The sequence below is a fragment of the Kluyvera sp. 142486 genome (assembly GCF_046569695.1).
In the GTDB taxonomy this organism is placed as follows: domain Bacteria; phylum Pseudomonadota; class Gammaproteobacteria; order Enterobacterales; family Enterobacteriaceae; genus Kluyvera.
The window spans coordinates 282,206-338,566 of record NZ_JBKHUI010000003.1 but is presented as its reverse complement, the minus strand read 5'-3'; the positions used below and the strand labels follow the sequence as shown (position 1 = coordinate 338,566).

The window sequence follows — 56,361 nt, the reverse complement described above, 5'->3', positions numbered from 1 at the left end:
CGTAGCCGTCCAGCGCGGTGACCTGCCACGGGAAGTCCGGGTTGATATCAATCACCAGGTTGCGGCTGGCGCCAAATTTCTTCAGCGTTACGCTTTGCAGCCACGGCGGCAGCTGCTCCATCCACAGCGTCTTCCAGTTCTCCGGCAGCGTATATTCCAGCCCGGCGAAAACCGCGTCGTCCAGCACCAGTGCGTTACCGGCGCGCAGCCAGTTGCCGGAACTGCGCACCATGCCGCCTTCCCAGCGCGAGGTGAACTGGCGCAGCGCAATGCCCTGCGGTGAGAATTCGGCGTTGAGGATTGGGTCGAGCAGATGCAACGAGCCGTAGATAAACTCGCTGGCATTCATCGAGATTTTGCCGTCCTCGCTCTGCCAGCCGCCCTGGCTGAGAGTCAGGTTGCGCAAGTTGAGGTCGAGGTCGGTGACTGCCCAGTCCGGGCCCTGCAGGCGCGCGTCGGTAATGTCCAGCCGACCAATCTGCAGCGATGGCACGGTGGTCAGCGGGGCCAGGAAATCGAGCAGCGACTTGTCGCTCTGCATGCGGATGTCGTTAAGACGCAGATTATCCACCACCCAACTGCCGTCGCTGTTGCGCCGTGCATTGCCTGTGAGCGAGCCGCGTGCCATATCCGCGCCGACGGTAGTCAAGGTGACCTCACCGTTATCGAGCGAGCCTTCAATCAATGCGTTGGTGGCCGGTACGCCGTTCAGCGATAACGAGCCTGCGCTCATCTGAATCTGGGCTTTGGTGCCCAGCACGTTGCCTGCTACCGGTGCCCACGGCATCACGCCGCCGGAGACGCGCTGGGCGCTCAGTTCCCAGCCGGTTTCCGGGCTGTTCAGCGCCATATTGCTTAGCTGTAGACGGTCTGCGGCAAACGGCAGCGGCGCGGTGGAAGGGGACAGATTCAGCGTGCCGTCCTGCAATAGAATGGTATCGACGTGCAGCGGGTCGGTTATCTGGCGCGAACTCAGACCGATATCCACCGCTTTGGCGACCAGCGTCGCGGGCTTGCCGTCGCGGCCAAAGGTGACGTTTTTCAGCAGGATATGTGAAGGCGAAGAGAAGCGATGGTCCATCGCATCAAACGTAATGTGATAGGCGGTGTTATCGCTCAGCCACTGACTAACGTGGCGGGCGCCCCAGCGCGTTTGCAATAAAAAATAAAAGGCAACGATCACCACTAACAGGGCGATCAGTAGCCAGATAATGAGCTTTCCAAGAAATTTCATGATCTTCCATCCTGTGAATGGCACATAAACCTGTTATGCATGATTTATATGCAATGCTCAAGCTGGGAATCGTATTATTCGATGTCAGCGGCAGTGGCGAAACCACTGCCGCGGAGGGATTACGCTTTTTCCGGCGGGAAGACCAGGTTGAGGATAATCGCGGTGATACCGCCGGCGGCGATGCCGGAGGAGAGCAGGTTTTTCAGCCAGTCCGGCGCAAACTGCAGGATTTGCGGCTGCTGGGAAACGCCCAGGCCGACGGCCAGCGACAGCGCGATAATCAGAATCGCACGGCGGTTCAGCGGCTCGCGGGAGACGATACGCACGCCGGAAGCGGCGATGGTCCCGAACATCACCAGCGTTGCGCCGCCGAGCACCGGCTCAGGGATATGCTGCACAAAGCCGCTTACCGCTGGGAACAGGCCGAGCACGATCAGCATCAGCGCCACCACAAAGCCCACGTAGCGGCTGGCAACGCCGGTCAGCTGAATCACGCCGTTGTTCTGCCCGAAGCAGGAGTTGGGGAAGGTGTTGAACACCGCTGAGACGCAAGAGTTCAGGCCGTTTGCCAGCACGCCGCCTTTCAGGCGCTTCATATAGACCGGGCCGGAAACCGGCTGCTCGGAAACGTCAGAGGTGGCGGTGATATCGCCAATGGTCTCGAGCGAGGTAATCATAAACACCAGCATCAGCGGCAGCAGCAGGCTCCAGTCGATGCCTAAGCCGTAGTACAGCGGCGTCGGGATGGTGATCAGGCTGCTGTTCGCGGGAGCAGCGTTCTCCGGCAGCATGCCGAGGAACCACGCCATCAGGTAGCCTGCCGCCATGGCGATCACCAAAGAGGCGATGCGCAGGTACGGGTTACGCTGGCGGTTAAGCAGAATAATGATAGCCAGCACGATCCCTGCCAGCAGCAGGTTTTTTGGCGCGCCAAAGGTGTGGTCTGCCATCGCCGCGTAGCCACCGCCGATGGAGGTCAGGCCGACCTGAATCAGCGACAGGCCGATAATCATTACCACCACGCCGGAGACCAGCGGCGTAATCACGCGGCGCGCCAGGTGCAGTACGCGGGAGATAACCATCTCGGTGCAGCTCGCCAGCATCAGGGTGCCGAACAGCGCCGCCATCATCGTTGGCACGTCCGCGCCGCCAGTTTTCAGCGCCGTGCCGCCCATAATCAGCGGGGCGACGAAGTTGAAGCTGGTGCCCTGAATCGACAACAGGCCGGAACCCACCGGACCCCAGGCTTTAATCTGAATGATGGACGCCACGCCGGAGGCAAATAACGACATGCTGATGATGTGCTGAGTGTCTTCGGCTGGTAGGCCAAGCGCCTGACAGATGAGCAGCGCGGGGGTGATCACCGCGACAAACATCGCCAGCAGATGCTGGAACGCCGCAAACAGCGTCTGCGCCAGCGGCGGACGATCTTCCAGTCGATAGATTAATTCGCTGTTTTGCGTATGCGCAATCGGTTGCGCATCGGCTTGATCGAGTGTGTTAGAAGACATCTCAGAGGTAATCCCGTGGTGGAAAAGTGGCGATTTTAGCGGACTGGTTGGTAAAAGCAAACGGTTGCTTTCACTGATGGCAAATTATTGCGGAAAATAACCGTGAAAAGTGAGAGGGTTTAACCCGGTAAGTTAACGAAAATGATGACAAATAATACGTTTTTCTATCATTGAACGACCTTTCTTGCTTACACTTTGGACCAACGTCTCATGAGGAGGCGTGGACGACATGGGAAATTGGTCGCGTGTGAATGAATCATGCGTTTAGTCAGGAGCTGCATTTATGTTTCATCTCGATACTTTATCGACGCTCGTTGCCGCAACGCTGGTGTTGCTGCTAGGACGTAAACTGGTTCAGAGCGTTCCCTTCCTTAAGAAATACACTATCCCCGAGCCCGTTGCGGGCGGCCTGCTGGTGGCGCTGGCGCTGCTGGTGCTGAAAAAAAGCATGGGCTGGGAAATCGACTTCGATATGAGCCTGAAGGACCCGCTGATGCTGGCGTTCTTCGCCACTATCGGCCTTAACGCCAATATCGCCAGCCTGCGTTCGGGCGGCAAGGTTGTCGGGACGTTCCTGATTGTGGTCGTTGGCCTGCTGCTGCTGCAAAACGCACTGGGCATCGGTATGGCGAAGCTGTTAGGGCTCGACCCGCTGATGGGGCTGCTGGCGGGGTCGATTACCCTCTCCGGCGGACACGGCACCGGGGCGGCGTGGAGCAAGCTGTTTATCGAACGCTATGGCTTTGAAAACGCGACAGAAGTGGCGATGGCCTGTGCCACCTTCGGGCTGGTGCTCGGCGGCCTGATTGGCGGGCCGGTGGCGCGCTATCTGGTGAAACACTCGTCATCACCGGACGGTACGCCGGACGATCTGGAAGTGCCGACGGCGTTCGAAAAGCCGGACGTGGGCCGCAGCATCACCTCGTTGGTGCTGATTGAGACCATTGCGCTTATCGCCATCTGTTTGACGCTGGGTAAAGTGATTGCGCAACAGCTCGCTGATACGGCGCTGGAGCTGCCAACGTTCGTCTGCGTGCTGTTTGTCGGGGTGATCCTCAGCAACGGCCTGGCGCTGATGGGCTTCTATCGTGTCTTTGATCGCGCGGTTTCCGTCTTAGGTAACGTCAGCCTGTCGCTGTTCCTGGCGATGGCGCTGATGAGCCTCAAGCTGTGGGAACTGGCGGATCTGGCGCTGCCGATGATTGTGATTCTGGCGGTGCAGACCGTGGCGATGGGGCTGTATGCCATTTTCGTCACCTACCGTTTGATGGGCAAAAACTACGATGCGGCGGTGCTGGCGGCGGGTCACTGCGGCTTTGGCCTTGGCGCAACGCCAACGGCGATTGCCAATATGCAGGCGATTACCGAGCGTTTCGGGCCATCACATATGGCGTTTCTGGTGGTGCCGATGGTGGGGGCGTTCTTTATTGATATCGTCAATGCGCTGGTGATTAAGCTGTATTTGATGTTGCCGATATTTGGCTGAAATAAAAATGCCGGAGGTAATCTCCGGCATTTTTTTGCCTGATGGCGCTACGCTTATCAGGCCTACAAACGGATGCCGTTCGGTTCCCTCTCCCTTAAAAAGGGAGAGGGGGCATACCGTGCGATACTTACCCTTCGTGATCTTCCCACGCTAACGCGCGTTTCACCGCTTTCTGCCAGCCGCTGTAGCGGTAGTTACGTTCGGTGGTTTCAATCCCCGGACGGAACTCGCGCTCAATCACCGCTTTCTCCTGCAGCTCATCCAGGTTCTGCCAGAAGCCGACCGCCAGCCCGGCCAGGTAGGCCGCGCCGAGCGCTGTGACTTCACGCACTTCTGGACGCTCAACGCGAGTGCCAAGAATGTCGGACTGGAACTGCATCAGGAAGTTGTTGGCGACCGCGCCGCCGTCTACACGCAGGGCGTGCAGACGAATGCCGGAGTCGGCCTGCATTGCTTCCAGCACGTCACGGGTCTGGTAGGCGATGGATTCCAGCGTAGCGCGAATAATGTGGTTCGAGTTCACGCCGCGGGTCAGGCCGAAAATAGCACCGCGCGCATACGGGTCCCAGTACGGTGCGCCGAGGCCGGTAAAGGCCGGTACCACGTACACGCCGTTGGTGTCCTTCACTTTGGTGGCGAAGTACTCGGAGTCGAACGCGTCGCTAATCAGCTTCATTTCATCGCGCAGCCACTGAATGGATGCGCCCGCCATAAACACCGCACCTTCCAGCGCATAGTTCACTTCGCCGCGTGGGCCGCAGGCGATGGTGGTCAGTAGGCCGTGGCTGGAGGCCACCGCTTTCTCACCGGTGTTCATCAGCATAAAGCAGCCGGTACCGTAGGTGTTTTTCGCCATCCCTTCTTTCACGCACAGCTGGCCGAACAGCGCCGCCTGCTGGTCACCGGCAATCCCGGCGATTGGAATACGGGTACCGCCTTTACCGCCGATGTTGGTCTGACCGTACACTTCGGAAGACTTGCGCACTTCCGGCAGCATGGCGCGAGGGATATCCAGCGCGTCCAGCATTTTGTCGTCCCACTCCAGCGTATTGATGTTGAACAGCATGGTACGTGAGGCGTTGGTGTAGTCGGTGACGTGGACGCGGCCCTGGGTCATTTTCCAGATAAGCCAGGTATCAACGGTACCAAACAGCAGCTCGCCACGTTTCGCACGCTCGCGGGAGCCCTCAACGTGGTCGAGGATCCACTTCACTTTGGTGCCGGAGAAGTATGGGTCCACCACCAGGCCGGTGGCTTTGCGCACATACTCTTCCATACCGTCGCGCTTGAGCTGCTCGCAGATATCTGCGGTGCGGCGGCACTGCCAGACGATGGCGTTGTAAATCGGCTTACCGGTTTCGCGCTCCCACACCACGGTGGTTTCACGCTGGTTGGTGATACCGATAGCGGCAATCTGATCAGAGCTAATGTCGGCTTTTGCCAGCACTTCAACCAGCGTGGAGCTTTGGGTTGCCCAGATCTCCATTGGGTCATGCTCAACCCAGCCTGGCTTAGGGTAAATTTGTTCGAATTCGCGCTGTGACACGCTGACGATGTTGGCGTCATGATCCATAACGACGGCGCGGGAGCTGGTGGTGCCCTGGTCGAGCGCAACGATATATTTTTTATCAGTCATAATGAGCGTTCCGTAGTCAGTTTACAGCGAAGCATTTTGTTGGTTCTGGCTGGAGGCCGCTTTCGGCTCTTCAACCTCGCAGGTGTCGCATGGCAGGTGACGGCCAATCAGCTTGCGATAGCTGAACGCACCCAGCGCAGCACCTACTATTGGCGCACACAGCGGCACCAGGAAGTAAGGAATATCTTTGGCGCCGGTGAAGGCGACGTCACCCCAGCCTGCCAGCCAGGCGAACGTTTTCGGTCCAAGGTCACGCGCTGGGTTCATCGCAAACCCGGTCAGTGGACCCATGGACGCGCCGATAACCGCAATCAGCAGGCCAATCAGCAGCGGGGCCAGCGGCCCACGTGGAATACCGTTACCGTCGTCGGTGAGTGCCAGGATTACGCCCATCAGGATAGCGGTAATCACCATTTCTACCGCGAAAGCCTGCACAAAATTGATATGTGGGTTCGGGTAAGTCGAGAAAATACCGGCCAGTTCAAGACTTTCGACGCTACCGCGCACCATATTGTGCGTATGTTCGAAGTCGAGGAAAAGGTTGTAATAAAGCCCGTAGACCAGCGCGGCAGCGCAGAACGCGCCGGCAAACTGAGCCACGATGAACGGAACGACTTTACGCCCGTCGAAGCAGGCGAACAGCCAAAGTGCAATGGTCACGGCCGGGTTAAGATGCGCACCGGAAACCCCCGCGGTCAGGTAAATGGCCATCGCCACGCCCAGACCCCAGATGATACTGATTTCCCACTGACCGAAGCTCGCACCCGCGACTTTCAGCGCGGCAACACACCCTACGCCGAAGAAAATCAACAACCCGGTACCAAGAAACTCGGCAATGCACTGGCCTTTTAAGGTTGATGTCTGGCTCATAATCGGAATCCTAAAGACTAATTGATGATTATTGTGTTCATAAGCGTTCGTAACACTCATGTTGCCTTGTAGGCATAGTGTTAATTTATCGTTAACGAGTGTAAACGAGAAATATCGAAATCAAAATGTGTGTGCCGTGTCATGAAATGAGCGTTTTCGCGCCAATAAGTGAACATTATCGGAACGAAAAATGTGAGGAGGAAAACATTCTCTTAGCTAAACATTTAACAATTTAATGGAAAAGGACACTAACGCTCCAGGACCAGACCGAAAATTGCGGACAACCGCAATCTACAGGCTCTGGCGCTGGACAGTCGCGACGGCGCTCCATACAATCGACTGCAAGCCGTGCGCTTATTTACGTTAAGGCGTCGCCGGGGTTCCGGGACGATATCAACGCCTTGCAAGATCAGGAGAGGTTATGACGATGTCATTAGAAGTGTTTGAGAAACTGGAAGCGAAAGTTCAGCAGGCGATTGATACCATCACGCTGTTGCAGATGGAAATCGAAGAGCTGAAAGAAAAGAACAACACCCTGGCGCAGGACGTACAGTCTGCACACCAGAGCCGTGAAGAGCTGGAGCGTGAAAACAACCAGCTGAAAGAACAGCAGAGCGGCTGGCAGGATCGTCTGCAGGCGCTGCTCGGCCGCATGGAAGAAGTCTGATTCCATTCCTCCCCGGGCAGTTTTAACGGCCTGGGGATGTTCCTCCCCCTCTATCTCCCCCGCTGAGTGATTTCGAGCAAACGCGCATTTCGCGTGTCCGCTTATATTTCAAAACTGCATAATCAATCTTTTTTTATTCTTTAATCATCGGTTAGATTTCTGGCAGGCTAGCCTCATTACAACACAACAGATAAGAGAGCGGGCGATGAATAAGTGGGGCGTAGGGTTAACTCTTTTGCTGGCTACTACCAGCGTACTGGCTAAGGACATCCAATTACTCAACGTGTCGTACGATCCGACGCGTGAATTGTACGAACAATACAACAAGGCGTTCAGCGCGCACTGGAAAAAAGAGACCGGTGATAACGTAGTGATCCGCCAGTCGCACGGCGGCTCTGGTAAGCAGGCCACTTCCGTGATCAACGGTATTGATGCCGACGTAGTCACGCTGGCGCTGGCCTATGATGTTGATGCCATTGCTGAGCGCGGCCGCATCGACAAAAACTGGATCAAACGCCTGCCGGATAACTCTGCGCCGTACACCTCCACCATCGTGTTCCTGGTGCGTAAAGGCAACCCGAAACAGATTCACGACTGGAACGACCTGATTAAACCGGGCGTTTCCGTGATTACTCCTAACCCGAAAAGCTCCGGCGGCGCTCGCTGGAACTACCTGGCAGCCTGGGGCTACGCCCTGCACCACAACAACAACGATCAGGCCAAAGCGCAGGACTTCGTGAAGGCGCTGTATAAGAACGTGGAAGTGCTGGACTCCGGCGCTCGTGGTTCGACTAACACCTTCGTAGAACGCGGCATAGGCGACGTGCTGATTGCCTGGGAAAACGAAGCGCTGCTGGCGACGAACGAGTTGGGTAAAGACAAGTTTGAAATCGTTACCCCAAGCGAATCGATCCTCGCCGAGCCGACCGTTTCTGTGGTCGACAAAGTGGCTGAGAAAAAAGGCACCACTGCGGTAGCGGAAGCGTACCTGAAATACCTCTACTCGCCGGAAGGCCAGGAGATTGCGGCGAAGAACTACTATCGCCCACGTGACCCGGCTGTGGCGAAAAAGTATGAAAGCGAGTTCCCGAAACTGAAGCTCTTCACCATTGATGATGAGTTCGGCGGCTGGACTAAAGCGCAGAAAGACCACTTCTCTAACGGTGGAACCTTCGACCAGATTAGTAAGCGTTAATCTCCCTCTAACGCCCGGTGATTTTACCGGGCGTTTTCTTTTGGTCATCAAACTACGTTACTCTTCCCCCTTGATTTGATTTGGGGAGACAATATGACGCGCTTAAAATACCTGCTGGCAGCTTTGTTGGTTTTGGTGATCGCCGCCGCTGCAGGCGGCTGGTACTGGCTGCATTCCGGCAACCCGGACGCACTGCGCCACATTGTGCTGCAGGAATGCGTTCCCAATCAGCTGAATCATCGCACCCCGGCCCCCTGCGCTGACGTGAACCCGAAGGGCGGATATGTACTGTTTAAAGACCGTAACGGCCCGCTGCAGTATCTGCTGATGCCAACCTACCGTATTAATGGCACCGAAAGCCCACTGCTGCTGAACCCGCAAACGCCAAACTTCTTCTGGCAGGCGTGGCAGCGTCGGATGATCATGAGTGATAAACGGGGCTCGGAAGTGCCGGATAGCGCGATTTCGCTAACCATCAACTCCCGTACCGGGCGGACGCAAAACCATTTCCACATCCATATCTCCTGCCTTCGCAAAGACGTTCGCGAACAACTGGACGGCGACATTGCTGCCATTAGCAGCCGTTGGCTACCGCTGCCGGGCGGGTTGATGGGGCATGAATATCTGGCGCGTCGCGTCACTGAAAACGAGCTGGCGCAGCGCAGCCCGTTCCTGATGCTGGCGGAAGAAGTGCCGGAAGCGCGCGACCATATAGGGCGTTTCGCGCTGGCGCTGGTGAAGCAAAGCGATGACTCGCTGTTGCTGTTGGCGACCGAGCGTAATCTGCTGACCCTGAACCGCGCGTCTGCCGAGGAAATCCAGGATCATCGCTGCGCAATCCTGCAATAACCCCACCTAATCTGGCGTTTACCTGTCTACCCTGTCGTCGTATGCTTGCTGAAAAAAACGACAGGAGACAGGTATGTCGCTCTGGTTGTCCCACCCTCTGTTCCTTCCCTCTATCATCGTTGGCGTGACTATCCTGCTGTGGGCCACCTCGCTGCTGCCGGAGTTTATTACTGCGCTGCTGTTCTTCGCGGCGGCGATGACGGCGAAAATCGCGCCGCCGGACGTTATCTTCGGTGGCTTTGCCTCGTCGGCCTTCTGGCTGGTGTTCAGTGGTTTTGTGCTCGGCATTGCCATTCGTAAAACCGGGCTGGCGGATCGCGCTGCGCGGGCGCTCTCCTCAAGGCTCACCGACTCCTGGCTGCTGATGGTCGGCAGCGTGGTGCTGCTCAGCTACGCGCTGGCGTTTGTGATGCCGTCGAATATGGGGCGTATTGCGCTGCTGATGCCGATTGTGGCGGCGATGGCCAAGCGTGCGGGTATCGAAGACGGCACTCGCGCCTGGTATGGGCTGGCGCTGGCCGTTGGCTTCGGTACCTTTCAGCTTTCCGCGACGATTCTGCCGGCGAACGTGCCTAATCTGGTGATGAGCGGGGCGGCGGAAGGGGCCTATGGTATTCATCTCAACTACGTGCCGTATCTGCTGCTGCATACGCCGGTGCTGGGCTGGCTCAAGGGTGCTGCACTGGTGGGACTTATCTGCTGGCTGTTTCCCGGAAAACCACACCCGCCGCGCGACCTGGAACCGCTGCCGCCAATGAGCGGGGATGAGAAGCGCCTGGCGTGGTTATTAGCGGTGGTCTTAACGCTATGGGTGAGCGAGAGCTGGCACGGCATAGGGCCAGCCTGGACCGGGCTGGTGGCCGCGGTCATTACGTTGCTGCCGCGCGTGGGGTTTATCAACGGTGATGAATTTGCCAGCGGGGTGAACATTCGCGCCTGCGTTTACGTGGCAGGGATTCTGGGGCTGGCGATCACTGTGACCCAAACCGGGATTGGTGCTGTCGTGGGTAATGCGCTGCTGCATATCATGCCACTCAGCGAAGACGCGCCGTTTACCAGCTTCTTCGCGTTAACCGGCATTACCAGCGCGCTGAACTTCATTATGACCGCCAACGGCGTACCTGCGCTTTATACCACTTTTGCTCAGAGCTTCTCCGATGCCACCGGCTTCCCGCTGCTGAGCGTGATTATGATTCAGGTGCTGGGTTATTCCACGCCGCTGCTGCCATATCAAGCGTCGCCTATCGTGGTGGCGATGGCGTTAGGGAAGGTGCCTGCACGGGCGGGGATGCTGCTGTGTCTGGCGCTGGCGGCGGTGAGCTATCTGCTGCTGTTGCCGCTGGATTACGCGTGGTATCAGGTGTTGGGGAAATTATAATAACGTGCTGGATGGCGCTGCGCTTATCCGGCCTACAAAATAATAAAACCGGCCGTAGGGCCGGTTTAACCAGGCATCGTGTGCGTAATTCGTAGGCCGGATAAGGCTTTTACGCCGCCATCCGGCACGAAGACCGCGTGATGTCTTACGCTTTTTTCGCCGCTTCTGCAGCTTTAACGATCACCGCGAAAGCGTCAGCTTTCAGGGATGCACCGCCAACCAGCGCGCCGTCGATGTCTGGCTGGGTGAACAGCTCAGCAGCGTTGCCTGCGTTTACGGAACCGCCGTACTGGATGATAACCTGTTCAGCGATTTTCGCGTCAGCTTTAGCAATGTGGTCACGGATGAACTTGTGAACAGCCTGAGCCTGCGCTGGGGTTGCAGATTTGCCGGTACCGATCGCCCATACTGGTTCGTATGCGATAACCGCGCCTTCGAATGCTGCTGCGCCCTGAGTTTTCAGAACCGCGTCGATCTGACGTGCGCAAACTTCTTCAGTTTTGCCCGCTTCGTTTTCTGCTTCGGTTTCACCGATGCACAGTACAGGGATCAGCCCCTGTTCTTTCAGAATCGCGAATTTCTTAGCGATCAGCTCGTCAGATTCTTTGTGGTAGGTGCGACGCTCGGAGTGGCCGATGATGATGTAGGTTGCGCCAACATCTTTCAGCATTTCAGCGGAAGTTTCGCCGGTGAATGCGCCGGACAGGTTCAGGTCTACGTTCTGTGCGCCCAGGTGGATGTGGCTGCCCGCAGCGGCGTGTTTAGCCAGATCGATGTACATTTCTGGTGGCGCGATAGCAACGCCACAACCAGCAACGCCAGCCAGTTCGGTACGCAGATTAGCAATCAGCTCGTTTACCATGTGGCGGCTGCCGTTCAGTTTCCAGTTACCCATCACTAAAGGATGTCGCATTTCGATTCTCCACGCTTATCAGCGAATTAAGGAATATGGCCGCCCGTCAGGGCAGCATGGTCTGTGAAACAGTATAGAGATTGAATGTCATGAAGGCTTTGCTTTTTATCATTTATTCTCCCCTTCAAGATTCTCAGATAACGCCAGCTTAATCGGTTCAACGGCGAAGGTCAGCCCTTTTTCACCGTTATCTGCGACAACATAGCGCACGGCGCCTTCGGTGCTGGCGAAGTAGTGTTTGCCTTTACCCAGTGCCAGCAGTTTTTGCAGCTTTTGCAGGCTTTGCGGTTTGGTGAGCGTTGGGATTACGGCGCGCATCAGGGCGCTCATATATTCCTGAGCTTTATTTTTCGCAGCCTTCTGTTCTGGCCCCTGAATCGGCAGCCAGGTTATCTGGATAGATTTAATTTTCAGCGTACCGCGCTCCAGCGCCGTCGAGGCGTAGAGGTTCTCGTTAATCTTGCTGGCGGCTCGGGTAATATTGAGCTGGTCGCGGCTGGACGCGATGGCGCGGAACTCATCGAGCGGCAGCGTCGGGTTATCAGTATTGAATTTTTCCCGGAACTGGCTGATGGAGAGGTCAAAGACCGGCGCGCCAGACAGCAGATACGGCGCAACGGCCGCAGGCGATTGCGCCGACAGCACGGACTGACCCGCGCCCAGGGCCACAAGCCCTACCAGACACAGCGTTATCCATTTTCTCATGCTTATCGTCCTCCTCTTTTCAGATGACGATTAAAACGGGAACCGCCTCGCTTGTCAAAATGTGGTCGCTTCAGGGTAAACTACGCGGCACAACGACAAAGGAAAGGGTACATGACTCTACAGCAATGGTTATTTTCCGGTAAAGGCCGTATTGGCCGCCGTGACTTCTGGATCTGGATCGCCATCTGGGCGGTGACGATGGTGGCGCTGTTCAGCCTTGCGGGCGGCGGGTTGGTTGACCTGCAAACGGCGGCATTTATGCTGGTCTGTCTGCTGTGGCCGACGGCGGCGGTGACGATTAAACGCTTACATGACCGGGGTAAGTCCGGTATCTGGGCGCTGCTGATGATTCTGGCGTGGATGCTGCTGGCGGGTAACTGGTCAATGTTGCCCGGCGTGTGGCAGTGGGGCGTAGGGCGCTTTATCCCGACGCTGATCATTGTGATGATGCTCATCGACCTGGGCGCGTTTGTTGGCACCCAGGGCGAAAATAAATACGGCAAAGAGACCCAGGCCGTGAAGTACCGCGCCGATCACCAGTAGTGTTCGGCGGTCATGTGGCCCGGCCGACGACGCAGGTGTTTGGTCATCTGTCGGGTCTCTTTCAACAACTGCTGGGTATCGCGCACCATCTGCGGGTTACCGCACAGCATCACGTGGCTGGTTTCGGCGTTCATCGGCAGGCCAACCGCCGCTTCCAGCGCACCGCTTTCAATAAGTGCCGGTACGCGGCCCGTTAGCATCCCCGGCACGATTTCCCGGCTGACCACGGTCTGAATACGCAGCTTACCGGCATAACGTTGTTCCAGCGCTCGCATTTGCGGCAGATAGCTTAAATCGGCGGCGTAGCGCGCGGCGTGCACCAGCACCAGATTTTTAAACCTATCCAGATCTTTACCTTCTTCCAGAATCGACAGATACGGGCCAATGGCGGTGCCGGTTGCTAGCATCCACAGGGTTTCGCAGTCGGGAATTTCGTCGAGCACAAAGAAGCCAGCCGCTTCGCTGACGACCAGCACCTCATCGCCGGGTTTCAGCGCCGCTAAGCGTGGGCTCAGTTTGCCGTCCGGTACGGTAACCAGATAGAACTCGAGATCGGGATTATGTGGGGCGTTAACGTAGGAGTAGGCGCGCTGAACGCGCTCGCCGTCGATATCAAGACCGAGCTTGGCAAATTGCCCGGCGGTGAATGGTTTAACTGGTGCGTGGACGGTGAGGCTAAACAGTGCATTCGTCCAGTTCTGCACCTTAACAACTTTGCCTGTTACCCAGTCAGCCATGGCCTATCTCCCCTCAATATCGTTAGCTTTATCATCACCGCGACGAGAGCAGATTTCCAGCCCGAAAGGGCTGGAAAGCTCTATTGATCAAATGATTTAGAGAATGTGACGCTGAATTTCAGTGTCTTTGCGATCGAGGTAGTGAATAGACTGAATACGGCGAATGGTGCGTGATTTTCCGCGGATCAGCAGCGTTTCGGTGGTGGCGATATTGCCCTTGCGGGTAATGCCGTCCAGCAGGTCGCCTTTGGTGATGCCGGTGGCGGAGAAGATAACGTTGTCGCTGCGCGCCATGTCGTCGAGGGTCAGGACGACGCCTGCTTCAATGCCCATCGCCTTGCAGCGCTCGAGCTCGTTTTCACCGATGCGGCGGTTCTCTTCGCTGTCGCCCTTGACGTGATGGCGGGCCAGCAGACGGCCATGCATATCGCCATCCAGCGCGCGAATGACGGCGGCAGAGACCACGCCTTCCGGTGCGCCGCCGATGCCGTACATCACATCGACTTCGCTATCCGGCATACAGGTCAGGATAGAGGCCGCCACGTCGCCATCAGGTATCGCAAAGACGCGTACTCCAAGCTTTTGCAGCTCAACGATAACCTCGTCGTGACGCGGCTTAGCAAGAATGGTGACGGTTAATTCGGACAGCGGCTTATCCAGCGCACGAGCGATGTTACGCAGATTCTCTTCCAGCGGTTTATTCAGGTCGATAGTGCCTTTTGCGCCAGGGCCGACAATCAGCTTTTCCATATACATGTCAGGGGCGTTGAGGAAGCAGCCTTTATCGCCCACCGCCAGCACTGCCAGCGCGTTCGCCTGGCCCATCGCCGTCATGCGGGTGCCTTCGATCGGGTCGACGGCGATATCCACCGCATCGCCATTCCCGGTACCGACGGACTCGCCGATATAGAGCATTGGCGCTTCATCGATTTCGCCTTCGCCAATGACGATGGTGCCGTCAATGTTGACCTTGTTGAGCATAATACGCATGGCGTTGACCGCCGCGCCGTCGGCGGTGTTCTTATCGCCGCGACCCAGCCATTTGTAGCCTGCCAGCGCCGCCGCTTCGGTGACGCGCGAAAATTCGATAGCCAGTTCTCGTCTCATTACAAACTCGTCCAGGGAAGTGAAATTGTGCGAAGTTTAGCACAGCCCCTGCGGGGCTGTGGGTATCGCTACGCGTTGGAATAACGTTCGGTTTCCGGCATCCAGCGTTCAATCAGGGCATTGGCCTGCTGTGGATAACGGTCGTGAATATGACGCGCCAGGCGCTGAACTTCGGGGATCATTGCCTGATCGCGCAAAAGGTCGGCAACCTTAAATTCGGCGTTGCCGGTCTGGCGCGTGCCGAGCAGTTCGCCAGGGCCACGGATCTCGAGGTCTTTTTGCGCAATCACAAAGCCGTCGTTGCTGTCGCGCAGCACCTGCAGGCGCATTTGTGCTGTTTTCGACAGCGGCGCTTTGTAGAGCAGTACGCAGTGCGATGCCACTGCGCCACGGCCTACGCGGCCTCTGAGCTGGTGCAGCTGTGCCAGCCCCAGACGCTCCGGGTTTTCAATAATCATCAGGCTGGCGTTAGGGACGTCGACGCCGACTTCAATGACCGTAGTGGCAATCAGCAGATGTAGCTCACCCTGTTTGAACGCCTGCATAACGGCCTGTTTCTCGGCGGGCTTCATGCGCCCGTGGACGAGGCCGATATTCAGCTCCGGCAGCGCCAGCTTCAGCTCTTCGCAGGTGGCTTCCGCTGCCTGGGCCTCCAGCAGGTCAGACTCTTCAATCAGCGTACAGACCCAATAAGCCTGACGGCCTTCGGTCGTGCAGGCGTTGCGTACGCGGTCGATGATGTCATGGCGACGGGTGTCCGGGATGGCGACCGTTGTGACCGGGGTTCGTCCTGGCGGCAGTTCATCAATCACCGAGGTATCCAGATCGGCATAGGCGGTCATCGCCAGGGTGCGCGGAATGGGGGTGGCGGTCATGATCAGCTGATGCGGGTGGAAGCCCTGCTGTTGGCCTTTCTCCCACAGCGCCAGGCGTTGATGGACGCCAAAACGGTGCTGTTCGTCGATGATCACCAGCGCCAGGCCGTTAAACTGCACCTGCTCCTGGAAAATAGCGTGAGTGCCGACAATCATCTGCACCTGACCGCTGGCAATAGCTTCCTGCTGCGCCTGACGCGCCTTGCCTTTCTGCTTACCGGCTAACCAGCCGACTTCAATGCCGAGTGGCTCAAACCAGCTGCGGAAGTTATTGGCGTGCTGTTCGGCGAGCAGTTCGGTCGGCGCCATCAGAGCCACCTGTTTGCCGTGGGCGATGGCGCGCAGCGCTGCCAGTGCGGCAACCAGCGTTTTACCGGAACCGACGTCGCCCTGCACCAAACGCATCATCGGTATATCCAGCGCCATATCGTGTTCAATTTCGGCCGTTACGCGCGCCTGTGCGCCGGTAGGCTTAAACGGCAGATTGGCCAGAAACTTATCTTTCAGCTCGCTATTCGCACTGAGAGGCTGAGCGTGAAAACGCTGCGCACCCGCGCGTAAGGCCAGCATGCTGAGATTGTGCGCCAGCAGTTCTTCAAGAATTAAACGCTGCTGAGCGGGGTGCTTACCGGTTTCTAAATCGGCAAGCTGGAGCGACGGTGGCGGGCGATGCAGCGTGCGCAGCGCTTCCGGCAGGCTCATCATCCCCTGTGCCAGTTCCGGCGGCAACAGCTCGCTGATGGCACAGGTATCGAGTAAATCCAGCGCCTGGTCGGTGAGTTTGCGCAGCGTCGCCTGCTTGATGCCTTCGGTAGTGGGATAGACCGGCGTTAAGGTCTCCTGCAAATCCGGCGCGCTGAGGTCACCCTGTACGCGGTATTCCGGGTGGATCATCTCCGCGCCGTACTTGCCGCGCTTCGCTTCACCATAGGCCAGCACGCGTCGCCCGGTGGCGAGGCTATTTTTCATCGCCGCGTTGAAGTTGAAGAAGCGCATGGTCAGGATGCCGGTGCCGTCGCTAATCTGGCAGGTCATCATCCGGCGGCCGCCGAAGGTGATGTTGCAGTTCAGGACTTCGCCTTCCACGGTCACGTAGATGCCGGGAAGCAGTTCACCGATAGGATAAAGTTGGGTGCGGTCTTCGTAGCGTAACGGTAGGTGCAGGAGCAAATCCTGCACCGTGTGCAGACCAATTTTCGCCAGCCGATTGCTCTGCGCGGCGCCTACGCCGGTCAATGTGTTGAGCGGAACGGCATCCAGCAGACGGCTTTGCATGGCGGTTACTCCGTAGCCTGCATAGTGGACCACCACGTGGCATCGGCTTCAATTTCGCCTTGCTCGTTGACGTGGGGATAAGGAAGGCCTTTGCGTTTGGCAACGTGTGCCAGCACCGGGTAGCCGCCTTCAAACAGCAGACGTTGCTGCTCTTCGGCCGGCAGCATGCTGTTTTCGCGGCGGTACATGCCGGCGTTCTGACGCTGGCGCTGGGCTTCATAGAGAATCAACGCAGAGGCGACGGAAACGTTGAGCGACTGCACCATGCCGATCATCGGGATGATGATGTCCTGGTCTGCGAGAGCTAACGCTTCCTGGGTGATACCGGTTTTTTCCTGCCCCATCAGAATGCAGGTTGGGCGGGTGTAGTCGATTTCACGGAAATCGACTGATTTGTCTGACAGGTTGGTTGCCAGGATTTGCATACCATGGCGCTTTAAATGGCCGACCGCATCGCCGATGGTGGGATGGGTTATCACCTGTACCCAGCTGTTACTGCCCGCCGCGGATGCCATAGGGCGCATTCGGGTGCTGGGCCAGACCGCGTGAACTTCGTGTACGCCTACTGCATCGGCAGTACGCACGATCGCCGAGACATTATGAGGTTTGTGGACCTCTTCCATGCAGACCGTCAGGTCAGTCTGACGCCTGGCGAGCATCTCACGAATACGCGCATAACGCTGTGAATTCATTTACACTTCATCCTTCAAATTGCCTCGGCGTTGGCCGCACTCATTCACCCCAGTCACGTACTGTTGTACGCTCCTGGGGACTCATTCGCTTGCCTCGTTATTCGGCTTATCGCCTCACCCCTTCGGGGCCAGCGCAAGCGCTGTTCAAAGCGTTAAAACGCTTTGTGATGCAATTCGAATGATTTTGTGTAAAAAGTTAGTTTCGGTTACGGGTGACTTTGATGACGTCCGGCATCACGCGAATTTTGCGCATGATATTCGCCAGATGCACGCGGTCGCGCGCGGTCAGGCGGATAAAGGCGCTATAAACGCGGCCGTCTTTTTCTTCCGTATTCAGACTTTGAATATTGGATGCCGCGGTATTGATGGCCGCCGTCAGGTTGGCCAGCGCACCCTGATGGTTGAACATATCGACCTTAATTTCGGTGATAAATTCCTGCGCCGTCTCTTTGTCCCACTCCACCGCCATGAACTTCTCAGGTTCTTTCTGATAGCCGCGAATGTTACGGCAGGATTCATGGTGAATAACCAGCCCTTTACCCGGGCTGACGTGGGCGATGATTGGGTCACCAGGGATTGGACGACAGCATTTCGCGAAGGTGATCAGCACGCCGTCTGCGCCTTTAATCGGCAGATGGCTATGCCCGGAAGCACCTGGTGCGGACGGGATAGCTTCACCCTGCTGGAGGTTTTTCGCCACCACCACGCTCATGGCGTTGCCCAGGCCGATTTCGGCTAGCAGATCGTCAAGAGTGGCAAGGCGCATACGATCGAGTTCGCGCTGAACATGGTCCGGCGGAATTTCCGCAAGCTTGCGGCTACCGCCCAGCGCGTGGTTCAGCAGACGGCGACCCAGGCTGACGGAGTCGTCGCGCTTGAGGTTTTTCAGCATCTGACGGATTTTGGCGCGTGCTTTTGAGCTGACGACAAAATTGAGCCATGCGGCGTTCGGGCGTGCGCCCGGCGCGGTGATGATTTCTACCGTCTGGCCGCTGGAGAGCGGCTGCGACAGCGGGTAGGGCTGACGGTCGACGCGCGCGCCCACGCAGGCATGACCGATATCGGTATGCACGGCGTAGGCAAAATCCACCGGCGTAGCGCCAGCGGGCAGTTCGACAATACGGCCTTCCGGGGTGAAAACGTAAATCTCATCCGGGAAGAGATCGGATTTAACGCTCTCGATAAATTCAAACGAGCTACCGGCGCTCTGCTGCAGTTCCAGCAGGCTTTGCATCCAGCGCTGGGCACGGATTTGCGCGGTAGTACTGCTTTCGCCACCGTGTTCTTTGTAGGCCCAGTGCGCGGCAACACCCATCTCTGCCATTTGATCCATGTCTTCGGTACGGATCTGGACTTCGACCGGGACACCGTGTGGCCCAATCATCGAGGTGTGCAGGGACTGATATCCGTTGGCCTTTGGTATCGCGATGTAGTCTTTAACGCGACCCGGACGCGGCTTGTACAGGCTGTGCATCTGGCCCAGTACGCGGTAGCAGGTATCCAGATCGTGGACGATAACGCGGAAGGCGTAGATATCCATGATCGAGTGAAAACGCTGCTCTTTCAGCACCATTTTGCAGTAGATAGAGTACAGATGTTTCTCGCGACCGCTGACGCGACACGGAATTCCCGCTTCCTGCAAACGCCCTTCGATTTCAGAAAGGATCTTCTGAATCATCTCTTTACGGTTACCGCGCGCGGCTTTCACCACTTCTTTAATCACGCGATAACGGTTTGGATACAGCGCTTCAAAGCCCAGCTCTTCGAGCTCGGTCTTGATGTGGTGGATACCTAAACGGTGGGCCAGCGGGCTGTAAATTTCGAGGGTTTCACGGGCGATGCGGCGACGTTTGTCCGGGCGTAATGAGCCCAGCGTGCGCATGTTGTGGGTGCGGTCGGCAAGCTTGATGAGGATGACGCGGATATCCTGCACCATCGCCATAATCATTTTGCGAAAGTTTTCGGCCTGGGCTTCTTTCTTATCGCGGAACTTGAGCTTATCAAGTTTAGAGACCCCCTCTACCAGTTCAGCAACGCTTTTACCAAAGAGTTGCTCCATGTCCTGGTAGGTGGCAGGGGTATCTTCAATCACGTCATGCAGCAGAGCAGCCATCAGCGTTTCATAGTCGAGTTTCATCTCGGCCAGAATGCAGGCCACCGCTACCGGGTGCGTGATATAGGGTTCACCGCTTGAACGTGTTTGCCCCTCGTGAGCGTCACGTGCAACGAGATAGGCCTGCCGAAGCCGCTTAATCTGGTCTTCCGGCAGGTAATGTTGAATCAGTTGATTCAGGCTCTCAAACAGATACAAGGGCGACCCGCTATTGTAATTAACGACGACCTTCAGCAATAGCGGTAACAGCTTGTAATTCAGCGGCTTCCTGCTCTTGCTGTTCCTGGTGCTCACGCACGTCGAGGATCTGGTTGTTGATCAGACCTTCTTCGATTTCGCGCAGTGCGATAACGGTGGTTTTATCGTTTTCTTCTGGAACCAGCGGATCCTTTCCGCCTACCTGCATCTGACGAGCGCGACGCGCGGCGACCAGTACCAGGTCAAAACGGTTACCAATTTTCTCTACAGCGTCCTGAACAGTTACGCGTGCCATACTTTAATGCTCCACAGATAGTGATGGACTGGGCATGATACTGAAAGTGGGTTCAGTCTGCCAATAATTTGCTGATTAAAGCGTCATGTCGCTGCTTTTGGCGGCTCATACGCAGACGTTCCGCCCGGAGGATGGTCTTAAAATCACCCAGTGCGGTATCGAAATCATCATTGACGATAAGGTAATCATATTCCGCGTAATGGCTCATTTCTGCAACTGCCTGAGCCATACGTTTTGCGATCACCTCTTCGCTGTCCTGGCCGCGGCCGCGCAGGCGACGATCCAGTTCAATTTTGGATGGCGGCAGAATAAAGATGCTGCGCGCACCCGGCATGCTTTTACGGATTTGCTGAGCGCCCTGCCAGTCGATATCAAGGAAGACATCAACGCCGGTCGCCAGTACCTGCTCAATCGCCTGACGCGAGGTGCCGTAATAGTTGCCAAAGACTTCTGCGTGTTCCAGGAATGCCCCTTCGCCAATCATCGTTCTGAAATCATCGTGATTCACAAAGAAATAGTGTTCACCGTGCACTTCACCCGGACGCGGCGCGCGCGTGGTATGTGAAACAGATACCTGGGAGTCGTACAACGGTTGGGTTTTCAATAAAGCCTGAATCAGGCTGGATTTACCCGCGCCACTAGGGGCGGAAACAATATAGAGCGTGCCTTGAGCCATGAGTGTCTTTTGTATGTGATTATCGAAAGAGAACTTACATACGAGCCTATTATACACGGCGCCGCCACGCGACGTAGCCTTTGTCACACTTTTTGCGCCAGTTTCTTTCATTTTGCGTACCGTTTTCCTGATTTCTCCTTGTGTTGCTGCAACAAACTCGTTTTCCCGGAATCCGGCTCGAGAAACGCAGAATCCCTTATCGCAGGGTGAAAAGCGCTGCGCTACAAAGAGGCTATTCGTTAGCGAGGGGAAGAGCATGAGAGCATGGATGATTGGCGTGGGGATGCTGTTCACGTTGCAGGTACAGGCGGCCTGTCCTGCCTGGTCGCCCAGTAGGGCGGAGCAGGAGATAGCGCAGCTCGAAGCCCAGATTAGCGGGTGGAATAAAGTTTACTGGCGGCAAGGAGTGAGTGAGGTTAGCGACGGCGTATATGACCAACTCTCTGCGCGTCTTACCCAGTGGCAGCGCTGCTTTGGCATGACCACCGGGGAGCAAACCAGCCTGTTACCGCTCGGTAAAACGATGGAGCATCCGGTAGCGCATACGGGCGTACGTAAGCTGGCGGATGCCAGATCGATGGGTGAGTGGATGAAGGCTCGGGAGGGGCTGTGGGTACAGCCGAAAGTGGATGGTGTGGCGGTCACCCTGGTCTATCAGAATGGACAGCTGAAACAAGCTATCAGCCGGGGTGATGGGCTAAGTGGAGAAGACTGGACGGAAAAAGCTCGGCACATTCCCGCTATTCCACAAAATATCAGCGGAGCGCTGGCAAATAGCGTCCTGCAAGGCGAAATATTTTTGCGTGCCGAAGGGCATGTACAGAAAAAAATGGGGGGAATGAACGCGCGCTCAAAGGTGGCGGGAATGCTGATGCGTCAGAGCAATAGCCAGTCACTTTCCGCGCTGTCGTTGTTTATCTGGGCATGGCCTGATGGCCCAGCCTCAATGCGCGAGCGGCTGAACATCCTTGCCGCGTCCGGATTTGAATTTGTCACGCGCTATAGCCATTCAGTATCGAGTGCCCAGGAGGTTGCAGAGTGGCGCTCACGCTGGTTTAACGAGCCGCTGCCCTTTGCAACGGATGGCGTGGTGGTTCGAATGGGAAAAGAACCTGAAGGAAGCCGATGGTTGCCAACGCAGGGGGATTGGGTTGTCGCCTGGAAGTATCAGCCGGTGTCGCAGGTGGCAGAAGTCAGCGGTATTCACTTTGCTATAGGTCGTACCGGAAAGATTTCTGTGGTGGCTGACTTGCAACCCATCATGCTCGACGATAAGCGGGTACAGCGGGTCAATATAGGTTCGGTGGCGCGCTGGCAGAGCCTGGATATTACCGCAGGCGATCAACTGTTGATTAGTCTTGCCGGGCAAGGCATCCCGCGGCTGGAAAGCGTGGTCTGGCGTGCGCTTGAACGAACAAAACCAGAGCCACCTGCGGCAGACTTTAACTCACTCACCTGTTTTTACCGTACGGTTGCGTGCCGGGAGCAGTTCTTAGCGCGCCTTGCCTGGCTCGGATCGCCAGCGGTGCTCGATATCGAAGGAGTCGGAGAGGTTGGGTGGCAGCGGCTTGCGACGGCACATTCGTTTGAGCACATCTTCTCCTGGCTTGGGCTCACGCTAGCTCAGCTTCAGTCCACCCCTGGCATGACGGCAGAGCGAGCGCAGCAGGTGTGGCACCGCTTTGATATGACGCGCCAGCAGCCCTTTCGCCGCTGGGTTAAAGCACTAGGCGTGCCGCTGCCGAACGCGGCCTTAAAGGCGCTTGACGATAGTACCTGGCGACAGCTACTTGCTCGCGATGAGCAACGCTGGAAAACGTTGCCAGGCATCGGCCCGGAGAAAGCGCGTAGCCTGACAACATTTCTTCATGACCCCGCGGTTGGCTCGCTTGTTGAAAAGCTGAACGCGCTCGGGATTGCGGGGTTTAACTAGTGCGTTTCGTGCCGGTAGTGGAATACCGGAAGCCCAAGCTTGAGCCTGAGCGCTAGCATCCTTGCGGTAAAACCGAAGAGCAGCGTGGAGATCACCACCACATCATGATTGCTAACGTACTGCTGAAGCGCCACGTACAGCACGGCGGCCGCAAACGAGATACCGGCATAAAGCTCTTTCTGGAAGACTAGCGGAATGCGCTTACAGAACATATCGCGCAGTACCCCGCCAAATACACCGGTGATGACGGCGGCGATGACGGCGATAATGGGTCCTTCTCCCATATCCAGCGCGATTTGCGCGCCAATGATTGAAAAGACAATCAGACCCACGGCATCGAGAACCAAAAACAGGCGGCGCAGATGCGGCATGACCGGAGCCACAATGGTGGTCAGTACCGCAGCAATAGCAACGGTAATGATGTATTCGGGATGCTGTACCCAGCCTAACGGGTAGTGGCCAAGCAGCATGTCACGGACGGAACCCCCGCCCAGCGCAGTGGCGGTGGCAATGATAATAACGCCAAAGGTATCCATGCGGCGGCGCCCGGCAGCCAGGGCTCCGGTCATCGCCTCTGCGGTGATGCCGATAAGGTAAAGGATGTGCAGTAACATGTTCGCTCCCAACAAGAATGACAGGAGGGTAGCGATTTGTGCGCCATGTCACGATTGAGTTTTTCTAAGGTGAGCACATTTGAATAAGAAAAACTAATTCATAAACTACGTATGAATACTGTAGTGGTGAGTTTTATAGAATTGGTTAATGGGTTTTATGATTAGAAAATGTAAGCCATTACGTAAAAAATGATGTGTGGGATAAAGCGTAAAAAGCCGCTCCATACGGAGCGGCTTACGGGACGTTACTGATTACCTTTCTGCTCGCCATACGGCAGTTTGTCGTAATCGGTCAACGACTTCTTATCGTATGGGTTGCCAATCCAGCGTGTGGCTTCAATAAACTGCGGGCTGGTCAACGCGCGGGTTGGCTCGAAACCGTCATAGCTCAATCCTGCCAGATCGGACCAGGTATGAATAAGCTCGGAGCTGCTGTATTTGCGGTTAACATCCTGAGAGAAATCGCGAGGATGATCCTGATGCCATTTTTCTGACGTCCACAGCAGGAACGGAATGGTGTACATATGACGCGTTGGTGCAAGCTCATTACGGCCCTGCGTTTGGTGCGGCGGCGTGTCATAAACCTCTTCCCCGTGGTCAGAGAAGTACAGCAGGAAACCATTTGGGTCCGTTGCTTTGTAGTCTTTAATCAGGGTAGAAACAACGTAGTCGTTGTAAAGGTTGGCATTATCGTAGCTGTTGTACGTGCTCTGCTCATCCTTACTTAACCCAGCTGGCATCGTGTCGGTTTTGCCCGAGAATTTATTCCAGTTTTCCGGGTAACGGTAATCGTAGTTAATATGCGTACCTAACAGGTGCACGATAATAAACTTCTTCGGTGCCGGGTCTGACAGAACCTGTTTAAACGGTGCCAGAACGTTAGAATCGTATTCACGGGCGCTCTGAGTACGCTGCTGGTTCATATAGAACTGCTGGTCGGTCTGTTTTGAGAACACGGTCAGCATGGTGTTACGTGAGGTCATCGTCTGCTGGTTGGTTATCCAGAAGGTTTTATAGCCCGCCTGTTTCATCAGGTTCATCAGCGATGGTTTAGTCAGGTACAGGTCTGGGTTCTGCTCGTTGGCAAAGGTTAGCGCCTGCTGCAGGATCTCAATGGTGTAAGGGCGCGAGGTCACTACATCATTGAAAACGGTGAAGTTAGGATCTGACTTGTGCAGTGCATCCAGCTCAGGCGTGGTTTCGCGCGGATAGCCATAAAGGCTCATACGCCCACGCTGCGTGGATTCACCAATGACCAGCACCAGAGTACGAGGGGCATTTCCTGAGCTGTCTTTCAGGTTGGCCAGCGGCGGCAGCGCGTGGTTATCATTGAGCAGCCTGGTCAGGCTGTCTAACTGATGGTGATACTGGTAGTAGCCAGTAATAAACTGCCAGGGAGCTGCAGGAGCAAGGCGGGTCGACATGCCATCCAGTACGTCCGCAACAGGTTTGCCTTTCATCAGCACGCCGGTTGCCAGCGGGTTCAGGATCAACCCATAGAGCAGAGCAAAGGAGACGAGCCAGCGCCAGGGTGTTGGGATGTAAACCGGACGCAGGCGCGTCCAGAGCAGCACGGCAACAATAGAGTAGACCACCGCAACCAGGACAATCTTAAGGCTAAAATACTGGCTTAAGAACTCACCAGCTTCGTTGGTGTTGGTCTCAAACATCACAAATAAAACGCTTTGCGAAAACTCCTGACCATAAATAACGTAATAGCTAATAGCAGCTAGCGACGCTGCCCAGAGCACAACGCCAATAATGGCGCCAATGATGCGAGTCTTCTTCGGGAATAGGAATACTGGCACCAGCCATAATAAGCTAAAGAGGATAGAATCCCTTAAGCCGGTAGAGCCACTGTAGCCTGTGGCGTAGATAACAAGCTGTAATGCCGTTGAAAAGAAACAAAAATACAATACGGCCCAGCCAAGGGCTTTCCAGCTAAAGGCTGGTGTACTCTGAGTAGTCGTGAATTGCATAGGTTTAGCTTTATTTGTGATGGAGGCGGCCAGTCTAGCCACCAATGCTTAAGATATAATTAGTTCGATATCTGAACGCATAAGCAGATAGCCCTGTCATCTGAAAGGATATAGATGAAGGTGGAAAATATCTGGTTAAAAGCGTCCTGTGTATCGCCTCATTCCATAATCACCCTTTATATAAGGGTGGGTAATGATGCAATTTACTTGGGGAAAAAGAAACTACCTGAATTAAAAATGCCCGCGCAATGGCGGGCATAAATTTTAAAGTAACTGATTCAAATTATTCGATGTTCTGAATCTGCTCGCGCATTTGTTCGATCAGTACCTTCAATTCGATAGCTGAGTTGGTTACGTCCGCATTGATCGATTTTGACGCCAGGGTATTCGACTCGCGGTTGAACTCTTGCATCATGAAGTCCAGACGGCGGCCAACCGCCTCTTTTTTCTTCAGGATGTTATAGGTCTCTTTCACGTGCGCTTCGAGGCGATCCAGCTCTTCGGCAACGTCGATACGCTGGGCCATCAGCACCAGTTCCTGCTCCAGACGGTTATTTTCAAGCTGAACTTCCGCGTCTTCCAGCTTGGCAACCAGGCGGTCGCGCTGCCACTGCAGGATTTCCGGCATATGGGCACGGACTTTGGTCACTTCGCCGCTGACGCCTTCCAGACGCTGTTCAATAAGGGCTTTCAGCGCCTGACCTTCGGTCTCACGAGCAACGATGAAGTCGTCCAGCGTACCGTCCAGCGCATTGAGGATCTCGGCGGCGATAGCGTCCAGATCCTGCTCCTGTGCGGCCATCACGCCCGGCCAGCGCAGAATGTCGACAGGGTTAACTTCCCCTTCATCGCTCTGCATTTTGACCCAGTTCGCGGCGCTAACCAATTGTTTTGCCAGTTTTTCATTGAGGATTAGTTCGCCTTGCGCGCTGGCATCTGGCTCAAAACGCAGGGTGCACTCTACTTTACCTCGCGTTAAGCGGGTGCGCAGACGTTCACGGACAACGGGTTCAAGGCTGCGGAACTGCTCCGGCAGACGGAAATAGGTTTCGAGATAACGCTGGTTAACAGAGCGCAGTTCCCAAGCGGCGCTGCCCCAACTGCCCTTGATTTCACGGCGGGCATAGGCGGTCATGCTGCGGATCATAGACGTTCCTGTTTTTAAAGGAGAGATGGGGGGATTATAGCCTCCGGGGGCTTATGAGGATAGAAATAAGCGCCGTTAATCCGTATACGCTTCATCCTTCAAGCCGTCTCTGTTTAGTACACTCCGAGGGGGAGCGCCCTTGCCGCCTTGATACAGCTTGAATGATTTTGTGTATAATGCGCGCCACATTCGTTTCAAGCCGGAGATATCTATCATGCGTCCAGCAGGTCGTAGTGCTAACCAGGTGCGTCCCGTCACCCTGACCCGTAATTATACAAAACACGCTGAAGGCTCCGTGCTGGTCGAATTTGGTGATACCAAAGTGCTGTGTACTGCTTCTATCGATGAAGGCGTACCACGTTTCCTGAAAGGTCAGGGCCAGGGTTGGATCACCGCCGAGTATGGCATGCTGCCACGTGCTACCCACACGCGTAATGCACGTGAAGCGGCGAAAGGCAAACAGGGCGGTCGTACCATGGAAATTCAGCGTCTGATTGCTCGTGCGCTGCGCGCGGCGGTAGATCTGAAGGCGCTGGGTGAATTCACCATAACGCTGGACTGCGACGTTATCCAGGCTGATGGCGGCACGCGTACGGCGTCCATTACCGGTGCTTGCGTGGCGCTGGCCGATGCGCTGGGTAAACTGGTTGCTGCGGGTAAGCTGAAAACCAACCCAATGAAAGGGATGGTCGCGGCGGTTTCCGTAGGTATCGTGAACGGCGAAGCGCTGTGCGACCTGGAATACGTTGAAGATTCGGCGGCAGAAACCGATATGAACGTGGTGATGACCGAAGACGGGCGCATTATTGAAGTTCAGGGCACCGCCGAGGGCGAGCCGTTCAGCCACGAAGAGTTACTCACCCTGCTGGCGTTAGCCCGAGGGGGAATCGAATCTATTATCACGACGCAGAAAGCGGCGTTAGAAAATTGATGTTAAGGGCGACGTGGTCGCCCTTTTTTTTGTCCGTATTAAAGTGAGATGAGGAGCGAATCCATGAAACCGTATCAGCGCCAGTTTATTGAGTTTGCGCTTAACAAGCAGGTACTTAAGTTTGGCGAATTTACGCTGAAATCCGGGCGCAAGAGCCCCTATTTCTTCAACGCCGGGCTGTTTAATACCGGGCGCGATCTGGCACTGTTAGGCCGTTTTTATGCCGAAGCGCTGGTGGATTCCGGTATTGAGTTCGATCTGCTGTTTGGCCCTGCCTACAAAGGCATCCCGATTGCCACAACCACGGCAGTTGCGCTGGCGGAACATCACGACCGTGATTATCCGTACTGCTTTAATCGCAAAGAAGCTAAAGACCACGGTGAAGGCGGCAATCTGGTGGGTAGCGCGCTGGCCGGGCGCGTGATGCTGGTGGACGATGTGATCACCGCGGGTACCGCGATCCGTGAATCGATGGAGATTATCCAGGCCAACGGTGCGAAGCTTGCCGGCGTGCTGATCTCTTTGGATCGCCAGGAGTGTGGGCGTGGCGAAATTTCCGCGATCCAGGAAGTTGAACGTGACTATGGCTGTGAGGTTATCTCGATCATCACGCTGAAAGATCTGATTGCTTATCTGGAAGAAAAACCGGAAATGGCGGAACATCTGGCGTCGGTACGCGCTTATCGCGAGGCATACGGCGTATAAAAAAATAACCCGGCGGATGCCGGGTTATTTGAAAGCGTTACTGCAGTTGCGCAACGATCAGCGGCCAACGGGCATCAAAATCGTCCGTTGGTCGGTATTTGAATTCACTGCGTACAAAGCGTGACAGCATACCCTCGCAGAAGGCAAGCAGTTGACTTGCCAGCAGCGTTTCATCCGTTTCGTAACCTTCACCTTCCCGCATTTTCCGTTCGCGCAGCACCTGGCGCAGCTGAGCTTCAATACGTTCAAACAGCTGGTTGATTCGTCCCTGCAGGCGATCCTGCTCAAACATGAGCGCATGGCCGGTCAGAATACGGGTCAGCCCCGGATTGCGTTCGCCAAAACCAAGAATCAGCAGCACAATCAGGCGTAAACGCGCGGTGGTGTCCTTCTCGTCTTTGAGGATCAGGTTGATACGGGTAATCAGGCTATCTTCGATAAACTCGATGAGGCTATCGAACATGCGGGTCTTGCTAGGGAAATGCCGGTACAGCGCTGCTTCAGAAACACCAACGGAGGCGGCCAGTTTGGCCGTGGTGATACGTTGGCTACCGTCGCTGGATTCAAGCATCAACGCCAGGGATTGAAGTATTTCCTCGCGACGATTCCTTTTCGCAGTTTGCTTTTCTGCCATGTTCTAAAATACCCCTGAAAATAAAACAATTGTCAGGCGAGCATCCACACGGCGACCGCAATCATAATTTGCAGTGATGTATTCGCATTATGACACCGTGAGATACGTGAAAACGGGCGCACCGCGCTGGGCGGATGCGCCTTAGGGCGCGTTATTTACGCCCGGAGTGGCCAAAACCACCTTCGCCACGATCGGTGGCTTCAAACGATTCAACCAGATTAAACTCGGCCTGTACGACAGGAACAAACACCATTTGCGCAACGCGTTCGCCAGGCTCAATGGTGAAGGTCGTTTGCCCACGGTTCCAGATGGAAACCATCAGCTGACCCTGGTAGTCGGAGTCAATCAGCCCGACCAGGTTGCCCAGCACGATACCATGTTTGTGACCCAGGCCAGAGCGAGGCAGCATCACAGCGGCCAGGGAAGGGTCGGCAATGTGAATCGCCAGACCGGTTGGCAGTAAAGTGGTTTCGCCCGGCGCCAGCTCTACGGCGTCATCAAGACAGGCGCGCAGGTCAAGGCCTGCTGAGCCAGCAGTGGCATAGGTCGGCAGCGGGAACTGCTGACCAATACGCGAGTCCAGAATCTTAACGTCGATTTTTTTCATCATAACGGGTAACGATCTCGTCCAATAATAGTTGGCCCAGGAGTGACTTACTGGCGAGTGGTAAGCGCTTCTCGCCGTCCTGCCAGAAAAGATGCAATGCATTGTTATCGCTATTAAAGCCTTGATTTGATTGTGAAACGTCGTTGGCACAAATCAGATCAAGGTTCTTGCGGCTACGCTTTTGTCGCGCATATTCTTCCACATTATTCGTTTCGGCAGCAAACCCTACGACATAAGGTCGAGCTGTTTTTCGTGCGGCAACACCGGCAACGATGTCCGGGTTTTTCACCATTTTTATTGTAAATTCATCACCCTGAGTGTCCTGCTTCTTAATTTTTTCGTCGGCAATCACGGCAGCGCGATAGTCTGCGACGGCGGCACAGCCGATGAAAATATGTTGCCCGGCGACGCCAGCCTGAACGGCCGCGTTCATCTCCTCAGCGGTCGCTACATCAACGCGCTGCACGAAGGCTGGCGTTGGCAGAGATACCGGGCCGCTGACCAGCGTAACGTTGGCGCCGCGCTGTGCGGCAGCTTCGGCAATCGCAAAGCCCATTTTCCCGGAGCTATGGTTGGTGATGTAGCGTACGGGATCCAGCGGCTCGCGAGTTGGGCCAGCGGTAATCATGATGTTCAGATGTTGCAAATCTTTGACGGGCGAAAAGTGCGCGGCCGCCATATCAACGATGGTCAGCGGGTCGAGCATGCGCCCCGGGCCGACATCACCACAGGCTTGACTGCCGCTGTCTGGGCCCCAGATGAGCATATTCCGCGAGGCCAATACCTCAAGATTGTGCTGAGTGACGGCAGCGCGGTACATCTGTTGATTCATGGCAGGCACTACGGCAACGGGAGACGGTGTGGCGAGACAGATAGTCGAGACCAGGTCATTTGCCATCCCCGCGGTCACGCGGGCAATAAGGTCAGCCGTAGCTGGTGCCAGAATCACGAGGTCAGCCCATTTTCCCAGCTCAATATGGCCCATCGCGGCCTCAGCAGCGGTATCGAGCAGGCTGTCGGAGACTGGATAGCCGGAGACGGCTTGCAGGCTCAGCGGGGTGATGAAAGCTTTTGCGGCTTCCGTCATGGCAACGCGCACATCGGCGCCGCGGTCGCGCAGGCGACGTACGAGCTCCGGCGTTTTGTAGGCAGCAATGCCGCCGCTGACGCCAAGAACAATTTTTTTACCGGCCAGGCTCATCATGATTCTTTCCTGTTAGGGGTACACCAGAATCCGCGTATTTTATCACAATCCTTTCGGGGTCGTGCGCTTGTGACATCGACACTTTGCGAGTCGCTACGCAAGCGTAAGATTCCGGTCGTGCGGCGCAGTACGCGTTGTGACAGCATAGCGACAGCTATCGGAAGGAGGCCATTATGGAGAGTGCAGAAGCGATGATGCCGCGGGAAAAGATGCAGCGGTATGGTATTGAAACGCTATCGGATACCGAGCTGCTGGCGCTGTTTTTACGTACGGGGACGCGTGAAAAAAGCGTGATGCGCTATTCCCACGACCTGCTTCGGCACTTTGGGTCGCTCTACCGGCTACTCTCTGCCAGCGAGGAGGAGATGACCCAGATTGATGGGATGGGGATTGCCAAATATGCTCAGCTTAAGGGTATCGCCGAACTGGCGCGTCGCTACTTCAGCGTGCGGGTGCTGGAAGAGGATTCCCTGTTGAGCCCGGAACTGGCGCGAGAATTTTTACAAAGTCAGTTGGCCGATGAGGAAAGAGAAATTTTTGTGGTCATCTTCCTCGATAACCGGCACAAGGTCCTGAAACATAGCCGGCTTTTTTCCGGAACGTTGAGCCATGTGGAGGTTCACCCGCGTGAAATTGTACGAGAAGCCATCAAAGTGAATGCCGCGGCGGTGATCCTTGCGCATAATCATCCATCAGGAAATGCCGAACCGAGTAAATCAGACAGACTTATCACCGAAAGAGTGGTAAAGTGTTGCCAATTCATGGATGTACGTGTACTAGACCATCTGGTTATTGGCCGCGGTGAGTATGTTTCTTTTGCCGAACGAGGCTGGATTTAGCGGATTATTACGCGATCCACCGGGATCTTTGTCTGTTCGGGACTTGAGCATATCCTCGTGTCAGCGTATACTACGCCACCTTTGAGAATCTCGGGTTTGGCATTTGGGCCTGGCAATCGAGAGTTCACTTAGAACTACGCGATGACCGGGCTGTAAAGCCTGACGAGGCGCCGATACCCCATACGAAGCTCGAGCTAATTTGATTTTTGGAGAATAGACATGTCCCGAGTCTGCCAAGTTACTGGCAAGCGTCCGGTGACCGGTAACAACCGTTCCCACGCACTGAACGCGACTAAACGCCGTTTCCTGCCGAACCTGCACTCTCACCGTTTCTGGGTTGAGAGCGAGAAGCGTTTTGTCACCCTGCGTGTATCTGCTAAAGGTATGCGTGTTATTGATAAGAAAGGCATCGATACAGTTCTGTCCGAACTGCGTGCCCGTGGCGAAAAGTACTAAGTACTTAAAGAGGAAATAAATCATGGCTAAAGGTATTCGCGAGAAAATCAAGCTGGTTTCTTCTGCTGGTACTGGTCACTTCTATACCACCACGAAGAACAAACGTACTAAGCCGGAAAAACTGGAACTGAAAAAGTTCGATCCAGTTGTCCGTCAGCACGTTCTGTACAAAGAAGCTAAAATCAAATAATTTTAGTTTTGATGTCACGAAAAACCTCGCCTTGGCGGGGTTTTTTGTTTTCTGCGCGTCCCCATAATAGAGAGATCTGTATTTGAGTTGGAGACGCTATGCCTGAATTACCTGAAGTTGAAACCAGCCGCCGGGGTATTGAACCACACCTGGTTGGTGCCGCCATCCAGTACGTTGTTATTCGCAACGGCCGCCTGCGCTGGCCTGTCTCTGATGAAATCTACCGACTGAGCGATAAGCCCGTCCTGAGCGTCCAGAGACGCGCAAAGTACCTTCTGCTTGAACTGCCCGACGGATGGATAATTATCCATCTGGGGATGTCTGGCAGCCTGCGTATCCTATCTGAAGAGCTCCCCGCAGAAAAACATGACCACGTAGACCTGGTGATGAGTAACGGCAAAGTGCTGCGCTATACCGACCCACGTCGCTTTGGCGCCTGGCTATGGACCACGGAGCTGGAAGGGCACAGCGTGCTCGCCCATCTCGGCCCTGAGCCGCTCAGCGCGGAATTTAACGCCGATTATCTGCTAACGAAGTGTGCGAAGAAGAAAACGGCGATCAAACCCTGGCTGATGGATAACAAGCTGGTAGTGGGCGTGGGGAATATCTACGCCAGCGAATCGCTGTTTGCCGCGCGGATCCACCCGGATCGGCTTGCTTCATCGCTCTCAAGAGAAGAGGGCGAACGGCTGGTAGACGCGATCAAAGCGGTGCTGGCACGATCGATTGAGCAAGGTGGGACGACGCTAAAAGACTTCCTGCAAAGCGACGGTAAGCCGGGCTATTTCGCTCAGGAGTTGCAGGTGTATGGGCGCAAAGGAGAAGCGTGTCGGGTATGCGGTACGCCAATTGTGGCGAGCAAGCATGCGCAGCGGGCAACGTTTTATTGTAAGCAGTGCCAGAAGTAACTCATACCAGTAGCCCGGCCAAGCGAAGTGCCGCCGGGAACGGCAGAGAAGCCTACTTCAGCTTCTCCATCAATGCCTGATGCACGTTTACCGGCAGGAAATGGGTCACATCACCATTATGACGTGCCACCTCTTTCACCAGCGAAGACGAGATAAACGACCACTCTTTGGATGGCATCAGGAAGACGCTTTCCAGCTCCGGCATCAGGTGGCGATTCATATGCGCCAGCTGCATTTCATACTCGAAGTCAGCCACGGCGCGCAGGCCGCGAATCAGAATATTGGCCTGCTGTGCCCGCGCAAAGTTGGCCATCAGGTCGCTAAAGCCCATAACTTCAACGTTATCAAGATGCGCCGTTGCCTGCTGGGCCAGCGCCACGCGCTCGCTCAGATCGAACATCGGTTTTTTACTGGGACTGGCCGCAATGGCGAGGATGACGTGGTCAAACATGCATGCCGCACGGGTCACGATATCAAGGTGACCGTTGGTGATAGGATCGAAGGTGCCTGGATAAATCGCCCGTTTTTGCATAGTCATCCTCAATGCGTTTTCGGTGGCAGGTAAGGCTCCAGAAGTTGTAGCAGACGCTGTAGCGCGCCCTGATTCTGGTAAAGAACCTCAACGGCATGACGGCCATAGAAACTACGGTAGTCTTCATCGGCTAACAGCGAAGCTACTTCTTTCTCAAGGCTGGCGGCATCGGTGACCGTAATCAGGCCACTGGCCTGCTCCAGGCGAGCGCAGATATCTTTGAAGTTGAAAGTATGCGGCCCCATCAGCACAGGAATGGCGTGGGCGGCAGCTTCCAGCGGGTTATGCCCGCCACGTTCAACCAGTGAACCGCCGACAAACGCCAGGTCGGCAATGCCGTATAGCAGCATCAGTTCACCCATCGTGTCGCCAATCACCACTTGGGTGGTGGCAGAAGGGACTTCGCCGGAAGAGCGAGTAGTATAGCTCAGACCTGCCTGACGAGTGAGGTTGATGGCATCCGGAAAACGTTCTGGATGACGAGGTACCAGAATCAACAGCAGGTCGGGGTATTGCAGCAGCAGCGCTTTATGCACGGCAATGATAATACTCTCTTCGCCATCATGGGTGCTGGTGGCAATCCATACCGGACGATGCGGGGCCCATTGGCGACGCAGCGTGACGGCTCTGGCCGCTAACTGAGGCGTTACCGAGATATCAAACTTCAGGCTACCGGTAATCGTCACCTGGCTATTTTTGGCACCGAGCGCGACAAAGCGCTTACCGTCTTCTTCGTTCTGCGCCGCAATTAGCGTAATGCGCTGCAACAGCGTACGCACGAACGAGCCAAGCTTAGCGTAACCAGCAGCAGAACGCTCGGAAAGGCGGGCGTTGGCGATAACCAGCGGAATATGACGGCGATGCAGTGCGGCAATCAGGTTCGGCCACAGCTCAGTTTCCATGATAAGCACTAGCTTAGGGTCAATCTTATCGAGGAAGCGATTCAGAGCATCCGGTAAATCATAAGGTAGGTAGACATGCTGAACGTCTTTGCCAAAGGCCGACTGAACGCGCTCAGACCCGGTTGGGGTCATGGTGGTCACCGTAATCGGCAAATCTGGATAACGATGGCGCAACGCGCGAACCAGTGGGATGGCTGCCAGGGTTTCACCAACGGAAACGGAGTGCAGCATAATGCCACCGGGTTTAAGCGGCTGGCGATAGAAACCATAACGTTCACCCCAGCGTTTGCGATAGGCTGGAGCTTTACGTCCGCGCACCCAAAGCCGTACCCAGATGAGAGGCTGGATAAGGTAGAGGAGGGCGGTGTAAAGCAATTCGAGCATATAGAGTAGCTGGCTTATGGATGTGCTGGGGATTCTATGTATTTAACTATGGCTTTACCATCATTTTTGCTGATTTTTTGAGGAAACTGTACGGATCATGAGAAGGGGGGCCTGAGTCATGTTGCCCCACTTTGTCATCTCAGCAGCGAAAGGCTAAAAAAGAATGGTTATGGGCTTAAAAAACGATCTCCTGATAAAATATGACGAAAATATCACCATTCATGAAAGCAGAGTATCGGTTTATTAGCGACTTTTCTTCGCTTGGTATTTTTTAACCAAATATTTGATATAGAAAATAAAGGAACCAAGAACGTGGCCATTGTGTTTTAAATGTGTGCTTTTTCTCGACAGTTGTTTATATGTAGTAGGTGCTAATAATGGAATGTCTTTCCAGGGTGAGTTTTCTCTGGCGACATTGAAGTATTCTACTTCAGCATAAAATTGCGCCCAGTCATGCCAGGGTTTAGTGACACCAACATAGTGTATGAATACCGTTTGTGGTGTGATTTTAAAGGCATCACCACCTTTTTTGGCCAATGTGTCGATGTTAAAGAATGAATTAAACTTATGATCCAAAATTTTTACACGATCGTTGAAGAGGACATTCAGTGCGTCCTGATCGGGGTGTGAAAAACGATTTTCATTGACCTTTGTAATGACCTGTAAAGTCAAATTAATATCTTTTAATTCTGGAAGATTGAAGTACATGAATCCTGAGTTGAAGTATAGGTCAGGATTGATACCGGCAACAGCAGAGGTATCGACAAATCTGTCATGAACAGCCATTAATACATTGCCGTTGAACTCTTCTTTGAGTAAGGGAGCAAGACTCTCTTTACATATAATATCAGAATCAAGATATATAATATTGTTTAATTTATCTGCAAAGTAATCAATCGCAATAAGTCTAAAATAGATTGAATAATTCCATGCCTTAGATGCAGTAGGTAGGTTTTTTAATTCATTGTCATCTAATACATAAAATGTGATACGAGTATTATATTGTTTTGTCAGGGTATAAAAAAGATGAAGTTGATGTTCATCAAGGTAATTAGTAAAAATATGAAAGTGGAAGTTAATATCGCGATTATTTAAAAGGACAGATGTAATCGAAACACCTGTGCCATAAAGAAAAGGCCTATCAGCACCATAGGTAATATTGACACATGTATTTGTTGGATCATCATTTTCAATATGTGCATTCTTAATATATTTTATTATATTGTCTTTCACATTTATTCCTTTTATTTTTCAGAGCGCACTGGTGTTTATGTTAGATAAAGTAGCTATTCTGTTGGCATAGGATAGAACAATCTGCAAAGGAAGGAAAGAGATAGTCACATGATAAATTTTATATATTAATCATTGTGTTATGTGGTTCTCTCTTGCAAGGAAAACGAAGACGCACGGTGAGACGAAGAGACAAAATTAATAGGGGATTTTTACGGTTTTTTATAATAAGATATGTCCTATGAATCGTATGTTTAAACGCTTGTTATTGATTAATAAGGCAATTTTAATGGGTGAGATTTCAGTTTTATGAATCAAGTAAGATATGGTCAAAATGATAACACCTTGATTTTAAGCAAGATAGTTTTGGTGCTAATGATCTTTGGTTTATTTACGATTGATAATCAAGGGGTGCTAAATATAACCTCTGTAATCGCTGTTCTTTTATCTCTTTATTATGTCAAAGTCAACGACGTCGAAATTAAAAAAAATATTTTAGACCTCATTCAAAAGAGAAAGATACTGCTACTCTTCACGTTATGGTGTGTTTTCTGTATTGCATTTTTCACCTATGAAAATAAATTTCTCCATGCCTATAGCATATTGATAAAAGACTGGCGTTACCCGTTGGTAATGATGTTGTTTTTTGGTGCATTCAGCAAATATAAAACCTCACTGAGACATTTTTTTGTGATTGGAGCGATGCTTACGCTATCCTATATTGTCTTAGTTGTGCCAATTTTAAGAATTATAAAAAATAACCAACAGGAATTGTATCTACAGCTTCGCTATGGTTTCGCATTCTATGTCGTTATGCTATTCCCTTTTGTATTGACCGGGGCTGTTTTATTAAAGAATGCTTTTCTTAAAGCAGCATTGTATATCGTTTCTGCGCTTGCATTTGTCTTTTTATTATATACCGGAAGTCGGGGGGGGATCTTAGCTATTGTTGTAGAGATTTTCATGCTCTCATTTCTTGTGAGTAAAACTCTTAAGAGATTTATGGTAGCTACCTGCAGTCTGCTAATTATAATGTCTGTTTTGCTGGTCGGGACTTACAATACAGTGGATCAGGTAAAAAGAAAAGTTGATCAAACTCTTCAAATGAAAAACGTAACCTCCAGTCGCGATGAGCTCATCACTGACCGCTTTCCTCTGGTAATGGAGAATATCAATAATGTTGTCTTTGGTATTGGGTACGGAAATGCTACATATAACCAATATTTAGAGGACCACAATGCGCCGAAAAATCCAGGCGTATATTCTGAAAAAAATAAAGGCTACAATATAGATGAACCATTTTTTATAATAGTTCTTTATAATTTAGGGGTAATTGGACTGCTTTTATTTGTGTCGGCTTTTTACATTACATTTAAAGATATATATGGCCGTGCTAGAACCCAAAAAGATATTTTCAGTATTTCATTACTTTGTTCTCTAGTTGGTTACATTCTGGTATATTGCTTATTTGAACAAATGTTCATAAACGTATTCTTTTTATACAGTATAGCCATTGTGATGCTGTATGAAAAAAATGAACCAGTCAAAGTGACGAGTTAATATAAAATGAGCCTATGTGGAATATTTAAGATCATAGGCTCAATATTCATAATATAATCGATATATTTATATATTGAAGCTATTTATTTGTTTTCTATTTCACATAGAACTTTTCATAGATATCGAATTGTCAAGTGAATAGTGGTATAATATAAGCAATAAATGCGATGGTGTGATCTGCAGTACACAGGTAGCTGTTGAGCCTGGGGCGGTAGCGTGATTTGAAATTAACAATAACCTGAAAGGGTATAGTGTGAAAAAGATCCTGGTAATAAAAATGCGCTTTCACGGTGATATGTTACTAACCACACCGGTCATCAGTACGCTTAAAAAAAATTATCCTGATGCAGATATTGATGTTCTGCTCTACGAAGATACTATTCCAATTTTATCTGAAAATCCTGACATCCATGCATTGTATGGGATAAAAAATAAGAAGAGTTCTGTTCTTGAAAAAGCAAAAAACTTCTTAATGCTGATCAGAGTATTGCGCGGTAATCATTATGATTTAGTGGTTAATCTTACCGATCAGTGGATAGTCGCTTTACTGTGTCGCTGCCTGGATTGCTCAATAAAATTAACTCATGATTTTTCTCATAGAAATAAGAAATTCTGGCGTGATAGCTTTACCCATCACGTTCCTCTAAGTGGAGAACATTGGGTTGAACGTAATTTGTCTGTTCTGATGCCATTAAACCTAAAGGAATCAGTCCCAGTACTGAAAATGGTTTATGGGGAGCCAGTATGGCAATCCGTTCGGAAAAAACTTCCTCAAGTTGATACTCGGAAGTATGTTGTTATACAGCCAACGGCGAGACAAGAATTCAAATCGTGGGAGAATGAGAGATTCTCCCAGGTGATCGATGCGATACATCGTTTGGGATATCTGGTTGTACTGACTTCCGGACCCGGTGCAAGCGATCTTGCCTGTGTCGATGAGATTGCCAGGGGATGTGAAACTAAGCCCTTAACTGAAATCGCCGGTAAAACAACATTCCCAGAGCTTGCTGCATTAATTAATCATGCTGTACTTTTCATTGGTGTAGACTCAGCCCCGATGCATATCTCTGCAGCTGTTAAAACCCCCATCATTTGCCTATTCGGCGCTACCGATCATATTGCATGGCGACCATGGTCTGATGATGTGACGCAATTTTGGGCTGGTGATTATCAACCCATGCCTGCGCGTGAGAACCTTGATCGAAGTAAGAAATATTTATCTGCTATACCTGCAGAAGACGTGATTGAAGCCATACAGTCACGGTTACCTAAAATCGATTAATAAAGCATCCGGATATATAAAATGGATATTGCCTTCTGTTTGTATAAATATTTCCCTTTTGGTGGGTTGCAGCGTGATTTTTTACGCATCGCGTCGACTGTTGCAGCACGCGGGCACCATGTGCGGGTTTACACGCAATCATGGCAAGGAGATATTCCAGATAGCCTGGAGATAATAATTGTTCCTGTGAAATCATGCTCCAATAACGGGAAAAATGCAGAGTATCATCGCTGGGTAAGTAAACATCTTGAGAGTAATCCAGTAGTACGGGTTGTCGGCTTTAATAAAATGCCAGGGTTAGATGTTTATTATGCTGCTGATGTTTGTTACGCAGAAAAAGTCGCGCAAGAAAAAGGTCTTCTCTATCGTCTGACGCCACGATACCGGCATTATGCAGCCTTTGAGAAAGCAACATTTGCTGCAGGGACATCAACACAACTGTTGATGCTAACAGATAAGCAAATTGCTGATTTTCAGAAACATTATCAGACTGAGATAACACGTTTCCATATCCTCCCTCCGGGAATTTACCCTGACAGAAAATATAGCTCTCAGGCACCAAACTGTAGAGCTATTTTCCGGAAAGAAAATGATATCAGTGATTCCCAGTATCTAATTATACAAATTGGATCTGATTTTACCCGTAAGGGTGTCGACAGAACTATCAAGGCGATGGCTTCCTTACCAGAACTTGTCCGCAAACAAACGATTCTGTTTGTTGTTGGTCAGGATAAGCCCGAGCGCTATATAAAGCTGGCAACAGAGTGTGGCATTGCTGACAACATCAAGTTCTTCCCCGGTCGTAATGATGTCTCTGAGTTAATGGCAGCTGCCGATCTCTTGATTCATCCGGCATACCAGGAAGCCGCAGGGATCGTGTTGGTTGAAGCAATTGCAGCGGGTTTACCTGTCATAACAACTGCAGTTTGCGGCTACGCCCATTATATTAAAGATGCTAATTGCGGTATTGTTATTGATGAACCGTTTGAACAAAAATCATTGAATGAAGCTGTTTGTTTTTCTTTAACTGACTCAGGGCAAAGAGTTGCATGGAAAGAAAATGCACAACACTTTGCTGATACTCAAGACCTTTATAGTCTACCTGAGAAAGCAGCTGATATTATTATAGGCGGTGGCCATGGTTGAGTTAAAAGAGCCTTTTTTATCCTTGTGGAAAGGGAAAAATGTTTTTTCTGAAGTGCAGAAGTTGCAGGGAGAAACATTTAGACAGCTCGAAACGCGTAGAACGATAAGGTTTGAGACTGCAGGGAAAAGCTATTTTCTGAAATGGCACCAGGGAACTAAACTGAAGGAAGTGATCAAGAACTTATTCTCTTTACGCTTGCCTGTATTAGGGGCTGATAGAGAATGGAATGCTATCCATCGTTTGCAGGAATTGGATGTCGATACAATGTACGGTGTGGGCTTCGGGCAGCAAGGTCTTAATCCACTTAATCGTATCTCATTTATTATCACTGAGGATCTGAGCCCGGCGATTAGCCTGGAAGATTATTGTGCAGATTGGCTGGCGAATCCACCGTCACGAAAAATTAAAATGGCATTAATTGAGCGTCTTGCCGTTATGGTCAGAAAAATGCATCAGGGTGGTGTTAATCACCGAGATTGCTATCTCTGCCACTTTTTATTGCATCAACCGGCCAATTTTGAAGGTAATGCGTTTAAACTCTCGGTTATTGATTTGCACCGGGCTCAGATAAGAAATGCGGTGCCTATTCGTTGGCGAAATAAAGATCTGATTGGCTTGTACTTCTCCTCGTTAAATATCGGTTTAACGCACAGAGACTATTTTAGATTCTTGAAGATATACTTCGAAAAAGACATGAATACAATCATTCGTGATGAGTCAGGCCTCTTTGCAACCTATGCAAGAAAGACTGATAAAATTATTAACCATACATCAAAAAATAAACTATAAATACGAAATAATAGATTTTCTATAACTACATAGAATAGTTAATTAAATTTATTCAGTTGGCCAGTAATTGTCAATATATCTTTCATGGTGACGGTGCTGGCTTAATTTTTATTAGAGGGTTTGAACTCATGCACGTGCTGGTCATTTCACTTCCTTTTGATGATACCCGACGGGAGCGCGTATCAGACATAATGAATGAATTAAATATTGAATATTCATTTGTTGATGCTCTTTATGGCAAGACCTTGTCTGCCGAAGAAAAGTCTAAGATACCGCTAACTGAGTTTCAGCACAGAGTAAACCATAAACCAACTGATGGTGAACTTGGTTGCTCATTAAGTCATATGAAGGCATTTAAACAGTTTTTGCAGAGTGGACAAGACTGGGTCTGCATTCTTGAGGATGATGCAATAATCGATAAAAACTTTAAGGAGTTTATATCGACTGTCGATGAAAGTGTTCTCAAGAAAGATGCGTTATATCTACTTGGTGGGCAGGATGGCTTAAGATATAAGAATAAAGTTGTCTTGAATTTAATTAAACTTAAACGAATTGGTGGGCAGACCTTCGGTAAGGTTATATTTGGTCATGGGTATGTTTTGCGAGCCTGTGGTTATTTAATGAATTCTGAAATGGCTCAAAAACTCGCTTCCCGTTTTGAAAGTAACTTTTTCATCATAGATGAATGGGCGTATCTGATGCGGCAGGGCTATTTCTCGGATATATACATGGCAAACTTTGTCCATCATCCTGAAGAGTTATCCGGAAGTTGGTTAGAGAAAGAGCGTCAAGAGATAAAAAATCGTAAGAAAAAGAAGAAATCGTTTATTAGACGTTTAATTTCATCTTCATACTGGCATTCCCGACGGATTCTTCTCGGGTTATGTTGGTGGAAGTAAATGGCTGCAATCCCACTTAACCGTGGGCGAAATACGCTACAATAAAATAGTTTTATTAATCTGCAGATATGTTAAATCAGCAAGCGATAGTATCAATGCACGTTTAACATATCTGCGATGATGAGCACCAAAAATTACAGCAATGCTATGTGAGAATAAACCTGAGTGGGTTCAAGCATAGCTAGCTTCCCTTCCGGGGCACGACATGTGACCTGATTCTTTCCGTAACCCCCAATCAAACCAGGGTCTGTAGGGCCATATAGCGTAACATTCGGCCGATCTAGTGCGGCGGTCAAATGGCTTAATCCGGTATCAACGGATATAACAAACTTAGCGCCTGCTAAGATCCTGGCTACATCTCCAAGGCTCATTCGCGGTAAAACGTCGACGTAATCAAATCCCTCTGCCAGGCGTCTGGCGCGCGCCTCTTCATGTGGCGCCCCCCAGGGGAGCTTAATACGTATTCCTGCGTGATGTAGTAACCCAATAAGCTCCCGCCACTTCGCCTCGGGCCAATGCTTGTCATCACGAGTGGTGGCGTGCAGGAATACAGCATACCGCCCAGCATCAGCATTGCCTTCATTCAGGAAATGCCGGGCAATGGCGTAATCGCCCTGAGCTTCCGGTTTGGCATACCCCAGGCTTTTGGCAAACAGTTCGCGTGTCCGTTCCACGGCATGCTGCGCTTTAGCGATATGGTGCTTACGGTTATAGAACAGACTGGCCAGCGGTTCACGCGCGGTACTCCAGTCCATGCCATTTTTGATGCCATGGGCGAGCCGAGTGACCAGCGCAGCGCTTTTTACCAGGCCTTGAGCGTCAATGACCGCGTCGTAGTCGACGGCCTGAACCGCTTCTTTAAACGCTTTACGCTCAGCTTTGATAGGCGCAGAGAACCACGCTTTACGCCAGCGGCGAATCGCTACTGGAATGACGCGATCGACGGCTTCGTGCCAGGACGGGATCTGTGCGAAGCCTTCTTCAACAACCCAATCAAAGCGAATGCCGGGAAGGGCGCGCATGGCATCGGTTAACGCGGGCAGCGTGTGCAGCACGTCACCCATGGAGGATGTTTTGACAATCAGAACCCGCATGCGTCAGGCTTCCTCGCTTGCTAGCAGTGCATTAAGCTCTTCCAGCACGCGGGCCGGGGTAATATCGATAAGGCTCTGATGATAACCCTGAGCGGCATCACCTTTACGCACCTTGTGATAGCCGGTGATAAGACGAATTACGCGCGCCTTATTAGAGAGCGGCGGCGTAAAGTCAGGACTGCTTGGCCCGTAGAGCGCGACCAGCGGGCGATTAAGCGCGGCGGCAACGTGCATCAGGCCAGAGTCATTGGTGACGATAGCCTTGCAGGCGGCAATCAGGATGACTGCCTGTTCTAGCTGGGTTTCACCGGCCAGATTGCGGCACCAGCCTTTTTGTTCGTCGCTTAGTGAAGCGATGATCTCATTACCGGCTTCGTGATCTTTTGCCGAACCGAAGAGGACAATCTGGTTACCTTCATCAATGAGCTGTTTTGCCAGCGTCGCGTAGTGATAGTGTGGCCAGCGCTTGGCTGGGCCAAACTCAGCACCGGGACAAAAGCCAATCATCGGACGTTCACTGGAAAGCGAGAACGCGTTACAGGCCAGGGATTTCTCCCCTTCGTTAACCTGCAACTGCGGCCATAGCAGAGGCTGCGGCAGATCTTTGGCGCAGCGCATCACGCCTTTGTCATAAGCCAGCGCGACGTAGCGCTCGACCATCAGCGGCCAGGCGTCTTTATCCAGCACGCGCGCGTCATTCAGCAGGCCGTAGCGCATTTCTCCACGCCAGCCGGTTCGCAGCGGAATACCCGCAAAGAACGGCACCAATGCTGATTTAAACGAGTTAGGCAGGACGTACGCGCGGTCGTAGCGCTTTTCACGCAGGCTATGACCGAGCTTGCGCCGTTCGCCAATTTCCAGCGCTCCGTGCCCTAAAGGCATGGCGATCGCTTCATTAACTTCCGGCATCCGCGATAATAGCGGACGGCACCATGCGGGTGCCATCACGTCGATTATCGCCTGGGGATAGCGCGCCTTGAGCGTGCGATAGAGACTTTGCGACATCATCATGTCGCCCACCCATGACGGGCCGATCACCAGTATTTTCATGCTAACTTCTTACGCGTCGCGGTTCAGCCAGGCCATATATTCCGTTACGCCTTCGGCGACGGTCTTGAACGGCTTATCGTAACCTGCTGCGCGCAGGTTGGTCAGATCGGCCTGAGTAAATGCTTGATAGCGGCCTTTCAGTTTATCCGGGAACGGAATGTATTCGATGCTGCCTTTCTTGTGGTACGCCAGGGTGGCGTCCGCAACGGCCTGGAAGGATTCTGCGCGGCCGGTACCCAGGTTAAAGATGCCGGATTTACCGTTTTCCCAGAACCACAGGTTTACTGCCGCAACGTCGCCAACGTAGACGAAGTCACGCTTGAAGCCGTCGCTGCCTTCGAACAGTTTCGGGCTCTCGCCGTTGTTTAACTGGGTGTTCAAGTGGAAAGCGACGCTTGCCATGCTGCCTTTGTGACCTTCACGCGGGCCGTAAACGTTGAAGTAACGGAAGCCAACGATTGGCGAGTCTACTTCTGGCATGATGCGACGTACGTATTCGTCGAACAGGAATTTGGAGTAGCCGTACACGTTCAACGGTTTTTCGAACTCGCGGGATTCGATGAAGTCGCTGGTGCGGCCGCCGTAGGTGGCTGCGGAAGAAGCGTACAGGAACGGAATTTCACGCTCCAGGCAGTAGTGCAGCAGCTCTTTGGAGTACTGATAGTTGTTATCCATCACGTACTTACCGTCCCACTCGGTGGTAGAGGAGCAGGCACCTTCGTGGAAGACCGCTTCGATTTCGCCGAACTCTTCACCGGCCATTACCTGGATCAGAAAGTCTTCTTTATCCATGTAGTCGGCGATGTCCAGGTCGACCAGGTTCACGAACTTGGTGCCATCTTTTAGGTTATCCACCACCAGAATATCAGTGATGCCTTTTTCATTTAGTGACTTAACGATGTTGCTGCCGATAAAGCCCGCGCCGCCGGTAACGATGATCATAAATGTAACCTTCGAATTATGGAGTCAGAGACAATCTCAGACACGAATGTCTCTAATCATATCACTACATAGCGTTGGCTTCAGCAGTACGTCGCGTCATGTAGTGCTGTGGCATTTGTACTGGCTATCGTTTCAGCCATTCTTAGTTGAAATGGTTTGGGGCTAGTAGTGTATGATGACGACGTCAATGGGTGTTCAGGGACGCAGTGCCGACTTTTCCGGAGCCACCAACGAATGAATAAGTAAAGTAGGGCACTGTGTCAGGGCTGACAATCGGCGTTTGGAATAAAATACTATATGCAACTTATGAAAATAATTATCACGGGTTATGAAACCAGTGGTCTCGGCGGTATGGAGACGGTATGTATTAATCTGGTGAATCTGCTGCGGATGCAAAATCCTGATATTGATGTCTCTTTTGTTTTCTTCAAGAAAAATAATAACAGTCCTGTTAATGATAACTGGCTCATGGGGCAGCGCTATTGCCGTCTCTCTTCAAATATAAAAATAACAAAACTAAGAAGATTGAGTTTTGCTTATGGCTTGCGGAAAATTATCCTTCAGGAAAAACCTGATGTAATCATATCTCTGGATACACTTTCATGTTACATCAGTCACGTTGCAAGAATGCATATGGACAAGCAGGTCAAAATATTTTCCTGGTTCCATTTTTCAATTTTTGATTTCTATAAGAATAACTACAAGAAAAAAATAAAATACATTAATAAAGCTGACTATCACCTTTCGATTAGCTCGGGAATAACTCGGCAACTCATTGAGATGGGAATAGAAAAAAGCACTATAGCAACGATTTACAACCCCGTTGCGCGATGTGATACCCGCATCCCTATCTCTGAGAAGCATGCCCGGTTTGTGTATGTTGGCAGGATAGTTGCCGACGGACAGAAAAACGTACGTGGTCTTTTCAACGGGCTGGCTGAGGTTAAGGGGGCGTGGTCCTTAGATATTATCGGCACCGGCCCGGATGTTGATACCTTAAAGGCGTTAGCTGAAACGTTGGGGATTAGTGAAAATATTCACTGGCATGGTTGGCAGAAATCACCGTGGGAATATATTCAAAACACGCTGAAAAATATCACTTGCCTGGTGCTAACCTCTCATTTTGAAGGTTTTGTTATGGTTCTGGTTGAAGCCAGCGCTCACGGTGTTTATGCCATTAGCTCTAATTGTGAAACGGGGCCAGCAGACATTATCGCAGAAGGGATAAACGGGAATTTATACCCTACTGATGAGCCGGAAAAATTTGTTTCCTTGCTGCAGGAGATCGTTGATGGAAAAGCGTTGCCTGCCGGTGAGCAGATTCAGCAGGCGATTGAGGAATTCTACGAAGATAACTATATCATTAAGGTTAATAAGGCTTTTGCCATGGCGGGATTTACCATGGCACCACCATCAACGTCTCAAGTCATTGATGACGTGTCCACGTAAAGCTGGTTGGTGATGCCAGCCCTGTCATTCCTGAAAGGTGATGTGGGTATACGTGATTTATGCTGCATTTTAGACAAGTCATGATGAGTCATCTCGAACAAACCAATAGCTTTGGGTAATATGTGCTGAAATTTGCCCAGTCTGGAGAATAGCAATGCGTGGGAATTTTTATAAGCAGTTAACGAACGATCTGGCAACTGCACGTGCGGAAGGGTTGTTTAAAGAAGAGCGCATTATTACGTCTGCCCAGCAGGCGGATATCACCGTGGGCGACGGCAGCCACGTCATCAACTTCTGTGCCAACAACTACCTTGGCCTGGCGAATCACCCTGAGCTGATTAACGCCGCGAAAGCCGGTATGGACAGCCACGGTTTTGGTATGGCCTCCGTTCGTTTCATCTGCGGTACCCAGGACAGCCACAAGGTGCTTGAGCAGAAGCTGGCCAGCTTCCTCGGTATGGAAGATGCGATTCTGTACTCCTCCTGTTTCGACGCCAACGGTGGCCTGTTTGAGACGCTGTTGGGCGCTGAAGACGCCATTATCTCCGATGCGCTTAACCATGCCTCTATCATTGACGGCGTGCGCCTGTGCAAAGCGAAGCGTTTCCGCTACGCCAACAACGATATGCAGGAACTGGAAGAACGTCTGAAAGAAGCCCGTGAAGCCGGTGCGCGTCACGTGCTGATTGCCACCGACGGCGTGTTCTCTATGGACGGCGTGATTGCTAACCTGAAAGGGGTGTGCGACCTGGCAGACAAATACGATGCGCTGGTCATGGTTGATGACTCCCATGCCGTTGGTTTTGTTGGCGAGGGCGGCCGTGGCTCCCACGAATACTGCGACGTGATGGGCCGTGTAGACATTATCACCGGTACGCTGGGTAAAGCGCTCGGCGGCGCGTCCGGCGGCTATACCGCTGCCCGTAAAGAGGTGGTGGAGTGGTTGCGTCAGCGTTCCCGTCCTTACCTGTTCTCTAACTCTCTGGCGCCAGCCATTGTCGCCGCCTCTATCAAAGTGCTGGAGATGGTGGAGTCTGGCGCTGAACTGCGCGATCGCCTGTGGGCAAACGCACGTCTGTTCCGCGAAAAAATGTCCGCAGCAGGTTTCACTTTGGCAGGTGCCGATCACGCGATTATCCCGGTGATGCTGGGCGATGCCGTGATCGCACAGAACTTTGCCCGCGAACTGCAAAAAGAAGGGATCTACGTGACCGGCTTCTTCTTCCCGGTCGTACCGAAAGGCCAGGCGCGTATTCGCACCCAGATGTCGGCGGCGCATACGACGGAACAAATTGAACGTGCGGTGGAAGCCTTTACCCGCATCGGTAAACAACTGGGCGTCATTGCCTAAGGGTGTGAGATGAAAGCGTTATCCAAACTGAAAGCGGAAGAAGGGATCTGGATGACCGACGTTCCTGAACCGGAACTCGGCCATAACGACCTGCTGATTAAGATTCGCAAAACCGCCATTTGCGGCACCGACGTGCATATTTATAACTGGGATGAATGGTCGCAGAAGACTATTCCGGTGCCGATGGTGGTGGGCCACGAGTATGTTGGTGAGGTCGTGGGTATGGGTCAGGAAGTGCGTGGCTTTAAGGTCGGCGACCGCGTCTCCGGCGAAGGTCATATCACCTGCGGTCACTGCCGTAACTGCCGCGCTGGTCGTACGCACCTGTGCCGCAACACCATTGGCGTGGGCGTAAACCGTCCTGGCTGTTTCGCAGAATATCTGGTGATCCCGGCGTTTAACGCCTTCAAAATCCCGGACAATATCTCTGACGATCTGGCGTCCATCTTCGACCCGTTCGGCAATGCGGTACACACGGCGCTCTCCTTCGACCTGGTGGGCGAAGATGTGCTGGTCTCTGGCGCAGGCCCAATTGGCGTGATGGCGGCGGCAGTGGCGAAGCACGTGGGCGCGCGTAACGTGGTGATCACCGACGTGAACGAATACCGTCTGGATCTGGCGCGCAAAATGGGCGTCACCCGTGCGGTCAACGTCTCCAAAGAGAATCTGAATGACGTAATGGCTGAGCTGGGCATGACCGAAGGCTTCGATGTCGGCCTGGAGATGTCCGGAGCACCGCCGGCGTTCCGTTCGATGCTCGACACCATGAATCATGGTGGGCGTATCGCGATGCTGGGGATTCCACCATCTGATATGTCTATCGACTGGACCAAGGTTATCTTTAAAGGTCTGTTTATTAAAGGTATCTACGGTCGAGAAATGTTTGAAACCTGGTACAAAATGGCGGCGTTGCTCCAGTCTGGTCTGGACCTGTCTCCGATCATTACCCACCGTTTCGGCATTGACGATTTCCAGAAAGGCTTCGACGCTATGCGCTCAGGTCAGTCAGGTAAAGTGATTCTGAGCTGGGATTAATCGCCTTCACAAAAGTTGTCCCCGGGTATTTATTAGCGTTAAATATCCGGGGATTTTTTTTGCCCTAACACAGCATAGAGTGCAACACTTTCTCTGACTTTTTGCCGTCTAATATGTTAAATATTGCCGTTAATTACACTGTCTGGCAGGATTCTATATGACCTACACCCCCGGTCTCCTGAGCGTCATAATGCCGCTTTACAACACCGGTGAGCCGTTTATCGCCTGTATGGATTCGCTGATCGCGCAAACCTGGGAGAATATCGAGATAATCATCGTTAACGATGGTTCGACGGATAACTCGGCAGAACTCGCCCAATCCTATGCGGATCGCTATCCGCACGTTCACCTGCTGCATCAGCGTAACGGTGGCGTTTCTGCGGCGCGAAATACCGGGATGAAAGTCGCAAAGGGTGAGTACATTGCCTACGTTGACGGTGATGACATTGCCTATCCGGAAATGTACGAAACGCTGATGAATATGGCGCTCAAGGACAATCTGGACGTGGCGCAGTGCAACGCTGACTGGTGTATTGCCGAAACGGGCAAAACCTGGGCATCGATTCCTACCGATCGCATTCGCTCGACCGAAGTCATGACCGGGCCGGATTGGCTGCGTAAAGGGCTCGCGAGCCGTCGCTGGCGCCATGTGGTGTGGATGGGTGTTTACCGCCATCAAACCATTAGAGATGCAGGCCTCTCGTTTATTTCGGGTCTACACCACCAGGATATAATCTGGACTACCGAATTCATGTTTAACGCCAAACGTGCGCGTTACACGGAAGTGCCGCTGTACAAATATTTTCTTCATGACGCTTCCATTAGTCGCCTGCCACGTACCGGTCTGAAGAACCTGGACTACCAGCGTCATTACATCAAAATTACCCGCCTGCTCGACAAGATGAACCACGACTACGCCGGGCGTATTCCAATATATCCGGAGTTTAAACAACAGGTTATCTACGAAGCGCTGCGCGTCTGCCACTGCATTCGCAAAGAGCCGGACCAGAAAATTCGCGAGCGAATGATTGCCGAGGTGGATGTTTCGGGGATGTTTAAACGGATGGTGAGCAACATTTGCAGCGTGAAGCTGGCGTATCAGGTGATGCTGTGGGCCATCCGCTTTGGTCAGTGGCGCGATAAGTCACTCACGCCTCGCCGCCTGGCCCATTTAACCTTGGGTCTGAAAGACTAACTGCTCTGTCGCCACCCCTGCCACTGCAGCTGTATATACTGCACCAGCGTGCTGTGGGTGATGCTCTCGCTTAACACGTTGAAGAAACGGCTGGCGTACACCGGCTCCAGCGGTTTTTTCGGCTTGCAGAGCGTTACGCCGCGGAACGGATTGCGCGGTGCGGTGGGTTGGCTTTGAGGCGGCAGGCTGTTGTTAGGCTTTGAAGTATCAATCTGCGGCTCATTGAGCAGGCTGCTCGGACGCACCAGGGTGATATCCGACGGCAGGTTGTAGACCATCTGTTGCAGAACGCGGACGGTGGTCGGGTGCGGGTGACCAATGGCGATAGCCGAACCGTTACGGCGCGCTAAATCGATAGCCCGATTAAACTGCACGCGGATATCCGCTTCGTTCTGCGTATCGTCGAGGAAAACCCGACGCTTAATCACCTTCACGCCGGTACCATTGGCGGCGCGCATGGCCTGGCTGTTGCCGATGGTCATGCTGTCGAGGAAATAGAGGTTGTAGCGGCTAAGCGCCTGCATCACCTTCTGCATCCCGAACAGGCTGGAGGTCATCGCACTGCCCATATGGTTATTCAGCCCGACGGCGTACGGCACCTTATCCACGGCTTCACGAATAATCCGCTCGATCTCATCGCTGCTCATATCCGGGCGAAGGGTGTCTTTCTCCAGCGGTTGCTTGCTGAGCGGCGCCATCGGCAGGTGAATCAGCACCTCGTGCCCGCCGTTGTGGGCTTTGGTGGCCATTTCACGTGCGTGAGGAGCGTTAGGTAACACGGCGACGGAAATGGTGGATGGCATCGCCAGTACCTGATTTTCCGTCTGTGGACGATAACCAAAGTCATCGATAACGATTGATAATTTACCGGCGTAACTCGGTGCGGCTAATGCCAGCGCACTGAGCAGAACTACCCTGCGAAATTGAAGCAAAACTTATCTTCCCAACCACGGCAGTGGATTGACCGCCTGACCCTGACGGCGAATTTCGAAATAGAGCGACGGTCTGCCTTGACCGCCACTGTTGCCCACCAGAGCGATAGGCTGGCCGGCACGGACCTGTGTGCCAACGCTGACCAGCGCGCTTTGGTTATAACCGTACAGGCTCATATCGCCTTTACCGTGCTCGACCACAACCACAAGACCGTAGCCCTGGAGCCAGTCGGCAAGAATGACGCGCCCATCGGCGATGGCTTTCACTTCGGTGCCTTCCGAGGCGCTGATAACCATCCCCTTCCAACGTAGTTCACCTTGCAGCTGTTCGCCATAACGGTGCAACGTGGTCCCACGAACCGGCCAATAGGCCTGGCCGCGTGGCGCACCCAGGCCGCCGGTACGGGCCATCAGCGAGCGTTCACTTTCGGAAGGTTTGTAGGTGGTGCCTTTACGGGTGGCTTCCTGCTGACGGTTGCGCACGGCCTCGGCTTCACGCGCTTCACGTTCGGCGCGGGCTTTGGCGGCGGCTTCCGCGCGGGCAATGCTGCTACGCAGACGGGATTCGTTAGCGCGCATTTCACCGAGCTGCTGCTGACCCGCCTGGATAGAGGATTCGAGCCCGGAAATGGTTTTCTGGCGTTCATTACGCGCCGCTTCGAGTTTGGCCTGCTGGGCCTTTTGCTCGTACAGCAGCGTTTGCTGTTCGCTCTGTTTCTCTTCCAGCTCGGTTTTCTGTGCGGCGACTTCTTCGCGGGTCTGCTTAAGATCGGCGATAGTCTCCTGGCGCGCCTGGTTCAGGTAGCCAAAGTAGGCCTGCAGGCGCTGCCCGCGCTGGCTCTCTTCACCGCTGAGGATAAGCTGAATACCCGTATGCTCGCCCTGACGGAATGCCGCATCAAGCTGTGCGGCCAGATTCCGCTCCTGCGCCGCACGCTGTTTTTCCAGCCTGGCGATGGAGGCGTTCATCTCGGCAATCTGCGCGTTGAGCTGTGCCAGCGAGTTTTGCGTTTCGCGCAGCTGGCGCGCGGCAGCGGCAATGGCCTGTTCCTGCGCTTTAAGCTGAGCAAGAAGGGTGGAGCGCTGCTGTTGCTGTTGGCGTACCGCGCGCTCTTTGGCGGCGATATCGGCCTGAATAGACTGGAGCTGTGAGCGATCGTCCGCATGGGCGGGCGCAGCGCACAGCAATACGCCAGCGCTGAGCGCGCTGGCGTAGAACGTGGACCGAAGCGTCGCCTCGGCCCATTTAATGGAATAAATCGCCTTTCCCCTCATGGGGAAGGATTATTCCACGATGAACAGCGGCTTACCAGTCATCTGTTGCGGGATTTCCATCCCCATCAGCGTCAGCATGGTTGGCGCGATATCGGAGAGCTTACCGCCTTCCACCGCTTTCACGGATTTATCACCAACGTAGATCAGCGGGACTGGCAGGCTGGTGTGTGCGGTGTGGGCCTGGCCGGTAGCCGGGTCACGCATCTGCTCAGCGTTGCCGTGGTCAGCGGTAACCAGCAGCTGGCCGCCCACTTTCTCGACGGCGCGGGTGACTTCATCCAGGCAGTGATCCAGCGCTTCAACTGCTTTCACTGCGGCTTCCATCACGCCGGTATGGCCAACCATATCGCCGTTCGGGTAGTTACAGATGATGGTGTCGTATTTACCGCTTTCGATAGCCGCAACCAGCTTCTCGGTCAGCTCAGCGGAGCTCATTTCCGGCTGCAGGTCGTAGGTTGCCACTTTCGGGGAGTTGATCAGGATGCGATCTTCGCCTTTGAACGGGTCTTCTACGCCGCCGTTGAAGAAGAAGGTGACGTGAGCGTATTTCTCAGTTTCGGAGATACGCAGCTGAGTTTTCTCATGCTTCGCCATCCACTCACCGAAGGTGTTTTCCAGGGAGGCTGGTGGGTAAGCGCAAGGGGCTTTGATGTCTGCAGCGTACTCGGTCAGCATGATGAAGTCGCCCAGCTTCACTTCTTTGTTGCGTTTGAAGCCGTCGAAGTCGGCGTTCACGAACGCGCGGGTGATTTCACGCGCACGGTCAGCACGGAAGTTCATGAAGATCAGCGCATCGCCATTTTCCATTGCGGCATCGGCCTGGCCGGCTGCGCGGATAACGGTCGCTTTCACGAACTCGTCGTTTTCATCGCGAGCGTAGGCTGCTTCCAGCGCGGCAACCGCGGTGTCAGCCTGGAATTCGCCTTTGGCTTCAACCAGCAGGTTGTAAGCTTGTTCAACGCGATCCCAACGGTTGTCACGGTCCATTGCATAGTAACGGCCGATGATGGAGGCAACGCGGCCTTTGCCCAGTGCGGCAAATTTCTCTTCAAACTTCTGCAGAGAGCCGTTCGCGCTGCGCGGTGGGGTGTCGCGACCGTCGAGGAACGCGTGCAGGTAGATTTTTTCTGCGCCACGTTCAGCGGCCAGTTCGACCATCGCCATGATGTGGTCTTCATGGCTGTGTACGCCACCGGCGGACAGCAGGCCCATGATGTGTACCGCTTTGCCCGCAGCAACTGCTTTATCCACCGCGCCGGACAGCACCGGGTTCGCGAAGAAAGTGCGCTCTTTGATTTCAACGTCAAGACGGGTCAGGTCCTGATACACGATGCGACCTGCACCCAGGTTCACGTGACCGACTTCAGAGTTACCCATCTGACCGTCTGGCAGACCGACTTCCAGGCCAGAAGCGTGGATCAGGGTATGCGGACGTTTTGCCCACAGCGCGTCCATAACCGGAGTTTTAGCGCTGTAGATAGCGTTATCCTGATGCTCTTCGCGGTAGCCGTAGCCATCCAGAATCACCAGTACCATAGGTTTTTTAGTAACCGACATTGCGACAACCTCATGCTCTAAAGACAGAAAATTTGCGTAATTTTACTACAGCTGAATCGATAAAATAACAACGAGAGATCAAAGAAAGCGGGGAGATGCGCGTTGAAAAACGCACAATTCTTCCCTTTTTTCCGTAGCACTCCGCAGAAAACTCATTACATCGCGCGCGCTGGCTGTATTTGCGCCACGCCGCAGGTATACTCCATCCCTGGTTTTTAAACATTACACGTCGGGAGCTGTTACCCCCCATGCAAGAGATTATGCAATTTGTTGGTCGTCACCCTGTCCTGAGCATCGCGTGGGTCGCGTTGCTGGCGGCCGTACTGGTCACCACCTTTAAAGGGCTGATGTCTAAAGTTAAGGTCATCAACCGTGGTGAAGCGACCCGTCTGATTAACAAAGAAGACGCGGTGGTGGTTGATCTGCGTCAGCGTGACGATTTCCGTAAAGGCCACATCGCCGGTTCTGTGAACCTGCTGCCGGCTGAAATCAAAGCCAACAACGTTGGCGAGCTGGAAAAACATAAAGACAAGCCGGTTATCGTTGCCGACGGTTCGGGCATGCAGGCGACTGAATCTGCTAACGCACTGCTGAAAGCCGGCTTTGAAAAAGTCTTCGTACTGAAAGAAGGTATCGCTGGCTGGAGCGGTGAAAACCTGCCTCTGGTTCGCGGCAAATAATTCCGGCTCATTCATCGGGTAAAGTCAGGAGAGCTGTCATGGCTAAGATTGAGATCTATACCAAAGCGACATGTCCTTATTGCCATCGTGCGAAGGCGCTGCTGTCTGAAAAAGGCGTTGCCTTCCAGGAACTGCCAATCGACGGTAATGCCGAAAAGCGCGAAGAGATGATTCAGCGCAGCGGCCGCACCACGGTTCCGCAGATTTTTATTGATGCACAGCACATTGGCGGCTGTGATGACTTGTACGCGCTTGATGCGCGTGGTGGACTCGATCCCCTGCTGCGCTAATGCTTTGCGAGGCGTTCACGCCTGACCTGGGCGGGCGTGAGGCATACCGCTTTTTTTAAGGACAACACGAAAGGGTTTTTACACATGTCAGAACAAAACAACGCAGAAATGGCTTTCCAGATTCAGCGCATCTACACCAAAGATGTTTCTTTCGAAGCACCAAATGCACCACATGTTTTCCAGAAAGATTGGCAGCCAGAGGTTAAACTTGATCTTGATACCGCTTCCAACCAGCTGGCTGAAGGCGTGTATGAAGTGGTGCTGCGTGTCACCGTAACGGCGACCCTTGGCGAAGAAACCGCGTTCCTGTGCGAAACTCAGCAGGCGGGTATCTTCTCCATCGAAGGTATTGAAGGGACTCAGATGGCTCATTGCCTGGGCGCATACTGCCCGAATATCCTGTTCCCGTATGCGCGTGAATGTATCACCAGCCTGGTTTCCCGTGGGACTTTCCCACAGCTGAACCTTGCGCCGGTTAACTTTGATGCGCTGTTCATGAACTATCTGCAGCAGCAGGCTGGCGAAGGTGCAGAACAACATCAGGATGCCTGATGAACGCACTTAATGCTTCAATGACTGTGATCGGTGCCGGCTCGTACGGCACCGCTCTTGCCATCACCGTGGCAAGGAACGGCCACCAGGTTGTACTCTGGGGCCACGATCCCAAACATGTCGCGACCTTACAGCACGATCGCTGCAATGCGGCATTCCTTCCCGACGTTCCGTTCCCCGATACCCTCCACCTGGAAAGCGACTTAGCGACCGCGCTGGCCGCCAGCCGCGATATTCTGGTGGTGGTGCCAAGCCACGTGTTTGGCGACGTATTGCGCCAGATGAAACCACTTCTGCGTCCTGACGCTCGCCTGCTATGGGCGACGAAAGGGCTGGAGGCTGAAACCGGCCGCCTGCTGCAGGACGTGGCGCGTGAAGCGCTGGGCGACGAGATTCCACTGGCGGTGATTTCCGGCCCAACCTTTGCCAAAGAACTGGCGGCAGGTTTGCCAACGGCGATATCGCTGGCGGCAACGGACCCGGTCTTTGCCGACGATTTGCAGCAGTTGCTGCACTGCGGCAAGAGCTTCCGCGTTTACAGCAACCCGGATTTCATCGGCGTCCAGCTGGGCGGCGCGGTGAAAAACGTGATTGCGATTGGCGCAGGTATCTCCGACGGTATCGGCTTTGGCGCGAACGCACGTACGGCGCTGATCACCCGTGGCCTGACCGAAATGTCGCGCCTTGGCGTGGCGCTGGGCGCTGACCCGGTGACCTTTATGGGCATGGCGGGGCTCGGCGATCTCGTGTTGACCTGTACTGACAACCAGTCGCGCAACCGTCGTTTCGGTATGGCGCTGGGGAAAGGCGCACAGGTTCAGGAAGCGCAGGACAGCATTGGCCAGGTGGTCGAAGGTTACCGTAATACCAAAGAAGTCCGCGAGTTGGCGCACCGTGTAGGTGTCGAAATGCCAATAACCGAGGAAATTTATCAGGTATTATATTGCGGAAAAAACGCGCGCGAGGCAGCATTGACCTTATTAGGTCGTGCACGCAAGGATGAGCATAGCGGCAGCTAAAAACGCAGGAAACCTTTGTCATCCCGACGATCCGGCAAGCGCAGACTTGCCGATCGTTCCAATATGTCTGGAGTAAGCAATGTCGTGTGAAGAACTGGAAATTGTCTGGAACA

General features: G+C 53.0%; 55 protein-coding genes (2 of these 55 only partly in view). 27 read left to right on the top strand and 28 right to left on the bottom strand.

The window, feature by feature from the left end:
* Both ACLGE8_RS05685 and ACLGE8_RS05680 read right to left on the bottom strand, forming a co-directional pair.
* Nucleotides 1-1,234 carry the 5' portion of an AsmA family protein gene (locus ACLGE8_RS05685; RefSeq protein ID WP_410997082.1) on the bottom strand. It extends 443 nt beyond the left edge of the window, so the window shows 1,234 of its 1,677 coding nt (coding positions 1-1,234); the start codon lies at nucleotides 1,232-1,234; its stop codon lies beyond the left edge, outside the window.
* A 119-nt stretch (nucleotides 1,235-1,353) separates the two neighbouring features.
* Nucleotides 1,354-2,745 carry a nucleobase:cation symporter-2 family protein gene (locus ACLGE8_RS05680; RefSeq protein WP_410997080.1) on the bottom strand — a complete coding sequence of 464 codons (1,392 nt, stop codon included), beginning with the start codon at nucleotides 2,743-2,745 and terminating at the stop codon, nucleotides 1,354-1,356.
* Between the two features lie 283 nt (nucleotides 2,746-3,028).
* Here ACLGE8_RS05680 and gltS point away from each other — a divergent pair, with 283 nt between their 5' ends.
* Nucleotides 3,029-4,231, top strand: a complete 1,203-nt coding sequence (gene gltS, locus ACLGE8_RS05675) for a sodium/glutamate symporter (RefSeq protein ID WP_410997078.1) — start codon at nucleotides 3,029-3,031, stop codon at nucleotides 4,229-4,231.
* A gap of 127 nt (nucleotides 4,232-4,358) precedes the next feature.
* Here gltS and glpK read toward each other — a convergent pair whose 3' ends face one another.
* Nucleotides 4,359-5,867, bottom strand: coding sequence for a glycerol kinase GlpK (gene glpK, locus ACLGE8_RS05670; protein WP_410997076.1), 1,509 nt, complete (start codon nucleotides 5,865-5,867; stop codon nucleotides 4,359-4,361).
* A 21-nt stretch (nucleotides 5,868-5,888) separates the two neighbouring features.
* Nucleotides 5,889-6,737 (bottom strand): MIP/aquaporin family protein, encoded by an 849-nt coding sequence (locus tag ACLGE8_RS05665; protein ID WP_410997074.1) that lies wholly within the window; start codon nucleotides 6,735-6,737, stop codon nucleotides 5,889-5,891.
* A 421-nt stretch (nucleotides 6,738-7,158) separates the two neighbouring features.
* Between ACLGE8_RS05665 and zapB the strand changes: the two genes are divergently transcribed.
* The 4 genes from zapB to ACLGE8_RS05645 all read left to right on the top strand — a co-directional run bounded on the left by zapB (nucleotide 7,159) and on the right by ACLGE8_RS05645 (nucleotide 10,826).
* Nucleotides 7,159-7,404, top strand: coding sequence for a septal ring assembly protein ZapB (zapB, locus tag ACLGE8_RS05660; protein WP_115073675.1), 246 nt, complete (start codon nucleotides 7,159-7,161; stop codon nucleotides 7,402-7,404).
* A 205-nt stretch (nucleotides 7,405-7,609) separates the two neighbouring features.
* Nucleotides 7,610-8,599 carry a sulfate/thiosulfate ABC transporter substrate-binding protein Sbp gene (gene sbp / locus ACLGE8_RS05655; RefSeq protein WP_220440720.1) on the top strand — a complete coding sequence of 330 codons (990 nt, stop codon included), beginning with the start codon at nucleotides 7,610-7,612 and terminating at the stop codon, nucleotides 8,597-8,599.
* A gap of 93 nt (nucleotides 8,600-8,692) precedes the next feature.
* The gene (locus ACLGE8_RS05650) at nucleotides 8,693-9,448 is read left to right on the top strand and encodes a CDP-diacylglycerol diphosphatase (RefSeq protein WP_410997072.1); all 756 of its coding nucleotides are present in this window, start codon (nucleotides 8,693-8,695) and stop codon (nucleotides 9,446-9,448) included.
* Nucleotides 9,449-9,521: 73 nt separating this feature from the next.
* Entirely contained in the window at nucleotides 9,522-10,826 is a 1,305-nt protein-coding gene (locus tag ACLGE8_RS05645) for an SLC13 family permease (RefSeq protein WP_410997070.1), read from the top strand.
* A gap of 145 nt (nucleotides 10,827-10,971) precedes the next feature.
* On the opposite strand, the gene tpiA is transcribed toward ACLGE8_RS05645, so the two are convergent.
* Together tpiA and ACLGE8_RS05635 are read right to left on the bottom strand one after the other, a co-directional pair.
* Complete coding sequence (gene tpiA / locus ACLGE8_RS05640) at nucleotides 10,972-11,739, bottom strand: triose-phosphate isomerase (protein WP_035895862.1); 768 nt, start codon at nucleotides 11,737-11,739, stop codon at nucleotides 10,972-10,974.
* Between the two features lie 108 nt (nucleotides 11,740-11,847).
* A complete protein-coding gene (locus ACLGE8_RS05635; protein ID WP_333495427.1) occupies nucleotides 11,848-12,444 on the bottom strand; it encodes a DUF1454 family protein in 597 nt (198 codons plus the stop codon).
* Between the two features lie 111 nt (nucleotides 12,445-12,555).
* On the opposite strand from ACLGE8_RS05635, the gene ACLGE8_RS05630 reads away from it, so the two are divergent.
* Entirely contained in the window at nucleotides 12,556-12,987 is a 432-nt protein-coding gene (locus tag ACLGE8_RS05630) for a DUF805 domain-containing protein (protein ID WP_123651029.1), read from the top strand.
* On the opposite strand, the gene fpr is transcribed toward ACLGE8_RS05630, so the two are convergent.
* The 7 genes from fpr to gmk form a co-directional block, all read right to left on the bottom strand.
* Nucleotides 12,978-13,724, bottom strand: a complete 747-nt coding sequence (gene fpr, locus ACLGE8_RS05625; protein WP_410997068.1) for a ferredoxin--NADP(+) reductase — start codon at nucleotides 13,722-13,724, stop codon at nucleotides 12,978-12,980. The genes ACLGE8_RS05630 and fpr overlap by 10 nt on opposite strands.
* Before the next feature lie 96 nt (nucleotides 13,725-13,820).
* Nucleotides 13,821-14,831, bottom strand: a complete 1,011-nt coding sequence (gene glpX / locus ACLGE8_RS05620; RefSeq protein ID WP_410997066.1) for a class II fructose-bisphosphatase — start codon at nucleotides 14,829-14,831, stop codon at nucleotides 13,821-13,823.
* A gap of 68 nt (nucleotides 14,832-14,899) precedes the next feature.
* Nucleotides 14,900-16,981: an ATP-dependent DNA helicase RecG gene (gene recG / locus ACLGE8_RS05615; protein ID WP_410997064.1), complete on the bottom strand. Its 2,082-nt coding sequence runs from the start codon at nucleotides 16,979-16,981 to the stop codon at nucleotides 14,900-14,902.
* Between the two features lie 5 nt (nucleotides 16,982-16,986).
* A complete protein-coding gene (trmH, locus tag ACLGE8_RS05610) occupies nucleotides 16,987-17,673 on the bottom strand; it encodes a tRNA (guanosine(18)-2'-O)-methyltransferase TrmH (protein ID WP_410997062.1) in 687 nt (228 codons plus the stop codon).
* Between the two features lie 196 nt (nucleotides 17,674-17,869).
* Nucleotides 17,870-19,984: a bifunctional GTP diphosphokinase/guanosine-3',5'-bis pyrophosphate 3'-pyrophosphohydrolase gene (gene spoT / locus ACLGE8_RS05605; protein WP_410997060.1), complete on the bottom strand. Its 2,115-nt coding sequence runs from the start codon at nucleotides 19,982-19,984 to the stop codon at nucleotides 17,870-17,872.
* 19 nt (nucleotides 19,985-20,003) lie between these two features.
* Entirely contained in the window at nucleotides 20,004-20,279 is a 276-nt protein-coding gene (gene rpoZ, locus ACLGE8_RS05600) for a DNA-directed RNA polymerase subunit omega (RefSeq protein WP_080214308.1), read from the bottom strand.
* A 52-nt stretch (nucleotides 20,280-20,331) separates the two neighbouring features.
* Nucleotides 20,332-20,955 (bottom strand): guanylate kinase, encoded by a 624-nt coding sequence (gene gmk / locus ACLGE8_RS05595; RefSeq protein ID WP_035895845.1) that lies wholly within the window; start codon nucleotides 20,953-20,955, stop codon nucleotides 20,332-20,334.
* A gap of 256 nt (nucleotides 20,956-21,211) precedes the next feature.
* Here gmk and ligB point away from each other — a divergent pair, with 256 nt between their 5' ends.
* Nucleotides 21,212-22,888 (top strand): NAD-dependent DNA ligase LigB, encoded by a 1,677-nt coding sequence (ligB, locus tag ACLGE8_RS05590; protein ID WP_410997058.1) that lies wholly within the window; start codon nucleotides 21,212-21,214, stop codon nucleotides 22,886-22,888.
* Here the strand turns inward: ligB and ACLGE8_RS05585 are convergent.
* The 3 genes from ACLGE8_RS05585 to ACLGE8_RS05575 form a co-directional block, all read right to left on the bottom strand.
* On the bottom strand, nucleotides 22,885-23,502 hold the full coding sequence (locus ACLGE8_RS05585; RefSeq protein WP_333495434.1) for a trimeric intracellular cation channel family protein: 618 nt from the start codon (nucleotides 23,500-23,502) through the stop codon (nucleotides 22,885-22,887). The two genes, ligB and ACLGE8_RS05585, sit on opposite strands and share 4 nt — an antisense overlap.
* A gap of 245 nt (nucleotides 23,503-23,747) precedes the next feature.
* Entirely contained in the window at nucleotides 23,748-25,481 is a 1,734-nt protein-coding gene (locus tag ACLGE8_RS05580; protein ID WP_410997056.1) for a phosphoethanolamine transferase CptA, read from the bottom strand.
* Between the two features lie 283 nt (nucleotides 25,482-25,764).
* Nucleotides 25,765-26,628, bottom strand: a complete 864-nt coding sequence (locus tag ACLGE8_RS05575) for a YicC/YloC family endoribonuclease (RefSeq protein WP_185667492.1) — start codon at nucleotides 26,626-26,628, stop codon at nucleotides 25,765-25,767.
* A 214-nt stretch (nucleotides 26,629-26,842) separates the two neighbouring features.
* Between ACLGE8_RS05575 and rph the strand changes: the two genes are divergently transcribed.
* Both rph and pyrE read left to right on the top strand, forming a co-directional pair.
* Nucleotides 26,843-27,559, top strand: coding sequence for a ribonuclease PH (rph, locus tag ACLGE8_RS05570; protein WP_123651034.1), 717 nt, complete (start codon nucleotides 26,843-26,845; stop codon nucleotides 27,557-27,559).
* A 63-nt stretch (nucleotides 27,560-27,622) separates the two neighbouring features.
* Complete coding sequence (gene pyrE, locus ACLGE8_RS05565; protein WP_410997053.1) at nucleotides 27,623-28,264, top strand: orotate phosphoribosyltransferase; 642 nt, start codon at nucleotides 27,623-27,625, stop codon at nucleotides 28,262-28,264.
* A 37-nt stretch (nucleotides 28,265-28,301) separates the two neighbouring features.
* Here pyrE and slmA read toward each other — a convergent pair whose 3' ends face one another.
* From slmA to coaBC, 3 genes are all read right to left on the bottom strand, one after another.
* Entirely contained in the window at nucleotides 28,302-28,898 is a 597-nt protein-coding gene (gene slmA / locus ACLGE8_RS05560) for a nucleoid occlusion factor SlmA (RefSeq protein ID WP_064540962.1), read from the bottom strand.
* A gap of 151 nt (nucleotides 28,899-29,049) precedes the next feature.
* A complete protein-coding gene (dut, locus tag ACLGE8_RS05555) occupies nucleotides 29,050-29,508 on the bottom strand; it encodes a dUTP diphosphatase (protein ID WP_185667490.1) in 459 nt (152 codons plus the stop codon).
* On the bottom strand, nucleotides 29,486-30,706 hold the full coding sequence (coaBC, locus tag ACLGE8_RS05550) for a bifunctional phosphopantothenoylcysteine decarboxylase/phosphopantothenate--cysteine ligase CoaBC (RefSeq protein ID WP_410997129.1): 1,221 nt from the start codon (nucleotides 30,704-30,706) through the stop codon (nucleotides 29,486-29,488). Before coaBC ends, dut begins: the two co-directional genes overlap by 23 nt.
* Before the next feature lie 176 nt (nucleotides 30,707-30,882).
* On the opposite strand from coaBC, the gene radC reads away from it, so the two are divergent.
* The 4 genes from radC (at nucleotide 30,883) to mutM (ending at nucleotide 33,102) form a co-directional block, all read left to right on the top strand.
* Nucleotides 30,883-31,548: a RadC family protein gene (radC, locus tag ACLGE8_RS05545; protein WP_410997051.1), complete on the top strand. Its 666-nt coding sequence runs from the start codon at nucleotides 30,883-30,885 to the stop codon at nucleotides 31,546-31,548.
* A gap of 219 nt (nucleotides 31,549-31,767) precedes the next feature.
* Nucleotides 31,768-32,004: a 50S ribosomal protein L28 gene (rpmB, locus tag ACLGE8_RS05540; protein ID WP_002436699.1), complete on the top strand. Its 237-nt coding sequence runs from the start codon at nucleotides 31,768-31,770 to the stop codon at nucleotides 32,002-32,004.
* A 22-nt stretch (nucleotides 32,005-32,026) separates the two neighbouring features.
* Nucleotides 32,027-32,194, top strand: coding sequence for a 50S ribosomal protein L33 (gene rpmG, locus ACLGE8_RS05535; protein ID WP_003024094.1), 168 nt, complete (start codon nucleotides 32,027-32,029; stop codon nucleotides 32,192-32,194).
* A 98-nt stretch (nucleotides 32,195-32,292) separates the two neighbouring features.
* Nucleotides 32,293-33,102, top strand: a complete 810-nt coding sequence (mutM, locus tag ACLGE8_RS05530) for a bifunctional DNA-formamidopyrimidine glycosylase/DNA-(apurinic or apyrimidinic site) lyase (protein WP_410997046.1) — start codon at nucleotides 32,293-32,295, stop codon at nucleotides 33,100-33,102.
* A 52-nt stretch (nucleotides 33,103-33,154) separates the two neighbouring features.
* On the opposite strand, the gene coaD is transcribed toward mutM, so the two are convergent.
* The 3 genes from coaD to ACLGE8_RS05515 form a co-directional block, all read right to left on the bottom strand.
* Nucleotides 33,155-33,634, bottom strand: a complete 480-nt coding sequence (gene coaD, locus ACLGE8_RS05525) for a pantetheine-phosphate adenylyltransferase (RefSeq protein WP_410997044.1) — start codon at nucleotides 33,632-33,634, stop codon at nucleotides 33,155-33,157.
* 8 nt (nucleotides 33,635-33,642) lie between these two features.
* Nucleotides 33,643-34,920 (bottom strand): lipid IV(A) 3-deoxy-D-manno-octulosonic acid transferase, encoded by a 1,278-nt coding sequence (waaA, locus tag ACLGE8_RS05520; protein ID WP_410997043.1) that lies wholly within the window; start codon nucleotides 34,918-34,920, stop codon nucleotides 33,643-33,645.
* Between the two features lie 243 nt (nucleotides 34,921-35,163).
* The gene (locus tag ACLGE8_RS05515) at nucleotides 35,164-36,153 is read right to left on the bottom strand and encodes a glycosyltransferase (protein ID WP_410997042.1); all 990 of its coding nucleotides are present in this window, start codon (nucleotides 36,151-36,153) and stop codon (nucleotides 35,164-35,166) included.
* Between the two features lie 306 nt (nucleotides 36,154-36,459).
* Between ACLGE8_RS05515 and ACLGE8_RS05510 the strand changes: the two genes are divergently transcribed.
* The 5 genes from ACLGE8_RS05510 to ACLGE8_RS05490 all read left to right on the top strand — a co-directional run bounded on the left by ACLGE8_RS05510 (nucleotide 36,460) and on the right by ACLGE8_RS05490 (nucleotide 41,827).
* The gene (locus tag ACLGE8_RS05510) at nucleotides 36,460-37,710 is read left to right on the top strand and encodes an O-antigen ligase family protein (RefSeq protein ID WP_410997041.1); all 1,251 of its coding nucleotides are present in this window, start codon (nucleotides 36,460-36,462) and stop codon (nucleotides 37,708-37,710) included.
* Between the two features lie 277 nt (nucleotides 37,711-37,987).
* Nucleotides 37,988-38,992, top strand: coding sequence for a lipopolysaccharide core heptosyltransferase RfaQ (gene rfaQ / locus ACLGE8_RS05505; protein WP_410997127.1), 1,005 nt, complete (start codon nucleotides 37,988-37,990; stop codon nucleotides 38,990-38,992).
* Nucleotides 38,993-39,013: 21 nt separating this feature from the next.
* The gene (locus ACLGE8_RS05500; protein WP_410997040.1) at nucleotides 39,014-40,138 is read left to right on the top strand and encodes a glycosyltransferase family 4 protein; all 1,125 of its coding nucleotides are present in this window, start codon (nucleotides 39,014-39,016) and stop codon (nucleotides 40,136-40,138) included.
* A complete protein-coding gene (rfaP, locus tag ACLGE8_RS05495) occupies nucleotides 40,131-40,928 on the top strand; it encodes a lipopolysaccharide core heptose(I) kinase RfaP (protein ID WP_410997039.1) in 798 nt (265 codons plus the stop codon). The genes ACLGE8_RS05500 and rfaP overlap by 8 nt, the downstream gene beginning before the upstream one ends.
* Before the next feature lie 128 nt (nucleotides 40,929-41,056).
* Entirely contained in the window at nucleotides 41,057-41,827 is a 771-nt protein-coding gene (locus tag ACLGE8_RS05490) for a glycosyltransferase family 25 protein (protein WP_410997038.1), read from the top strand.
* 134 nt (nucleotides 41,828-41,961) lie between these two features.
* Here the strand turns inward: ACLGE8_RS05490 and rfaC are convergent, their stop codons facing one another.
* Genes rfaC through rfaD form a run of 3 tightly spaced genes read right to left on the bottom strand, consistent with a single transcriptional unit; the run spans nucleotide 41,962 to nucleotide 44,913 of the window.
* Nucleotides 41,962-42,921 carry a lipopolysaccharide heptosyltransferase RfaC gene (gene rfaC / locus ACLGE8_RS05485; RefSeq protein ID WP_410997037.1) on the bottom strand — a complete coding sequence of 320 codons (960 nt, stop codon included), beginning with the start codon at nucleotides 42,919-42,921 and terminating at the stop codon, nucleotides 41,962-41,964.
* A gap of 3 nt (nucleotides 42,922-42,924) precedes the next feature.
* Nucleotides 42,925-43,971, bottom strand: a complete 1,047-nt coding sequence (gene rfaF / locus ACLGE8_RS05480; protein ID WP_410997036.1) for an ADP-heptose--LPS heptosyltransferase RfaF — start codon at nucleotides 43,969-43,971, stop codon at nucleotides 42,925-42,927.
* 9 nt (nucleotides 43,972-43,980) lie between these two features.
* Complete coding sequence (gene rfaD / locus ACLGE8_RS05475) at nucleotides 43,981-44,913, bottom strand: ADP-glyceromanno-heptose 6-epimerase (protein ID WP_410997035.1); 933 nt, start codon at nucleotides 44,911-44,913, stop codon at nucleotides 43,981-43,983.
* A gap of 297 nt (nucleotides 44,914-45,210) precedes the next feature.
* On the opposite strand from rfaD, the gene ACLGE8_RS05470 reads away from it, so the two are divergent.
* From ACLGE8_RS05470 to ACLGE8_RS05455, 4 genes are all read left to right on the top strand, one after another.
* Nucleotides 45,211-46,362: a glycosyltransferase gene (locus ACLGE8_RS05470; RefSeq protein WP_410997034.1), complete on the top strand. Its 1,152-nt coding sequence runs from the start codon at nucleotides 45,211-45,213 to the stop codon at nucleotides 46,360-46,362.
* A 154-nt stretch (nucleotides 46,363-46,516) separates the two neighbouring features.
* Nucleotides 46,517-47,713 (top strand): glycine C-acetyltransferase, encoded by a 1,197-nt coding sequence (kbl, locus tag ACLGE8_RS05465; RefSeq protein ID WP_220440702.1) that lies wholly within the window; start codon nucleotides 46,517-46,519, stop codon nucleotides 47,711-47,713.
* A gap of 9 nt (nucleotides 47,714-47,722) precedes the next feature.
* On the top strand, nucleotides 47,723-48,748 hold the full coding sequence (gene tdh, locus ACLGE8_RS05460) for an L-threonine 3-dehydrogenase (protein WP_410997032.1): 1,026 nt from the start codon (nucleotides 47,723-47,725) through the stop codon (nucleotides 48,746-48,748).
* A gap of 157 nt (nucleotides 48,749-48,905) precedes the next feature.
* Complete coding sequence (locus ACLGE8_RS05455; protein ID WP_410997030.1) at nucleotides 48,906-49,943, top strand: glycosyltransferase; 1,038 nt, start codon at nucleotides 48,906-48,908, stop codon at nucleotides 49,941-49,943.
* Here the strand turns inward: ACLGE8_RS05455 and ACLGE8_RS05450 are convergent.
* The 3 genes from ACLGE8_RS05450 to gpmM are packed head-to-tail and all read right to left on the bottom strand — an operon-like array spanning nucleotide 49,940 to nucleotide 53,707.
* Nucleotides 49,940-50,875 (bottom strand): divergent polysaccharide deacetylase family protein, encoded by a 936-nt coding sequence (locus ACLGE8_RS05450; RefSeq protein WP_410997028.1) that lies wholly within the window; start codon nucleotides 50,873-50,875, stop codon nucleotides 49,940-49,942. The genes ACLGE8_RS05455 and ACLGE8_RS05450 overlap by 4 nt on opposite strands.
* 3 nt (nucleotides 50,876-50,878) lie before the next feature.
* Nucleotides 50,879-52,150, bottom strand: a complete 1,272-nt coding sequence (gene envC, locus ACLGE8_RS05445; RefSeq protein ID WP_410997026.1) for a murein hydrolase activator EnvC — start codon at nucleotides 52,148-52,150, stop codon at nucleotides 50,879-50,881.
* A gap of 9 nt (nucleotides 52,151-52,159) precedes the next feature.
* A complete protein-coding gene (gene gpmM / locus ACLGE8_RS05440) occupies nucleotides 52,160-53,707 on the bottom strand; it encodes a 2,3-bisphosphoglycerate-independent phosphoglycerate mutase (RefSeq protein WP_410997024.1) in 1,548 nt (515 codons plus the stop codon).
* 248 nt (nucleotides 53,708-53,955) lie between these two features.
* Here gpmM and ACLGE8_RS05435 point away from each other — a divergent pair, with 248 nt between their 5' ends.
* From ACLGE8_RS05435 to cysE, 5 genes are all read left to right on the top strand, one after another.
* Nucleotides 53,956-54,387, top strand: a complete 432-nt coding sequence (locus ACLGE8_RS05435; RefSeq protein ID WP_410997022.1) for a rhodanese-like domain-containing protein — start codon at nucleotides 53,956-53,958, stop codon at nucleotides 54,385-54,387.
* Between the two features lie 38 nt (nucleotides 54,388-54,425).
* A complete protein-coding gene (gene grxC / locus ACLGE8_RS05430) occupies nucleotides 54,426-54,677 on the top strand; it encodes a glutaredoxin 3 (protein WP_185667469.1) in 252 nt (83 codons plus the stop codon).
* Nucleotides 54,678-54,761: 84 nt separating this feature from the next.
* The gene (gene secB, locus ACLGE8_RS05425) at nucleotides 54,762-55,229 is read left to right on the top strand and encodes a protein-export chaperone SecB (RefSeq protein WP_064541041.1); all 468 of its coding nucleotides are present in this window, start codon (nucleotides 54,762-54,764) and stop codon (nucleotides 55,227-55,229) included.
* Nucleotides 55,229-56,248, top strand: coding sequence for an NAD(P)H-dependent glycerol-3-phosphate dehydrogenase (gene gpsA, locus ACLGE8_RS05420; RefSeq protein WP_333495457.1), 1,020 nt, complete (start codon nucleotides 55,229-55,231; stop codon nucleotides 56,246-56,248). Before secB ends, gpsA begins: the two co-directional genes overlap by 1 nt.
* 79 nt (nucleotides 56,249-56,327) lie before the next feature.
* Nucleotides 56,328-56,361: the 5' end (the start) of a serine O-acetyltransferase gene (gene cysE, locus ACLGE8_RS05415; RefSeq protein ID WP_185667467.1), read on the top strand. The gene runs 788 nt beyond the window's last position; the window shows 34 of its 822 coding nt (coding positions 1-34); its start codon is at nucleotides 56,328-56,330; its stop codon lies beyond the right edge, outside the window.

Bases quoted from the DNA above. Each gene is read 5' to 3' on its own strand.
- waaA (WP_410997043.1), bottom strand. From the start codon at position 34,920: ATGCTCGAATTGCTTTACACCGCCCTCCTCTACCTTATCCAGCCTCTC.
- gpmM (WP_410997024.1), bottom strand. From the start codon at position 53,707: ATGTCGGTTACTAAAAAACCTATGGTACTGGTGATTCTGGATGGCTAC.
- ACLGE8_RS05680 (WP_410997080.1), bottom strand. From the start codon at position 2,745: ATGTCTTCTAACACACTCGATCAAGCCGATGCGCAACCGATTGCGCAT.
- pyrE (WP_410997053.1), top strand. From the start codon at position 27,623: ATGAAACCGTATCAGCGCCAGTTTATTGAGTTTGCGCTTAACAAGCAG.
- dut (WP_185667490.1), bottom strand. From the start codon at position 29,508: ATGATGAAAAAAATCGACGTTAAGATTCTGGACTCGCGTATTGGTCAG.
- rfaD (WP_410997035.1), bottom strand. From the start codon at position 44,913: ATGATCATCGTTACCGGCGGCGCGGGCTTTATCGGCAGCAACATCGTT.
- rfaP (WP_410997039.1), top strand. From the start codon at position 40,131: ATGGTTGAGTTAAAAGAGCCTTTTTTATCCTTGTGGAAAGGGAAAAAT.
- rph (WP_123651034.1), top strand. From the start codon at position 26,843: ATGCGTCCAGCAGGTCGTAGTGCTAACCAGGTGCGTCCCGTCACCCTG.
- ACLGE8_RS05580 (WP_410997056.1), bottom strand. From the start codon at position 25,481: ATGCAATTCACGACTACTCAGAGTACACCAGCCTTTAGCTGGAAAGCC.
- grxC (WP_185667469.1), top strand. From the start codon at position 54,426: ATGGCTAAGATTGAGATCTATACCAAAGCGACATGTCCTTATTGCCAT.
- glpX (WP_410997066.1), bottom strand. From the start codon at position 14,831: ATGAGACGAGAACTGGCTATCGAATTTTCGCGCGTCACCGAAGCGGCG.
- coaBC (WP_410997129.1), bottom strand. From the start codon at position 30,706: ATGAGCCTGGCCGGTAAAAAAATTGTTCTTGGCGTCAGCGGCGGCATT.
- tdh (WP_410997032.1), top strand. From the start codon at position 47,723: ATGAAAGCGTTATCCAAACTGAAAGCGGAAGAAGGGATCTGGATGACC.
- ACLGE8_RS05575 (WP_185667492.1), bottom strand. From the start codon at position 26,628: ATGATCCGCAGCATGACCGCCTATGCCCGCCGTGAAATCAAGGGCAGT.
- gmk (WP_035895845.1), bottom strand. From the start codon at position 20,955: ATGGCTCAAGGCACGCTCTATATTGTTTCCGCCCCTAGTGGCGCGGGT.
- rfaF (WP_410997036.1), bottom strand. From the start codon at position 43,971: ATGAAAATACTGGTGATCGGCCCGTCATGGGTGGGCGACATGATGATG.
- recG (WP_410997064.1), bottom strand. From the start codon at position 16,981: ATGCAAAGCCGTCTGCTGGATGCCGTTCCGCTCAACACATTGACCGGC.
- rfaC (WP_410997037.1), bottom strand. From the start codon at position 42,921: ATGCGGGTTCTGATTGTCAAAACATCCTCCATGGGTGACGTGCTGCAC.
- fpr (WP_410997068.1), bottom strand. From the start codon at position 13,724: ATGGCTGACTGGGTAACAGGCAAAGTTGTTAAGGTGCAGAACTGGACG.
- glpK (WP_410997076.1), bottom strand. From the start codon at position 5,867: ATGACTGATAAAAAATATATCGTTGCGCTCGACCAGGGCACCACCAGC.
- ACLGE8_RS05585 (WP_333495434.1), bottom strand. From the start codon at position 23,502: ATGTTACTGCACATCCTTTACCTTATCGGCATCACCGCAGAGGCGATG.
- ACLGE8_RS05500 (WP_410997040.1), top strand. From the start codon at position 39,014: ATGGATATTGCCTTCTGTTTGTATAAATATTTCCCTTTTGGTGGGTTG.
- sbp (WP_220440720.1), top strand. From the start codon at position 7,610: ATGAATAAGTGGGGCGTAGGGTTAACTCTTTTGCTGGCTACTACCAGC.
- ligB (WP_410997058.1), top strand. From the start codon at position 21,212: ATGAGAGCATGGATGATTGGCGTGGGGATGCTGTTCACGTTGCAGGTA.
- ACLGE8_RS05455 (WP_410997030.1), top strand. From the start codon at position 48,906: ATGACCTACACCCCCGGTCTCCTGAGCGTCATAATGCCGCTTTACAAC.
- gltS (WP_410997078.1), top strand. From the start codon at position 3,029: ATGTTTCATCTCGATACTTTATCGACGCTCGTTGCCGCAACGCTGGTG.
- zapB (WP_115073675.1), top strand. From the start codon at position 7,159: ATGACGATGTCATTAGAAGTGTTTGAGAAACTGGAAGCGAAAGTTCAG.
- coaD (WP_410997044.1), bottom strand. From the start codon at position 33,634: ATGCAAAAACGGGCGATTTATCCAGGCACCTTCGATCCTATCACCAAC.
- ACLGE8_RS05630 (WP_123651029.1), top strand. From the start codon at position 12,556: ATGACTCTACAGCAATGGTTATTTTCCGGTAAAGGCCGTATTGGCCGC.
- secB (WP_064541041.1), top strand. From the start codon at position 54,762: ATGTCAGAACAAAACAACGCAGAAATGGCTTTCCAGATTCAGCGCATC.
- rpoZ (WP_080214308.1), bottom strand. From the start codon at position 20,279: ATGGCACGCGTAACTGTTCAGGACGCTGTAGAGAAAATTGGTAACCGT.
- rfaQ (WP_410997127.1), top strand. From the start codon at position 37,988: ATGCGCTTTCACGGTGATATGTTACTAACCACACCGGTCATCAGTACG.
- radC (WP_410997051.1), top strand. From the start codon at position 30,883: ATGGAGAGTGCAGAAGCGATGATGCCGCGGGAAAAGATGCAGCGGTAT.
- ACLGE8_RS05645 (WP_410997070.1), top strand. From the start codon at position 9,522: ATGTCGCTCTGGTTGTCCCACCCTCTGTTCCTTCCCTCTATCATCGTT.
- gpsA (WP_333495457.1), top strand. From the start codon at position 55,229: ATGAACGCACTTAATGCTTCAATGACTGTGATCGGTGCCGGCTCGTAC.
- tpiA (WP_035895862.1), bottom strand. From the start codon at position 11,739: ATGCGACATCCTTTAGTGATGGGTAACTGGAAACTGAACGGCAGCCGC.
- rpmG (WP_003024094.1), top strand. From the start codon at position 32,027: ATGGCTAAAGGTATTCGCGAGAAAATCAAGCTGGTTTCTTCTGCTGGT.
- envC (WP_410997026.1), bottom strand. From the start codon at position 52,150: ATGAGGGGAAAGGCGATTTATTCCATTAAATGGGCCGAGGCGACGCTT.
- mutM (WP_410997046.1), top strand. From the start codon at position 32,293: ATGCCTGAATTACCTGAAGTTGAAACCAGCCGCCGGGGTATTGAACCA.
- ACLGE8_RS05635 (WP_333495427.1), bottom strand. From the start codon at position 12,444: ATGAGAAAATGGATAACGCTGTGTCTGGTAGGGCTTGTGGCCCTGGGC.
- ACLGE8_RS05490 (WP_410997038.1), top strand. From the start codon at position 41,057: ATGCACGTGCTGGTCATTTCACTTCCTTTTGATGATACCCGACGGGAG.
- kbl (WP_220440702.1), top strand. From the start codon at position 46,517: ATGCGTGGGAATTTTTATAAGCAGTTAACGAACGATCTGGCAACTGCA.
- ACLGE8_RS05435 (WP_410997022.1), top strand. From the start codon at position 53,956: ATGCAAGAGATTATGCAATTTGTTGGTCGTCACCCTGTCCTGAGCATC.
- ACLGE8_RS05470 (WP_410997034.1), top strand. From the start codon at position 45,211: ATGCAACTTATGAAAATAATTATCACGGGTTATGAAACCAGTGGTCTC.
- ACLGE8_RS05650 (WP_410997072.1), top strand. From the start codon at position 8,693: ATGACGCGCTTAAAATACCTGCTGGCAGCTTTGTTGGTTTTGGTGATC.
- trmH (WP_410997062.1), bottom strand. From the start codon at position 17,673: ATGAATTCACAGCGTTATGCGCGTATTCGTGAGATGCTCGCCAGGCGT.
- ACLGE8_RS05510 (WP_410997041.1), top strand. From the start codon at position 36,460: ATGAATCAAGTAAGATATGGTCAAAATGATAACACCTTGATTTTAAGC.
- rpmB (WP_002436699.1), top strand. From the start codon at position 31,768: ATGTCCCGAGTCTGCCAAGTTACTGGCAAGCGTCCGGTGACCGGTAAC.
- slmA (WP_064540962.1), bottom strand. From the start codon at position 28,898: ATGGCAGAAAAGCAAACTGCGAAAAGGAATCGTCGCGAGGAAATACTT.
- ACLGE8_RS05665 (WP_410997074.1), bottom strand. From the start codon at position 6,737: ATGAGCCAGACATCAACCTTAAAAGGCCAGTGCATTGCCGAGTTTCTT.